The organism is Mesorhizobium sp. WSM4989, from assembly GCF_029625795.1.
Classification (GTDB): Bacteria; Pseudomonadota; Alphaproteobacteria; order Rhizobiales; family Rhizobiaceae; genus Mesorhizobium.
On record NZ_JARTVN010000001.1, the window covers coordinates 673101 to 729465 of the forward strand.

54 protein-coding genes, 1 tRNA gene and 1 pseudogene (1 of these 56 running past the window's edge) are annotated in these 56365 nt (G+C 63.3%); 27 read left to right on the forward strand and 29 right to left on the reverse strand.

Annotated elements, in window-relative coordinates; all coding sequences use genetic code 11:
* Nucleotides 1-60: 60 nt before the first annotated feature.
* Entirely contained in the window at nt 61-1512 is a 1452-nt protein-coding gene (cysS, locus tag P9217_RS03455) for a cysteine--tRNA ligase (RefSeq protein ID WP_278086651.1), read from the reverse strand.
* A gap of 388 nt (nt 1513-1900) precedes the next feature.
* On the opposite strand from cysS, the gene P9217_RS03460 reads away from it, so the two are divergent.
* Nucleotides 1901-2056, forward strand: a complete 156-nt coding sequence (locus P9217_RS03460; RefSeq protein WP_082953737.1) for a hypothetical protein — start codon at nt 1901-1903, stop codon at nt 2054-2056.
* A 99-nt stretch (nt 2057-2155) separates the two neighbouring features.
* On the opposite strand, the gene P9217_RS03465 is transcribed toward P9217_RS03460, so the two are convergent.
* Nucleotides 2156-2917: an SOS response-associated peptidase gene (locus P9217_RS03465; protein WP_278086650.1), complete on the reverse strand. Its 762-nt coding sequence runs from the start codon at nt 2915-2917 to the stop codon at nt 2156-2158.
* 113 nt (nt 2918-3030) lie between these two features.
* Between P9217_RS03465 and P9217_RS03470 the strand changes: the two genes are divergently transcribed.
* The 4 genes from P9217_RS03470 to P9217_RS03485 all read left to right on the forward strand — a co-directional run bounded on the left by P9217_RS03470 (nt 3031) and on the right by P9217_RS03485 (nt 5447).
* Complete coding sequence (locus P9217_RS03470) at nt 3031-3459, forward strand: NUDIX hydrolase (protein ID WP_278086649.1); 429 nt, start codon at nt 3031-3033, stop codon at nt 3457-3459.
* Between the two features lie 69 nt (nt 3460-3528).
* Nucleotides 3529-3906, forward strand: coding sequence for a TIGR02301 family protein (locus P9217_RS03475; protein WP_095781940.1), 378 nt, complete (start codon nt 3529-3531; stop codon nt 3904-3906).
* A 339-nt stretch (nt 3907-4245) separates the two neighbouring features.
* On the forward strand, nt 4246-4503 hold the full coding sequence (locus P9217_RS03480; RefSeq protein ID WP_066997401.1) for a hypothetical protein: 258 nt from the start codon (nt 4246-4248) through the stop codon (nt 4501-4503).
* A 149-nt stretch (nt 4504-4652) separates the two neighbouring features.
* Nucleotides 4653-5447, forward strand: coding sequence for a hypothetical protein (locus P9217_RS03485; protein ID WP_095800109.1), 795 nt, complete (start codon nt 4653-4655; stop codon nt 5445-5447).
* Between the two features lie 181 nt (nt 5448-5628).
* Here the strand turns inward: P9217_RS03485 and P9217_RS03490 are convergent, their stop codons facing one another.
* Complete coding sequence (locus P9217_RS03490) at nt 5629-6960, reverse strand: dihydroorotase (protein WP_278086648.1); 1332 nt, start codon at nt 6958-6960, stop codon at nt 5629-5631.
* Between the two features lie 85 nt (nt 6961-7045).
* Here P9217_RS03490 and P9217_RS03495 point away from each other — a divergent pair, with 85 nt between their 5' ends.
* The 3 genes from P9217_RS03495 (at nt 7046) to P9217_RS03505 (ending at nt 10754) form a co-directional block, all read left to right on the forward strand.
* A complete protein-coding gene (locus tag P9217_RS03495; protein ID WP_278086647.1) occupies nt 7046-7909 on the forward strand; it encodes a folate-binding protein YgfZ in 864 nt (287 codons plus the stop codon).
* Entirely contained in the window at nt 7909-8547 is a 639-nt protein-coding gene (locus P9217_RS03500) for an HD family hydrolase (RefSeq protein ID WP_095781517.1), read from the forward strand. The genes P9217_RS03495 and P9217_RS03500 overlap by 1 nt, the downstream gene beginning before the upstream one ends.
* Nucleotides 8548-8612: 65 nt before the next feature.
* Entirely contained in the window at nt 8613-10754 is a 2142-nt protein-coding gene (locus P9217_RS03505) for an EAL domain-containing protein (RefSeq protein ID WP_067321143.1), read from the forward strand.
* A 14-nt stretch (nt 10755-10768) separates the two neighbouring features.
* Here the strand turns inward: P9217_RS03505 and P9217_RS03510 are convergent, their stop codons facing one another.
* Nucleotides 10769-11659, reverse strand: coding sequence for a fatty acid desaturase family protein (locus P9217_RS03510; protein ID WP_336618895.1), 891 nt, complete (start codon nt 11657-11659; stop codon nt 10769-10771).
* A gap of 108 nt (nt 11660-11767) precedes the next feature.
* Between P9217_RS03510 and P9217_RS03515 the strand changes: the two genes are divergently transcribed.
* Nucleotides 11768-12682: a LysR substrate-binding domain-containing protein gene (locus P9217_RS03515; RefSeq protein WP_278056389.1), complete on the forward strand. Its 915-nt coding sequence runs from the start codon at nt 11768-11770 to the stop codon at nt 12680-12682.
* Between the two features lie 3 nt (nt 12683-12685).
* Here P9217_RS03515 and P9217_RS03520 read toward each other — a convergent pair whose 3' ends face one another.
* The 5 genes from P9217_RS03520 to P9217_RS03540 all read right to left on the reverse strand — a co-directional run bounded on the left by P9217_RS03520 (nt 12686) and on the right by P9217_RS03540 (nt 17114).
* Nucleotides 12686-12958, reverse strand: a complete 273-nt coding sequence (locus P9217_RS03520; protein ID WP_067321136.1) for a DUF3303 family protein — start codon at nt 12956-12958, stop codon at nt 12686-12688.
* A 73-nt stretch (nt 12959-13031) separates the two neighbouring features.
* Nucleotides 13032-14495, reverse strand: a complete 1464-nt coding sequence (locus P9217_RS03525) for a RimK family protein (RefSeq protein ID WP_278086645.1) — start codon at nt 14493-14495, stop codon at nt 13032-13034.
* Nucleotides 14496-14499: 4 nt separating this feature from the next.
* Nucleotides 14500-15597, reverse strand: coding sequence for a GNAT family N-acetyltransferase/peptidase C39 family protein (locus P9217_RS03530; RefSeq protein ID WP_278086644.1), 1098 nt, complete (start codon nt 15595-15597; stop codon nt 14500-14502).
* Between the two features lie 207 nt (nt 15598-15804).
* Nucleotides 15805-16599, reverse strand: a complete 795-nt coding sequence (locus P9217_RS03535; protein ID WP_067321126.1) for an anti-sigma factor — start codon at nt 16597-16599, stop codon at nt 15805-15807.
* Nucleotides 16596-17114, reverse strand: coding sequence for an RNA polymerase sigma factor (locus P9217_RS03540; RefSeq protein ID WP_095800113.1), 519 nt, complete (start codon nt 17112-17114; stop codon nt 16596-16598). The genes P9217_RS03535 and P9217_RS03540 overlap by 4 nt, the downstream gene beginning before the upstream one ends.
* A gap of 246 nt (nt 17115-17360) precedes the next feature.
* On the opposite strand from P9217_RS03540, the gene P9217_RS03545 reads away from it, so the two are divergent.
* Entirely contained in the window at nt 17361-17606 is a 246-nt protein-coding gene (locus P9217_RS03545) for a type II toxin-antitoxin system VapB family antitoxin (RefSeq protein ID WP_095777849.1), read from the forward strand.
* Nucleotides 17606-18034: a type II toxin-antitoxin system VapC family toxin gene (locus P9217_RS03550; protein WP_095800114.1), complete on the forward strand. Its 429-nt coding sequence runs from the start codon at nt 17606-17608 to the stop codon at nt 18032-18034. The genes P9217_RS03545 and P9217_RS03550 overlap by 1 nt, the downstream gene beginning before the upstream one ends.
* A 3-nt stretch (nt 18035-18037) precedes the next feature.
* On the opposite strand, the gene P9217_RS03555 is transcribed toward P9217_RS03550, so the two are convergent.
* Nucleotides 18038-20791, reverse strand: a complete 2754-nt coding sequence (locus tag P9217_RS03555) for a DUF2339 domain-containing protein (RefSeq protein WP_278086643.1) — start codon at nt 20789-20791, stop codon at nt 18038-18040.
* A 240-nt stretch (nt 20792-21031) separates the two neighbouring features.
* Here P9217_RS03555 and P9217_RS03560 point away from each other — a divergent pair, with 240 nt between their 5' ends.
* On the forward strand, nt 21032-21496 hold the full coding sequence (locus P9217_RS03560; RefSeq protein ID WP_278086642.1) for an NUDIX domain-containing protein: 465 nt from the start codon (nt 21032-21034) through the stop codon (nt 21494-21496).
* A gap of 9 nt (nt 21497-21505) precedes the next feature.
* On the opposite strand, the gene recO is transcribed toward P9217_RS03560, so the two are convergent.
* On the reverse strand, nt 21506-22258 hold the full coding sequence (recO, locus tag P9217_RS03565) for a DNA repair protein RecO (RefSeq protein ID WP_278086641.1): 753 nt from the start codon (nt 22256-22258) through the stop codon (nt 21506-21508).
* A 287-nt stretch (nt 22259-22545) separates the two neighbouring features.
* Here recO and P9217_RS03570 point away from each other — a divergent pair, with 287 nt between their 5' ends.
* Nucleotides 22546-23355: a type II CAAX endopeptidase family protein gene (locus P9217_RS03570; RefSeq protein WP_278086640.1), complete on the forward strand. Its 810-nt coding sequence runs from the start codon at nt 22546-22548 to the stop codon at nt 23353-23355.
* A gap of 19 nt (nt 23356-23374) precedes the next feature.
* Here P9217_RS03570 and P9217_RS03575 read toward each other — a convergent pair whose 3' ends face one another.
* From P9217_RS03575 to rpoZ, 10 genes are all read right to left on the reverse strand, one after another.
* Nucleotides 23375-24268 (reverse strand): aminoglycoside phosphotransferase family protein, encoded by an 894-nt coding sequence (locus P9217_RS03575; RefSeq protein ID WP_278086639.1) that lies wholly within the window; start codon nt 24266-24268, stop codon nt 23375-23377.
* A gap of 39 nt (nt 24269-24307) precedes the next feature.
* On the reverse strand, nt 24308-25240 hold the full coding sequence (gene era, locus P9217_RS03580; RefSeq protein WP_278086638.1) for a GTPase Era: 933 nt from the start codon (nt 25238-25240) through the stop codon (nt 24308-24310).
* Entirely contained in the window at nt 25225-25941 is a 717-nt protein-coding gene (rnc, locus tag P9217_RS03585) for a ribonuclease III (RefSeq protein WP_278086637.1), read from the reverse strand. The genes era and rnc overlap by 16 nt, the downstream gene beginning before the upstream one ends.
* A 4-nt stretch (nt 25942-25945) precedes the next feature.
* Nucleotides 25946-26695, reverse strand: coding sequence for a signal peptidase I (lepB, locus tag P9217_RS03590; protein ID WP_066997458.1), 750 nt, complete (start codon nt 26693-26695; stop codon nt 25946-25948).
* Between the two features lie 80 nt (nt 26696-26775).
* Nucleotides 26776-27189: a holo-ACP synthase gene (acpS, locus tag P9217_RS03595; protein ID WP_067321104.1), complete on the reverse strand. Its 414-nt coding sequence runs from the start codon at nt 27187-27189 to the stop codon at nt 26776-26778.
* On the reverse strand, nt 27186-27770 hold the full coding sequence (locus P9217_RS03600; RefSeq protein WP_067321101.1) for a DUF2062 domain-containing protein: 585 nt from the start codon (nt 27768-27770) through the stop codon (nt 27186-27188). Before P9217_RS03600 ends, acpS begins: the two co-directional genes overlap by 4 nt.
* Nucleotides 27771-28048: 278 nt before the next feature.
* Nucleotides 28049-28429, reverse strand: a complete 381-nt coding sequence (locus tag P9217_RS03605) for a VOC family protein (RefSeq protein ID WP_278086636.1) — start codon at nt 28427-28429, stop codon at nt 28049-28051.
* Between the two features lie 74 nt (nt 28430-28503).
* A complete protein-coding gene (gene pyrE / locus P9217_RS03610) occupies nt 28504-29082 on the reverse strand; it encodes an orotate phosphoribosyltransferase (RefSeq protein WP_095823682.1) in 579 nt (192 codons plus the stop codon).
* A gap of 114 nt (nt 29083-29196) precedes the next feature.
* Nucleotides 29197-31425 (reverse strand): bifunctional (p)ppGpp synthetase/guanosine-3',5'-bis(diphosphate) 3'-pyrophosphohydrolase, encoded by a 2229-nt coding sequence (locus tag P9217_RS03615; protein ID WP_066997471.1) that lies wholly within the window; start codon nt 31423-31425, stop codon nt 29197-29199.
* 125 nt (nt 31426-31550) lie between these two features.
* Nucleotides 31551-31952, reverse strand: a complete 402-nt coding sequence (rpoZ, locus tag P9217_RS03620) for a DNA-directed RNA polymerase subunit omega (RefSeq protein WP_067321093.1) — start codon at nt 31950-31952, stop codon at nt 31551-31553.
* A 296-nt stretch (nt 31953-32248) separates the two neighbouring features.
* On the opposite strand from rpoZ, the gene P9217_RS03625 reads away from it, so the two are divergent.
* Both P9217_RS03625 and P9217_RS03630 read left to right on the forward strand, forming a co-directional pair.
* Nucleotides 32249-32830 (forward strand): NYN domain-containing protein, encoded by a 582-nt coding sequence (locus P9217_RS03625; RefSeq protein WP_066997475.1) that lies wholly within the window; start codon nt 32249-32251, stop codon nt 32828-32830.
* Nucleotides 32827-33498, forward strand: a complete 672-nt coding sequence (locus tag P9217_RS03630; RefSeq protein WP_164747319.1) for a uracil-DNA glycosylase — start codon at nt 32827-32829, stop codon at nt 33496-33498. The genes P9217_RS03625 and P9217_RS03630 overlap by 4 nt, the downstream gene beginning before the upstream one ends.
* Here P9217_RS03630 and P9217_RS03635 read toward each other — a convergent pair.
* The 3 genes from P9217_RS03635 to dapA all read right to left on the reverse strand — a co-directional run bounded on the left by P9217_RS03635 (nt 33467) and on the right by dapA (nt 35640).
* Nucleotides 33467-34168 (reverse strand): glycoside hydrolase family 25 protein, encoded by a 702-nt coding sequence (locus tag P9217_RS03635; protein WP_245322309.1) that lies wholly within the window; start codon nt 34166-34168, stop codon nt 33467-33469. The genes P9217_RS03630 and P9217_RS03635 overlap by 32 nt on opposite strands.
* Nucleotides 34169-34253: 85 nt before the next feature.
* On the reverse strand, nt 34254-34733 hold the full coding sequence (smpB, locus tag P9217_RS03640; protein ID WP_067321086.1) for an SsrA-binding protein SmpB: 480 nt from the start codon (nt 34731-34733) through the stop codon (nt 34254-34256).
* 25 nt (nt 34734-34758) lie between these two features.
* Complete coding sequence (gene dapA, locus P9217_RS03645) at nt 34759-35640, reverse strand: 4-hydroxy-tetrahydrodipicolinate synthase (protein ID WP_095823685.1); 882 nt, start codon at nt 35638-35640, stop codon at nt 34759-34761.
* 300 nt (nt 35641-35940) lie between these two features.
* On the opposite strand from dapA, the gene P9217_RS03650 reads away from it, so the two are divergent.
* Together P9217_RS03650 and P9217_RS03655 are read left to right on the forward strand one after the other, a co-directional pair.
* The gene (locus P9217_RS03650; protein WP_278086635.1) at nt 35941-37983 is read left to right on the forward strand and encodes a lytic transglycosylase domain-containing protein; all 2043 of its coding nucleotides are present in this window, start codon (nt 35941-35943) and stop codon (nt 37981-37983) included.
* 293 nt (nt 37984-38276) lie between these two features.
* Nucleotides 38277-39164 (forward strand): alpha/beta hydrolase, encoded by an 888-nt coding sequence (locus P9217_RS03655; RefSeq protein ID WP_127324049.1) that lies wholly within the window; start codon nt 38277-38279, stop codon nt 39162-39164.
* 71 nt (nt 39165-39235) lie between these two features.
* Here P9217_RS03655 and P9217_RS03660 read toward each other — a convergent pair whose 3' ends face one another.
* Together P9217_RS03660 and P9217_RS03665 are read right to left on the reverse strand one after the other, a co-directional pair.
* Entirely contained in the window at nt 39236-40309 is a 1074-nt protein-coding gene (locus P9217_RS03660; protein ID WP_278086634.1) for a site-specific integrase, read from the reverse strand.
* A 242-nt stretch (nt 40310-40551) separates the two neighbouring features.
* Nucleotides 40552-41703: a porin gene (locus tag P9217_RS03665; RefSeq protein ID WP_095777863.1), complete on the reverse strand. Its 1152-nt coding sequence runs from the start codon at nt 41701-41703 to the stop codon at nt 40552-40554.
* Nucleotides 41704-42146: 443 nt separating this feature from the next.
* On the opposite strand from P9217_RS03665, the gene P9217_RS03670 reads away from it, so the two are divergent.
* The 3 genes and pseudogenes from P9217_RS03670 (at nt 42147) to P9217_RS03680 (ending at nt 43811) form a co-directional block, all read left to right on the forward strand.
* A tRNA-Ser gene (locus P9217_RS03670) sits at nt 42147-42237 on the forward strand.
* Between the two features lie 104 nt (nt 42238-42341).
* Nucleotides 42342-42576, forward strand: a pseudogene (locus tag P9217_RS03675) (GIY-YIG nuclease family protein).
* Between the two features lie 98 nt (nt 42577-42674).
* Nucleotides 42675-43811 carry a porin gene (locus P9217_RS03680; protein ID WP_278086633.1) on the forward strand — a complete coding sequence of 379 codons (1137 nt, stop codon included), beginning with the start codon at nt 42675-42677 and terminating at the stop codon, nt 43809-43811.
* A gap of 425 nt (nt 43812-44236) precedes the next feature.
* Here the strand turns inward: P9217_RS03680 and P9217_RS03685 are convergent, their stop codons facing one another.
* Together P9217_RS03685 and P9217_RS03690 are read right to left on the reverse strand one after the other, a co-directional pair.
* Nucleotides 44237-45910: a sulfotransferase gene (locus P9217_RS03685; RefSeq protein WP_278086632.1), complete on the reverse strand. Its 1674-nt coding sequence runs from the start codon at nt 45908-45910 to the stop codon at nt 44237-44239.
* Between the two features lie 328 nt (nt 45911-46238).
* Entirely contained in the window at nt 46239-47906 is a 1668-nt protein-coding gene (locus P9217_RS03690) for a sulfotransferase (protein WP_127324046.1), read from the reverse strand.
* A 130-nt stretch (nt 47907-48036) separates the two neighbouring features.
* Here P9217_RS03690 and P9217_RS03695 point away from each other — a divergent pair, with 130 nt between their 5' ends.
* From P9217_RS03695 to P9217_RS03725, 7 genes are all read left to right on the forward strand, one after another.
* The gene (locus tag P9217_RS03695) at nt 48037-49149 is read left to right on the forward strand and encodes a pyridoxal phosphate-dependent aminotransferase (RefSeq protein WP_278086631.1); all 1113 of its coding nucleotides are present in this window, start codon (nt 48037-48039) and stop codon (nt 49147-49149) included.
* Between the two features lie 72 nt (nt 49150-49221).
* The gene (locus tag P9217_RS03700) at nt 49222-49506 is read left to right on the forward strand and encodes an acylphosphatase (protein ID WP_067321058.1); all 285 of its coding nucleotides are present in this window, start codon (nt 49222-49224) and stop codon (nt 49504-49506) included.
* A gap of 213 nt (nt 49507-49719) precedes the next feature.
* Nucleotides 49720-50856 (forward strand): CAP domain-containing protein, encoded by a 1137-nt coding sequence (locus P9217_RS03705; RefSeq protein ID WP_278086630.1) that lies wholly within the window; start codon nt 49720-49722, stop codon nt 50854-50856.
* Nucleotides 50857-50958: 102 nt separating this feature from the next.
* On the forward strand, nt 50959-52668 hold the full coding sequence (locus P9217_RS03710) for a type I secretion system permease/ATPase (protein WP_278086957.1): 1710 nt from the start codon (nt 50959-50961) through the stop codon (nt 52666-52668).
* A gap of 1 nt (nt 52669) precedes the next feature.
* Entirely contained in the window at nt 52670-54097 is a 1428-nt protein-coding gene (locus P9217_RS03715) for an HlyD family type I secretion periplasmic adaptor subunit (RefSeq protein WP_095823693.1), read from the forward strand.
* A gap of 136 nt (nt 54098-54233) precedes the next feature.
* Nucleotides 54234-54884 (forward strand): TetR/AcrR family transcriptional regulator, encoded by a 651-nt coding sequence (locus P9217_RS03720; protein ID WP_278086629.1) that lies wholly within the window; start codon nt 54234-54236, stop codon nt 54882-54884.
* Between the two features lie 57 nt (nt 54885-54941).
* Nucleotides 54942-56105 carry an isovaleryl-CoA dehydrogenase gene (locus P9217_RS03725; protein WP_278086628.1) on the forward strand — a complete coding sequence of 388 codons (1164 nt, stop codon included), beginning with the start codon at nt 54942-54944 and terminating at the stop codon, nt 56103-56105.
* A 17-nt stretch (nt 56106-56122) separates the two neighbouring features.
* Here the strand turns inward: P9217_RS03725 and P9217_RS03730 are convergent, their stop codons facing one another.
* Nucleotides 56123-56365 carry the 3' portion of a hypothetical protein gene (locus P9217_RS03730; protein WP_278086627.1) on the reverse strand. The gene runs 150 nt beyond the window's last position, so 243 of the gene's 393 nt are visible here — the last part of the coding sequence; its start codon lies off the right edge, out of view; it ends in the stop codon at nt 56123-56125.

Here is a 56365-nt window from a genome sequence, read left to right on the forward strand (position 1 = left end):
GGGGGAGATTGGACGTCACCGGCGCCTCCGCCAGTCCTGAAACGATCCCCTGCGCCACCCTCACCGCTTGATCTCCCAGGTCGTCACGCGCTGGCCGGTGACCGGATCCTTGCCGTCCTTGAGCTGAACGCCTTGCGCCAGAAGCTCGTCGCGGATGCGGTCGGCCTCAGCCCAATTCTTGTCGGCGATGAACTTCAGGCGCCTGGCGATCACCTCAGCGGTCACGGTTTCGTCCACCTTCGCTGCGCCGACATCGAAACCCAGAAAGACAAGCGCCGCTTTCAGCGAAGCCGCGGCGGCGTCCTCGCCGGCGCCAGTGAACTCCACCGCCTCGCCGGCAAGCTGTGTCAATCGCTGGAAGGCAGCGTAGGTGGCGAGGTCGTCGGACAGCGCTTCCAGCACGTCTGCCGGCTGGTCCTTCGCCGCCGCGGGCGCAAGGTCGGCCGCTCGCTTCCATTTGCGCAGCGTGTTTTCCGCCTCCTCCAACTTGCGCACGGAAAAGTCGATCGGCTCGCGGTAATGCGTCATCAGCATCGCCAGCCGCAGCACTTCGCCCGGCCATTTCCTGCCGCCGAAAGTCTCGGTCTCCAAGAGCTCATGGATCGAATAGAAATTGCCGAGGCTCTTCGACATTTTCTGGCCCTCGACCTGAAGGAAGCCGTTGTGCATCCAGACATTCGCCATGACTTTGGTGCCGTGGGCGCAGCGCGACTGGGCGATCTCGTTCTCGTGATGCGGGAAGATCAGGTCGAGGCCGCCGCCATGGATGTCGAAGATCTCGCCGAGATAGGCGGCCGACATGGCCGAGCATTCGATGTGCCAGCCCGGACGGCCCCTGCCCCAAGGGCTTTCCCAGCCGGGCTCTTCCGGCGTCGAGAGTTTCCATAAAACGAAATCGCCGGGGTTCTTCTTGTGGGCGTCGACCGCGATGCGGGCGCCGGCCTGCTGCTCGTCGAGATTGCGCTTCGAAAGCTCGCCATAATCGGGCATCGAGGCGGTGTCGAAGAGCACCTCGCCGCCGGCGACATAGGCGTGGCCGCGCTCGATCAGCTGCGCGATCAGCGACAGCATGTCGGCCTTGCCGTCGGCGCGGGGCGCGACGAACTCGGTCGCCCGCGGCTCGTAGGTCGGCTCCAGGCAGCCGAGTGCTGCGACATCCTTGTGGTACTGGTCGGCGGTCTTTTCGGTGACGCGCCGGATCGCGTCGTTCAGCGAAAGCTTCCCGGCTTCGATCTCGGCGCCGAAATCGCGCAGGGCGCGCGCATTTATCTTGTCGTCGACATCCGTGATGTTGCGCACATACGTGACGTGCTTTTCGCCATAGAGTTGGCGCAGCAAACGGAACAGCACGTCGAAGACGATCGCCGGCCGCGCGTTGCCGATATGGGCAAAGTCGTAGACGGTCGGGCCGCAAACATACATGCGCACGTTTTGCGGATCGATCGGAACGAAACGCTCCTTTGTCCGCGTCAGCGTGTTGTAAAGGCTGAGGCCCTTCGATGTGTCAGACATGCGTGCCCTTCCGATCCCTTATGTTGGACGGAGCCTCCCCGCGCGCGGGCGCAAATCGGGCTCCAGCCTGCTGGCCGGGGCGTTTGTCCAATCTAGGGGAAGATAAGGCGAAAACGTCCGGACCAGCGCGAGGCTAGCCAATAATGCAAATGCCACAAATGGCGAAAGACGTTTTCATGCCCGGCTTTATCGCGTCCGCAGGTGTTGCCGTCAAGTCGCTCAACTCGGGAAAGCTGTCGTTCCATCACAGGTAAAAACGGGCCGAAACATTTTATTAAGCATCTCGGCACAGTGATGAAACATTATCGGACTAGACCGCCAAACGTCACGATTTGGTCCGAATCGACCACCAAACCCAGACACGAAAACGTTACCAGGGAAGAGAACAATGCCTCGAAGTAAGCAAGAACAAAGTCGACCGGCGCAACAGCCGCTCGCCAGCCACTACCGCGCGATCGGCCCTGCGGCCATCGTCGCAGCCCTTCTTCACACCGCGAAGAAGAAGAAGCCGGCGCAGAAGATCATCTCGCCGCGCGCCGCTTGAAACGGCAGGACCGGCGCAGTCTCCGATGATCGGGGTGCCGGCAATGAGGGCGACGCCAATGCTCGCCCTGGAGATGAAGGCCTCCGCTAGCAGCCCTCGCTAAAACAGGGTCATCTGGTTTTCGTCCGCGCCGGGTTTCTGGCGCCTGACCTTGTCGGGCTGAGGCCCGACCATGCCCCGCTCCTGAATCTCCGGCCCGGTGTTGGCGACCTTGTTGACGAGGTCGGAAACCGGAATCGCCTCGAAGAAATCGGGCTCGGCGGGCTTGAGGAGGTTGAGCACGTCGCGCGGCTCCTGCGTGCGGCAATCCAACCAGCGGGCGAAATCGCGTTCCTCGATCACCACCGGCATGCGGTCGTGGATATGGGCGGTGCCGGCGTTGGCCCGCGTGGTGAGGATCGCGCCGGTGTCCATCTCGGAACCGCCCGGCTCGGCATAGGTCTCGATCAGACCGGCGAAGGCGATCACCCCGCCCCGCCGCGGCTGGATCCAGTAGGGCTGGCCCTTGGCGCTACCCGACTGCTGCCATTCATAAAAGCCGGAGGCCGGCACAAGGGCCCGGCGATGGCGCATGGCGGTCTTGAACGAGGCCTTTTGCAGCACGCCTTCCGAGCGCGCGTTGAAGAGCAGCGGAAATTCCTTCGTATCCTTGACCCAAGTCGGGATCAGGCCCCAGCGCACCAGCATCGCCTGGCGGTCTGGCAGGTTGGAGCCTGGCGCTCTTGGCGGACTGGCGAACGCCATCAGCACCGGCTGCGTCGGAGCGATATTGTAGCGGGCCGGAAACGCCTCCAGCTCCGCCAGGCCAAGAATGGCGGCGGTCTGGTCCGGCGAGGCGGTCAGGGCAAAGCGTCCGCACATGGATTGGCTTTTCGGTCGGGATCGCCATGAAAGTGGCGATGGAACCGCCGCGCCGCAACCGCTAAAGCTGTCCGGTCCACAACCAAGCCGGCAGCCGGCGCGATTCGCAACGCATGAACAAGGTTCGCAAGATTATCCCGGCAGTCTCCGTCGCCGTCGTGCGCGGCAAGACGGTGCTGCTTGTCAAGCGGGCGCGGCCGCCTTCGCAAGGGCTCTACGCGTATCCCGGCGGCAAGGTCGAGCCGGGCGAGACGCTGGCGCAAGCCGCGGGGCGCGAACTCAAGGAGGAAACGGGGCTCCAGGCGAAGGATTACCGCCCGCTGCGCGACATCCATATCGACGGCCGCGCTGAGCACCACGCGGTCGACTATTTGCTGACGGTGTTCGGCGCGGCCTATGTCGGCGGCGAGCCGGCAGCGAGCGATGACGCCGAGACGGCGGCGTTCTACACGCTGGCGGAAATGGCGGCGATGCCGCTGGCGGGCGATGTGTTTGAAGTTGCCGAGGAGTTGCTTGGTCCTGCGCAAGCCGCCGAGCGGTGACCCCAGAATGGCCTTGCGGGCGACAAAATGTTTCGCCACAAAGCCTTGCTCTTCCATCGCAAGGCCCTGATGACCCGCGCCTCCCCCTTTCTCGCCGCAAGCCTCGCTATCAGCATGGCCGTCACGGTGCAGCCGGCATCGGCGGCCGAGGCGCCGTTCGAGCCCGGGCTGATGCGCCTCGCCGAGGTGCTGGGTTCGCTGCATTTCCTGCGCAACCTCTGCGGCGAGAAAGGCGACCAGTGGCGGCTGGAGATGGAAAAGCTGCTCGAGTCGGAAAATCCCGATCCCAACCGGCGCGCCCGCTTCATCGCCTCCTTCAATCGCGGCTACCGCTCCTTCAGCGGCACCTACACGCAGTGCACGCCTTCGGCCACCGAGGCCATTGCCCGCTACATGAAGGAAGGCGAGACGCTGTCGCGCGATATCGCTTCCCGCTACGGGAATTGAGGACCGGCATCGATCGCGACTATCCACCGACAAATCGCTCCAATGTGGCCGGCCTTATTGTATCAGGCTGCGCCTTGGTGCAATCATCTGTTGCGCTTGTGCAACAATGTTAATGAAACGTTAGTGGACAAATGCGGAATTAACTCAAACTGAAGGTTTTAATGCCGCAAGCTGGTCTAATCGGCTAAGCTCGGTCGGAATTGATCGCAGCCTTACTCGATATGTAGATTGCGACTGCAGAAATGTCGTATTTACAAGCACTTGTACGAGCAGCGCATGAACTGGCAAGTCAAGCCCGGTGCCTTGCCGGACCGACGCTTGAAAAGGTGGACATCGCATATGGAACATGGCGTCAGCGACATCGACGCGTTGGTCAGGGAAGAAAAGCGCCTGACCGCCGTGGAGAGCCACAGTGAAGCCTGGGCGGAAGGATTGTCGGCCGGCATCGAGCCCGAAATCATCGCCGAGGCTGCGCTGGAAACCGCCTTCGGCGAGATGCTGCGCGCCAATGGTGAGACCTCAGCGCTGGCCCTGCTCGACCGCATGCGCGAAAAGGTGATCTCCGGCGCGTTCGAGCCGGAACGGCTCAGGCACTAGCCCGCCCGCTTTGGCTGCTTTTGACGGCGACGCGCCGTTTGGGCATCATACCCGCCGCCTAGCCATTAGTTTTTCGCAATTCCGGACGGAAACCATTGCACAGTTTTCTGGAATTGCCTAGCGAGCCCGGAACCATGGAGAGGCAAGGGGTGAGATTTTCGTTGGCAGGCAGGCCGCGCGGGCTGGCCCTCGGCATCTGGATCACTGCTTCCTGCGCCGGGCCATTGGCAATCTGCCTCGCCAGCACGCCTTGCTATGCGCTAAGCGAGATCCAACGCGAAGAGTTGCCTTCGCCGGTCACTCCGTCCACCAGTGACGAAACGACCGCTCCGGGGACCACCGTGCCAATGCCGGCCGCGCCCGGCACCAAACCCTCCGACAACAGCCAGCCGGCCGACGAGACGGACAAGAGCGCGCCCGAAGCGCCAACCGGCAGCGGCGGCATCACCAGCCCGCGCTCCGACCCGGATTCGCCGCCGCCGCCCGTCGTCTACGACCTCGACAAGCTTCCCGAGCCGGTCAAACGCATGCACGGCCTGATCATCGAGGCCTGCAAGAGCGGCGATATCGAGAAACTTCGGCCGCTGATCGGCTCGGGCGAATCCATGACGCAGCTATCGCTCGGCGACATCGAGGGCGACCCGGTCGCTTTCCTCAAGGGACTCTCCGGCGACGGCGACGGCCAAGAGATTCTCGCCATTTTGGAAGAGGTGCTCAGCGCCGGCTATGTCCATGTCGACACCGGCACGCCGCAGGAGCTCTATGTCTGGCCGTATTTCTTCGCGCTGCCGCTCGACAAGCTGGATCCCAGGCAGCGCGTCGAGCTGTTCAAACTCGTCACCGCAAGCGACTATGACGACATGAAGCAGTTCGGCGCCTATATCTTCTATCGCGTCGGCATTACGCCCGCCGGCCAGTGGCTGTTCTTCGTCGCCGGGGATTGAGCCAGAAGCTCATCCCTTGCCAATTTTGGTCTGCGGCCATATGCGGTTTGCCTCCTCTCGCAGAGCCGGAATCGCATCGGCTCCCACCGTCGGCATTTGCAAGAAAGAAAATCGACCAGGGCAAGTTCCCGCAGCTGCAGGCACTCATAATGCAGGGCGCGCTTAAGAAATCCAACGTGGCCTAAGCCGCCAGCGCCTCGGAAAACTCCACCGCCCTGCCCTGGCCGGGCGTGACGATCTCGCCGTCCCACATTACCCGGTTGCCGCGCACGATGGTGCCGACCGGCCAGCCGGTGACCTCTTTGCCGTCATAGGGCGTCCAGCCCGCCTTGGAGCCAGCCTGCGCGTTGGTGATGGTCTCGCGGCGCTTCAGGTCTACGACGGTGAAATCGGCGTCGTAGCCGGCGGCGATGCGGCCCTTTCCCGCCATGCCGAAGATGCGCTGCGGACCATGACTGGAGAGATCGACGAAACGCTGCAAAGTGAGCCGGCCGGCGTTGACATGGTCGAGCATGATCGGCACCAGCGTCTGCACTCCCGTCATGCCCGAAGGCGAGGCAGGATAAGGCTTCGCCTTCTCGGCCAGCGTGTGCGGCGCGTGGTCGGACCCCAGCACATCGACGATCCCTTGCGCAATGCCGTGCCAGACGCCGTCGCGGTGGCGCGCCGCGCGCACCGGCGGGTTCATCTGGATCAGCGTGCCGAGCCGCGCATAGTCGTCAGCTGAGAGCGTCAGGTGATGCGGCGTCGCCTCGCATGTAGCGACGTCTTTATGCTGCTCGAGGAAAACGATCTCCTCGGCCGTCGAGATGTGCAGCACATGGATGCGCGCGCGCGTCTGTCTCGCGATGCGCACCAGGCGCTCGGTGCAGCGTTGCGCCGCGATCTCGTCGCGCCAGACAGGATGCGACGAGGGATCGCCCTCGACGCGCAGACCGAGCCGCTCGCGCAGACGGAACTCGTCCTCGGAGTGGAAAGCGGCGCGGCGGCGGGTGTTGCGCAGGATGGAGGCGACGCCTTCGTCGTCCTCGACCAGCAGGTCGCCGGTGGACGAGCCCATGAAGACTTTTATGCCGGCAGCTCCTGGCAGCCGCTCGAGCTCGCCGACATCGCCGGCATTGTCGCGCGTGCCGCCAACCCAGAAAGCGAAGTCGCAATGCATGCGGCCGGTGGCGCGCCGCACCTTGTCGGCAAGGGCCGCCTCGCTGGTGGTCAGCGGATTGGTGTTGGGCATCTCGAAGACCGCGGTGACGCCGCCCAAAACCGCGGCGCGAGACCCGGTTTCCAGATCTTCCTTGTGCTCCAGTCCCGGCTCGCGGAAATGCACCTGGCTGTCGACGACGCCGGGCAGGATGTGCAGGCCCGTGCAATCGATCGTCTCGCCGGCCGACGCTTGGCCGAGATCCCCTATCGCGGCAATACGCCCGGCCTTCACGCCGACATCGCGCCGGCCTTCACCGTCATGGTTGACTACCGTGCCGCCTGTCAGGATGAGGTCGAAGGTGGTTGCCATGGACTGGTCCAATCTCTTGCGGGGGGAGTGTGGCCGGCTTACGTAATGACCATCATTTTTGCAAGATCAGGCCGACTTCACGCCCATGCCCTTTGCCCTGCTGAAAGACCGCGCGCTCATTTCCGTGTCAGGCCAGGATGCCGAACATTTTTTGCAAAACATCCTCACCACCGATCTCGATGCGCTCGGCGCCGGCGAGGCAAAGCCTGGCGCGCTGCTTTCGCCGCAAGGCAAGATCCTGTTCGATTTTCTCATCTCTCGCGCCGGCGAGAACGGCTTCCGGCTGGAATGCCGGACCGACATAGCCGATGACTTCGTGCGCCGGCTGATGCTTTACCGGCTGAGGGCAAAGGCCGAGATTGCCAAGCAGGATCAGGCGCTTGTCACGGTTGCATGGGGCGATGATTCAACCGCCTCATTTGCCGATTCAACTTCGCTCGCCGACACGCGCTTCCGCGAGGTGGAGGTCAGGCGCACATATGAGGGCGCAGTTCAGGACAGCGGCGATGCCGGCGCATGGCAGGCCCTGCGTATCGCCAACGGCATCGCCGAAAGCGGCAGCGACTACCAGCTCGGTGACGCTTTCCCACATGACGTTCTGCTCGACGAGACCGGCGGCGTCGGCTTCAAGAAAGGCTGCTATGTCGGCCAGGAAGTCGTCTCGCGCATGCAGCATCGCGGCACCGCGCGACGCCGCGTGCTGGTCGCCACAGCCGAGGGTTCCCTGCCTGCGACCGGTACCGAGCTCACCGTCGCCGGCCGGCCGGTCGGCACGCTGGGTTCGGTAAGCGGCGGACGCGGCCTCGCCATCGCCCGCATCGACCGCGTCAAGGCAGCGCTCGATGCCCGCGACCCGATCATGGCCGGCGACGTCCCGGTGACGCTCGCCATCCCGGGCTGGGCGAAATTCTCCTTCCCGCAAGACACCGTCAGCGCGGAGGAGGCCTGATGGCGGCCGACAGGGCGGGAGCGCCGCCGCGCGCCTGGCAGCGCATGCTGTCCGGCCGGCGGCTCGACCTGCTCGACCCCTCGCCGCTCGACATCGAGATCGCCGACATCGCGCATGGCCTCGCCCGCGTCGCCCGCTGGAACGGCCAGACCAGCGGCGAGCACGCCTTTTCGGTGGCTCAGCATTCGCTGCTGGTCGAGGCACTCTATGGTGAGCTGGTGCCGGCCGCCTCCGCCGAGGCGCGGCTCGCGGCGCTGCTGCACGACGCGCCCGAATATGTCATCGGCGACATGATCTCCCCCTTCAAATCGGTGATGGGCGGCTCCTACAAGGACTGCGAGCTCAGGCTGCAGCGCGCCATCCATCAACGTTTCTCGCTGCCGGCCGAGCTCGGTTCCACCTTGCGCAAGGACATCAAGCGCGCCGACCAGATCGCCGCCTATTACGAAGCGACGCTGCTTGCCGGCTTCTCGACCGCGGAGGCGACGGAGTATTTCGGCCGGCCGCGCAGCTTTTCCGCCGACCATTTCGACTTCACTCCACGCTCGGTGACCTGGGCGCAGGCGGCATTTCTGAAACGATTCGCGGCGCTGGAAGCTAAACGCCAGCCTTTTCTCGCTGCCAATTCCGTCAAATAAAAGAACGCTAAATTAACCGACGGCCACGACAGTAAACTGTTCAGTCACGGTCGGCAGGCGCGTTCATGCCCGTTGCTCATGTCAAGGCTGGTTCGGCCGCAGTCAGGCGGAAGGCAACCGGTATTGGCCCGGTTCGACGAATAGCGGAGGAACTTCGCGCACAAAACGAGCGCTTTTCGGCCGCCGTCGAGAACATGTCGCATGGCCTGTGCATGTTCGACGCCGACGAGCGCATGATCATCTGCAACCGAAACTACATCGACCTCTTCCGCCTCGACGCCAAAGTCACGAAGCCCGGCATTCGCTTCTTCGACATCTTGCAGCACAGCGTCGAAATCGGCATCGCCTCGCAAACCGCCGAGCAGCTCTACGCCGTCCGCAAACCCTATATCGACGGCGCCAAGCCCTCGACTTATGAGGAGACGCTGGCGGACGGGCGCATCATCGTCATCTCGCATCGGCCGCTGGCCTCCGGCGGCTGGGTGTCGATCTACGAGGACGTGACCGTGCAGCGGCGCTCCGAAGAGGAACTGAAGGAGCAGCATCGCCGCTTCGACGCCGCTTTGGCCAACATGTCGCAAGGCCTGCTGATGTATGACGCCGACGGCAAGATGATCGTGCGCAATCAGCGCTTTCTCGAGCTCTACAACGTCGCCGCGACAGATTTCCCTTTTGGAACGACACACCGCGACGCGCTCAAACGACTGCTGGAACTCGGCATCTACACCAAGATCGACGTCGACAGCGAAGTCACCAGGACCGAAGCCTGCCTGCGAGCAGGGAAAATGCAGTCGGCTTACCGCTATCTTGCCGACGGCAGGACTTTTCTGGTGGTTCGGCAGCCGATGAGCGGCGGCGGCTGGGTCGTGACCTTCGACGATGTTACCGAGCGTCGCCGCGCCGAAGAGCGCATGACGCATCTTGCGCATCACGACACGCTGACCAACCTGCCCAACCGCTCGATGTTCCGCGAGCGCCTGGACCAGGCATTGAGCGAGGCCAAGGCCGCGCCGGTGGCGATCTTCTCGCTCGACCTCGACCGCTTCAAGGCCGTCAACGATACGTTCGGGCATCCGGCCGGCGACTGGCTGCTGAAAAGGGTGGCCGAGCGCCTGCAGCGCTGCCTGCGCAGCGACAAGGACGTGGTGGCGCGTTTCGGCGGCGACGAATTCGCCATCATTCAATCCAATATCAGAAACGCGGTCGACGCCGAAAAGCTGGCCAAGCGCATTATCGAGGTGATCGGCAAGCCTTATCGCGACAAGGGCCGCGAAATGCATGTCGGGGTGAGCCTCGGCATCGCGCTTTATCCCAGCGACGGGCAGGATGCGGATACGCTGCTCACCAATGCCGACATGGCGCTCTACCGGGGCAAGAGCGAGGGGCGCAACATCTACCGTTTCTTCGAGCCGGGCATGGATGCCATGGTGCGGGAGCGCCTGGCGCTCGAGGCCGACCTCGAAGCTGCACTCCCGAGGCGCGAGTTCGAACTGGATTTCCAGCCGATTCTCGACATCGCCTCCGGTGAGATCGTCGGCGCCGAAGCGCTGATGCGCTGGCGCTCGCCGTCGCGCGGGCTGGTGCCGCCGCAAGACTTCATCGCCGCGGCCGAAGAAACCGGGCTGATCGTGCAGCTCGGCGACTGGGCGCTGCGCAAGGCCTGCGGCGTGGCGGCGGGCTGGCCGCAGGACGTGCGCATGGCGGTCAACGTCTCGGCGGCCCAGATCAAGAGCGGCGGCTTCGCCCGCAGCGTGATTGCGGCGCTCGCCTTTTCCGGCCTGCCAGCAAGCCGGCTGGAACTCGAAATCACCGAAACGGTGATGATGGACGAGAGCGACAGCGTGCTGAGGACGCTCGGGCAATTGCGCGGGCTCGGCGTGCGCATCGCGCTCGACGATTTCGGCACCGGCTATTCTTCGCTCGGTTATCTGCGGCGCTTCCCGGTCGACAAGATCAAGATCGACCGCTCCTTCATCCACGATCTCGACAAGCGCGACACGGCGGCGATCGTGCGCACGGTTATCGGGCTCGGCGCCGAGCTCGGCATCACCGTCACCGCCGAAGGCGTCGAGGCCGAAGCGCAGCTCGACATGCTGCGCAAGGCCGGCTGCGGCGAGGCGCAAGGTTTTCTGATCGGCGCGCCGGCCAGGGCCTCGGAGATGAGCCGCCTGCTGCGCTCGCAGGAAAAGCTGCGCCGATCCGGTTGATGCCGGGGCACCGGTCAGCGCAGCGTCTCGAAATATTTCTCGTGGAAGCTCACATAGCCGGGTTCTACCACTTTGAGATGCCGCGCGATCAGCCGATGAAAAGCCGGCAATTGATGGAACGGCACACCCGGATAGGCGTGGTGCTCGGCATGGTAGGGCATGTTCCAGGCGAGCTTGCGCACGAACCAGTTGGTCAGCGTCGTCCTGGTGTTTTCCAGCATATTGGCGACGAAGGAGCAGCGGCCATGCTCGGCCAGCAGATAAAGCCTGAGAAAGGGCTGCCCGAGCAGCGCCGGTACGAGCCAAACGTAGAGGAGCACGGTCGCCTCGAGCCAGATCGCAAGCGTCAGCACGACGAGGTAGAAGGCGATCATCGCCCGTGCCTCGGCCTGGACTTTCGGCAAGCCTTTCGGGGGCACATAGCTGTCCCGGCAGCGGCCGCTGGCATTTCTGTAGAGCGTCTTGAAATGACCCCACCACACCGGCAGGCCAGACACATGGACGATGTACTGTCGCAAGGTCTCGGGCTTCGGGAAAGCCAGCTCCGGATCGTTCTGCGGGTCCTGAGTGAAGCGATGATGGGCGAAATGGAAATAGCGGAACCAGTCGGCGGGCAGCGCGATCGCCAGGCTGCAGAGCCGCGCGACGGCATCGTTCAGCCACTGCGTCTCGAAGGCCGTCCTGTGCACGGTCTCATGCAGCAGCGTGAACAGGAACACGATCAGGATGCCCTGCGGCAGCATCAGAACCGGCCAGTACGGCACCTTGGCCGCGATCAGCGCGCCGAGAGCGACGATGGCGCCGAGATGAACGACGAATTGGATGATGCCCGGCAGATCGGACTTGCAGGTCAGCCGGCTGCGCTCCTCATTGGTCAGCGAGGCGATGACGTCGCGGTGGTCGATGGTGTGGTCGATGGCGCTCATGAGCGCTACCGTACTGCAGAAAGAAAGCTTTCGAAAAACGAGGAATTCTGCAAAATAGATAAGCTTAGCTTATCTTTTCGGGTCGCCATGGTCGCACTTCCCTCCCTACGCGGACTTCAAGCCTTCGAGGCGGCGGCGCGCAGCGGCAGCTTTGCCGCAGCGGCGGAAGAGCTGTCGATTTCGGCGGCGGCGGTCAGCCAGCTCATCCGCACCGTGGAAGAACAGATGGGCCGCAAGTTGTTCCACCGCGTCAACCGGCGCGTCCTGCTCACCGAAGCCGGCGTCGAGATGTTGCCGAGGCTTACCATGGCCTTCCAGGAAATCGGCAGCGTCGCGCGGGATGTAGGCGGCGATGCGTTCCGGCCGAGGCTCGTCATCTCGGTGCCGCCTTCGATGGCGATGGGCTGGCTTTCCGAACGCCTCGCCGGCTTTGTCGCCAGCCACGGCGCCGCGGATATTTCGCTGAGAGGCGAGGACGACCCTGTGCCGTTCGACCATGAGATGGTCGACATTCGGCTATCCTACGGCCCGCACTATCGCGAGCATCCGACCGAGGAGATCGCGCGGGATGCGGTCTATCCGGTCTGCGCGCCCAGCCTTGCCGGTGCAGCCAAGCCGGAAACTCTCGCCGGCCTGCCGTTGATCCACACCGACTGGGGCCCGACCGGTGCCGCCTTTCCGTCCTGGCGCAACTGGCTCGAGGCGGGGGGCATCGCGCCGGGCCGGTCGGCCCAGCGCGGCCTTTCGGCCAACTCGTCGCGGGCCGCACTCGATCTCGCCATGTCGGGATTGGGCGTGGCGCTGGCGCAAGGCATCTACTGCGCCCGGGCGCTGGAAGACGGCAGGCTGGTCCGGCCGGTTGCCCGAGCGCTGGAATTGCGCCAGCCTTATTGCCTGACGATCCCTGAACGCAGCGCAAGGCGCGATGTGGTGGCGGCGTTTCGCGAGTGGCTGATCGCGGAATGCGTGCGCGCGGTCAGGTCGCCGGCGCTCGGTGCCTAGCAGTCAGAGATGCCCGGCCAGGGCCGCGACCATGTCCTTGCTGGTGGCTACCGGAACGATCTCGAACTCCACCAGATCGGCCCATTCGATGACCCAACGCTGCAGCAGCGTGACGTCATCGGCCTCGACAAGCAGGAAGCAGCGGCTCATGTCGCCTGCGATCCAGCTATGGTGAACGACAAGCGCGTCCGGTTTCAGCCGGCCCCGATCGCGGAACCGCCGGTAGATTTCCTTGCGGTCGCAGCCGCGAAAATCCTCGACAACGAAAAACAGCATCTTGCCCCCATTCAGTTGATTGTCTTAGCCGGATTCAGCGACGCCAGGCGATCCCGTCCGGATGCAAAATGCTTTAGCGACCAGTGCGCTCCAGCCGCTCCAGGAACCATTGCGTAAGCCGCACCCAGAGCTCGTCCTTCTCGCCGGAATCCTCCCAGCCATGGTCGAGATTGGGGTTATCGTTGACCTCGATGACGAAGACGCCGTCCTTGGTTTCCTTGAGGTCGACGCCGTAGAGCCCGTCGCCGATGCAGCGCGCCGCCTTGACCGCCGTCTCGACCACGTGCGGCGGCGTCTGCTTCAGCGTGAAGGTCTTGATGCCGCCCTGATCGGGCTTGCCGTTGGCCTTGTGGTTGACGATCTGCCAGTGTTTTTTGGCCATCAGGTAATGCACGGCAAACAGCGGTTGGCCGCCGAGCACGCCGACGCGCCAATCATATTCGGTGGGGATGAATTTCTGCGCGATGAGGAGGTCGGAATCCTCCAGCCACTCGGTCGCCAGCTTTGTCAGATCGGCAAGGTTCTCGCATTTCTTGACCCCGCGCGAGAAGGATGAGTCCGGGATTTTCAGCACCAGCGGAAAGCCCAGCGTCTGGGCGGCGAGCTCCAGATCGGAGGTGCCGGCAATCATCACCGTCGGCGGTACCGGCACCTTGTTGTAGGTCATCAGCTCGTTGAGATAGACCTTGTTGGTGCAGCGGATCATCGACAGCGGGTCGTCGATCACCGGCATGCCCTCCTGCTGGGCGCGGCGCGCGAAGCGGTAGGTGTGGTTGGAGATGGATGTCGTCTCGCGGATGAACAGCGCGTCGTAATTGGCGAGCTTGGCCAAATCCTTCCTGGTGATCGGCTCGACCTCGACGCCGATCTTCTCCGCGATCCTCGCCCAGTAGCGCAGGGACGAAATCTCCGAAGGCGGCAATTCCTCATGCGGATCGACGAGCGTCGCGAACGTGTAGCGCGCCGGCGTGCGCCCCTTGGTGTCGCGCCACTCGCGGTTGGTGTAGGTCTCCAGGCATTGCAGGAAGACTTCTTCTTGCTCCTCGCTCATGCGCGCGAGCGGCAGGAAGCCGATCTTGCGGATCGAAGCCCATTCGGCGCTGTCCTTGATGTGGACCTCGAGCGCCGGCGCGCGAAACCAGTCGAACAAGAGCTTGGTGAACCGGTCCCAAACTTTCGAGGGCCCGATGCCAAAAAAGACTGCGACCTTCGTCGGAAAGGTTCCGTCGAGATCCTTGCGGCATTTGTTGAGAGCGAGCTCGAGTTCCGGCAACGCATGCTCATAGAGCTTGCGCTCCGACAGATCGATCATGGTCTCGACGGTCGGGATCACTTTGTGGCCGCGCGATCCGGCGAGCAGCGAGGCATAATAGCCGCGGCTCTGATAGCCGTAGTTGTTCGACAGGTTGATCACCTTAGGGCGCTGGCCGCGAAACAGCGCCGGATGCGCGAGATAGTCGCGGTTGGTGATGATCTTGTGCGGCGTCGCCACCTGGTCGAGATCGTTCTGCCTGCCTGTAAGGATGACCCAGGTCATTGTGTCAGCGTTTTCCCAGGTTGATGGCGGCGCGCAACCCGTCGCGGCCGAACTGTGCCATGTTCATGAAGATGCCATAGGGCACGGGAATGTTGGCGGCGTCGAGGATGGTTTCCTGCCTTTCGTCTTCGACCCAAGGATCGTGGATGAGGATATGGTCGCCGTCGTCGCCGATGGCCAGCACCCAATGCGGCACCTTCTTGCCGAACATCAGGAAGCCGCTGATCAACACCAGCACCAGCTTGCCCTCGGCAAGGGCGGCGCGGATGTCGTCGATGCCGAACGGACGGTAATTCACCGGGATGCCGTAAAGTTCCGCTCGCCGGCGGAAGTCGACCTGGGCGAGCTCCATCACCCGGCGCTTTTCCTCGCTGCGCACCGACTGCAGGAACAGCGCGCCGTGAAAGGATACGAAGATCTCGGCGGCAAGCCCGCTTTCATAGCCGGCAACCGCCAGGCCGAAAGGCTCGCAGCCGCCCGGCCCCGACATCATGAATACCGTGGTCGCCTCGCGCCACAGGCGTATTTCCATGACCGGATCGGGCACGAAGCCGGAATCGAAATTGGCCATTGCCATCATCAGGCAGCACGGACCGCAGGTGAACTCGCAGGTCTGCTGGTAAAACGGCACCCCGGTGCTGGTCGGGACATCGCCGCGCAGCGTCTTTTCGTAACGCAGCGCGGTGGCGCCGTCCTCGTAATAGTCGGGCTCGCGGCCGATTTTTCGGTAGCCTGCCTGCTCGTAGATGCCGATGGCGCGCTGATTGTCCTCGCGAACCTCGAGCCGCAGCATCATGCGATCGTGTTCATAAGCCGCCTCTTCGGCCGCGGCCAGCAGTTGGCGGCCGATGCCGAGATTGCCGAAGAACGGACCGACGGCGATGGAATAGAGCCGGGCCACGCCGCTGCCCTTGCGAAACAAGACCACCGCGTAGCCGGCGACATGGCCGTCATTCTCGGCCACCAGCATCTCGGCGGTCTCACGCTCGATCAACTGGCGAAAAGAGCGGCGCGACAGGCGATCGCTTGAGAAACCAGCCTTCTCGATGGCGGCGAGGTCATCGACGTCCGACGCGCGGGCCTTGCGGATCTCGGCAGGCATGCGGGGTTTGGGAGAACCTCGATTGGATTAAAGGAAACGGCCCCGGTCAAAAGCAGCACCCCGGCCGAAGCGCCGGTCTTCATCAAGCGCTATCGCTCCTTGATTAGGGCCGAATTGTGACAGGTTCCGCGGCGGCAGAAAAGCACCACGGCTTTGAACTGAACCACTAATTCGAAACAGCGTAGGCCGTTGAAAACAGCCGCCTCCTCAGCTCGAAATACCGGCCAGAAGCTGGCCATAGGCGCTCTTGGCGACCTCCGACAGACGCTCCGGCGGCAATGTGCCGACGACGGCGCAGCCATAGCCCTTGTCCAGCCAATACACCGCTTCCGGACCGTCAGCCTCGGCCGTATAGGTTCCCTTGGTGGTCTGCGATGATTCGGCGGTGACGAAGAGCGAGATGCGCTCGCCCTTGGCGTCCTCGTAAAGCAACATCGCGGCCTTGCCACGCTCGCCCGCCGGCAGCAGCCGGCCGCCGACGAGTGCGAAGCCCTCGGCCGCGAGATCGGGCGCCACCAGCTTCAGCCCTACCCGGTTGGACAGCCAGGTCTGCAGATGGTCCTTGTCGCTTGCCGGCACCTCAACCGCGTGACGCTTCTCGGCGGCGTAGATGAGATGGGCGGAAATCGCCTGCTCCGCGAGTTGGTCGTCGCTCTCACCGCTGCGGCCAATGCCGTCGATGCCGGCGAGATAGCCACCGAACCCGCCGACCATCAGCACGGCTGCCGCCGCCGCCGAAAGCCACCAGCGCGAGCGCCAGGCAGGCGTCCGCGCCGGCGCTTCGCCAAGCACCGCGTGCCGTAGCCTTGCCGGCACCGGTTCGTCCATCACGCCGGCCAGGGCGGCGCGGAGCGCCGCACGGTCGGCTATGTAACGGGCGCTCTTCGCCTTCATTTCGGGATTGGCTTCGAGCCAGGCGTCATAGGCCATGCGCTCCTCGCCCGGCAGCTCGCCATCGAGGGCCATGTGGATATCGCGTTCGGTGAAATCGCGCCGGGTCATCGCTCGACGATCCTTATCGAGCGGCGGCGCGAGGAGTCGTCCAGCAGGCCGCGCAGTTCCTCGCGGCCGCGCGCGATGCGCGACATCAGCGTGCCGGCCGGCACGCCCAGGATGTTGGCGGCCTCGGCATAGGAAAAGCCTTCGATAGCGACCATGACCAATGCCGCGCGGCGATCGGGGCCGATCGCCTGCAGGGCATCCATGATCTCGCGCGAGGCTATGCTTTCGACCTGATCGGCGGGCGCGGCCTGGGCCTCGCCGGCTTCCAGAGGCAACATTGCCGCCTCGCCTCGCCGGTTACCCTTGCGCATCTGGTCGATGAACAGATGATGCATGATCGTAAACAGCCACCTCCTCGGGCTTTCTCCAGTTTGCCAGTTGTCGAGCCGCACAAGCGCCCGCTCGAGGCAGTCCTGGACGAGATCGTCGGCGGAATCGCGGTCGCGCAGCAACGAGCGCGCGTAGCGGCGCAGACGCGGTATCTCGCTCAGGATCGCTGCCTTCTTGTCGTCCATGACCGCTTGTTTCGTGGTCGTCTTCCATCTCGATTGAACGCGCCTTCCCGGCGCGGCGCAAGCAGCCAGCACGAAGCGGACCACCCGCTCCGGTACCCAAGCACCTGGATAACGCCGGCGGATGCCGGTTTATTCCCGGCGCGAGCGGAAGCGGAACCAAGGTTGAATACCGGTTCTGGCCATCGTATATTCGTCATTGAATATCTTGCATATTCATCTTAGAATATACGCCGGAGGAATTCGACAATGTCTTTGTATATCCGCGATGACGAGGTTGACGCGCTGGCTCGTCAGCTGCAGTCCGCGATCAAGGCGCCCACGAAGACTGAAGCTGTGCGGATCGCGCTCAAGCGTGAGCTCGAACGGGCACATGCCGTCCTCCCACTAAGCGAGCGCATTAGAAAGTATCAGGACGCAGCGAGGGCGCTCGGTCCGGACGACCCGGACTTCGACATGAAGAAATTCATGGACGAAGGATGGGATGACCTCTGATGTTCCTCGATGCTTCCGCTATCATCGCTATCATATCGGAAGAGCCGGATGCGAACCGCCTTCTTAGGAAAATGGAAGCCGCCGAGAAGCTTTATTTCTCGCCGAGTTCCGCATTCGAGGCGATTGTTGGGATAGCTCGCAGGAAGTCCGTAGCGGAAAACGGCGACCAGCTTCCGACACCACCCGCCCTGATCGAACGATGTAAAATGATCGTCTTGGGTTTCCTGGCCGAACTCAAGGCCGTTGAGGTCCCGCTGGACACGCGGATCCGAGAACTCGCTGTAAGGGCCGCGCAAGATTATGGTCGATATGTGGGCCACCCAGCCAAACTGAATTTCGGCGATTGCTTCAGCTACGCATGCGCCAAAGCCTATCGCGTACCTCTGCTCTACAAAGGCAACGACTTCTCGCAGACCGATCTGGCCTGACCTTTAGTCGGCTCCTAACCTCGCCGCCCTTGTCAGCAGACGCTGATAGAAAAGTCCGATACCGATCAGCACGGCGCCCAGACCGATGAAGGAGAGCGCGCGCAGCACGCCTTCCAGCTCCGACATGTCGAAGAGGAAGACCTTCAGCACGGCGACCGCGATCAGCACGGCCGAGGCAATGCGCAGCACCTGCGACCTCAGCCAGACGCCGGCTGTCAGCAGCGCCACGCCGATGATCAGCCAGAGCGCCGAATAGGTATAGGTCTCGAGCTGGCCGAGGCCGCTCCACAGGCCGATGAACTCGCCCTTGAACAGGCGCCGGACCGACAGCGTGGCGTAGGCGAAGCCAAGCAGCGAAGCGACCAGCGCCAGCATCGCGGCATACCATCTCGGGCGCCTCTCCCGGACGTAAAGCGCCGATGCTCCTGCTGCGACCGCCGGCAGCAGATAGGCGAGCAACAACAGGTTGAAGAACGGGACGGCGCCGGTCGATTCATCCGTCAGCAGCGGGTTCAGCACCACGAAATGCCGGATGACGATGAAGGCGACCGAGAGCACGCCGGCGGCCATCGAGCCATAGCGCAGCACCGGGCTCGGCGAGCGCAGGTCGATGGCGACCAGTATGGCGCCGGCACCGAGCGCGATCAGCGTGTAGATCGCCTGCTCGGCAAGGGTGACGGGGCCGGTGTCGATGACGCCGCCATGCATGGCATGGCGCACCAGCATCGCAATCGTGAGCAGGCCGAACAGCGCCGAGGCCGCTTCCATGGCAAGACGCGGCCGTCCGTTGGTGGTGCGCGCGAGTTGCCAGGCGGCGAAGCCGAAGGCGAGCGCCGGAACGCCATAGCCCGGCAAGAGCCAATTGAAGACCGGCGTCGTCGACAGTGCCGCCGCGCCGACGATGGTCGGATCGAAGGCGACGCGACCAAGCACGGCGACAGCCGCGCCGACCGCGATCCAGCCCAGCACCGGGAAGCTGCGCCAGCGCGTCGCGAGCGCCGGCACGACGGCGGCGTCGCCGAGCAGCACCGTCGTCCAGCCGGAGCCGAAGGCCATGTGCAGCATCAACAAGCCTGCGACGCCGGCGCCGCCGAGCGCGAAGGAGACGGCGGGGCCGCCGCGGAGCGGCGGTTCCTCGGCGCGCGCGATCCACTCGCCGCCGGCGGCAAAGACGAGCACCAGAAGCAGGGCCGGCAGTGCGTAGCCAAAATCGCGGTCGATGTCGCCGAAGGTGAGCCAGAGCGCGGTGAGCACGACCAGCGGCACAATGACACCCCATGCCGCCCAGGACGCGGCGCGGATAGGCGCAGCAGCCGCAAAGCGGCGCGCGGCCCAGAATCCGGCTGCGATGAAGACCAGGGCAAGCGCGATGCCGAGGCGGAAGGTCAGCGTGTCGGATGCGGCCAGCGGCTCGGCGCCCAGGCCGACATCCAGCGCATCGGCGCCGATGGTGGCGGGCGGGATGATGCCGAGATAGATCAGCGCGGTCGCCAGGCCGGCGGCGAAGAGGAGCGGCAAGGCGCGCGGCCGGTAGAGCGCCACTGCCAGCAGCGCGGCGAGCAGCACCGCGCCGTGCAAGGCATAACCCGCCTTGGCAAACACCGGATCGACCGACAGCCCGAGCGCGGTCAGCGCAACGAAGAAGCCGGGCGCGATTGATGGCCAGTCGAAGCCGGGCTCCGCGTCGTCGCGGCCAGCAGTCAAGAAATCGGCTAGCCAGACGAAGGCGAGCACGGCAAGCGAGGCCAGGCTGATGAACAGCACCGTCGAGAGATTCACCTCCGGTGCATTGGTCATGTAGACGATGGTCCAGATGCCGGTGCCGGCAAAGGCTGCCGCCACAAGCGCCTTCCAATCGCGGATGCGGGCGATAGCCGCCGTGGCGGCAAGCACGATCGCCAAATAGACGAACAGCGCCCACGGGTTCGGCGCCTCCGAGGCGACGAGGGCCGGCGTCACCATGGCACCGACGAGGCCGATGCCGGCCAGCGCCAGGCCGTGGACCAGCGAGACGGCAATGGTGGCGACGCCGATCGCGCCGAGCAGCGTGAAGGCGAGCGCCGGGCCGATAAAGCCGTAGATGCCATAGGCTGCATAGACGGTGCCGAACAGGATGAAGGCGCCGGCGCCCGTCAGAATCGCCGGGATGTAGGCGCCGGCAGCTCCCTGCACCGGCACCCGGAAGCCGGTGCGGCGGATGAACTCGGCGCCGGCAAGCAGCACAAGACCGAGAACGCCGGCCATGGTCAGTCGCACGCCGGGGCCGAAAATGCCGGCCTCGATCGTGTAGCGGATCAGGAACAGGCCACCCAGCGCCAGCGCGATGCCGCCGACCCAGACCGCCCAACGTGTGCCGAGGGCCGTCTCGACATCGCGGGCGGCCCTTGCAGGTACTGCCGCTTCGGCCGGCGCGGCAGGTTGCGTCAATTGTCCCTCTCCGGCGGGTTCGGACGGAGTCCCCTCGCCCGCTTGAGCTGGCGCTTCGGCTCTTGGCTCGTCGGGCGTCGCGGCGGCTGTGGCCTGCGGGGCTGCTTCACCTGCCGACGGCGCGGCCGCTGCGGCAATCACGGCGGTAGCTTGGCCTGCAGCAGCTTCCGCGGCCTCGCCAGTTCGGGGCGCGGGCTGCGGGACACCCGAAAGCACCAGGCTGCGCAGCGCGCCAAGCTCGCGCTCGATCAGGCCGATGCGCGTCTGCTGGCGTGAAATGATAACGAATAGAGCGATGACGGCGGCAATGGCGATCAGGCCGAAAAACATGGCGGTTTCCCCTCAAAACCGTGCCAGTCGTGGCCGACAAATGCGGCGATGAGACGGCTACCCAATCAGCGCCCTGCCGGCCTTGCAAAGATCGAGCATGTTTCGGCGCCGATTGCCAGCGACCGCAGGCTTTATCCAACGGCGATACGTCGAAGCGGCTGAGGCTCGGGTCGCAAATTGCCGGCCGCTGGCCGCGAAATACTCGTGCTATTCTCAAAAGAATTACCAAGAGGATGACCGATGCCGCAACGAAGCGCGGGCCTGCTGATCTTCAGGCAAACCGCCGGTGTGCTCGAGTTCCTGCTGGTCCATCCCGGCGGACCGTTCTGGGCAAGGAAAGATGAAGGGGCCTGGTCGATCCCGAAGGGGCTGATCGACGATGGCGAGGACGATCTCGTGGCCGCTCGGCGTGAGGCCGAGGAGGAGCTAGGCGTCGCGATCGGCGGCGATTTCCAGCCAGTCGGCAGCTACAAGCAGCCGGGCGGTAAAATCGTGATCGCCTGGAGCGTCGAAGCGGACATCGATGTGAATGCCGTCAGGAGCAACATGTTCACCATGGAATGGCCGCCAAGGTCGGGCGCCATGAAGGAATTTCCCGAAGTGGACAAAGCCGGCTGGTTCTCGCTCCCAGAGGCAGGTCTCAAGATCCTGAAAGGCCAGCGTCCCATCCTCGACGATTTTCTGGAACGACGGAGAGCCGACTAGATCCTCGCCTCATTCGCCGGCAATCACCTTCACCGCCACCTGATGCCGGCGCAGCGCCGCGAGGAATCCAGCGCGGGCGTCGGGCGGCTCGATGCCGCGCGGCTCATAGATGTGGCGAGTGAAGAAGAAGCCGGTCAGCCGGAAGGCGTCCTCCAGCGCCGCGGCATCGGCGCGCACGCCGGAGCCGCGCTGCAGGAAGGCGGGCAGCGCCAGCATCTTGTCGTGCCATGCCGCGCCCGCGGCGCGCGAGACGGCGCGTCCGGATTTGGGCGACACATAGGCGAGATCCTGCCGCGATCCGGTCGCCGCGCACTGGCTGAGGTCGAGGCCGAAGCCGAGCTCATCCAGGATCAGCAATTCGAAGCGCGCCACCAGCTCGCCCGCGGCATCGGCATCGCCCAGATGGGAGATCATCACCGCAAGAGCCTCGTAGAGGCCGCCATGGGGATCGCGTTCGGGCAGAAGCCTGAGATGCGCGGCCATGGTCTGCAGGCCGTAGAGGGCGACTGCGCTGTCCATCAGCCGAGCGGCGTTCATCTCGATCGCCTCGGCCTGGAAGATGCCGAGATGCTCGTCGAGACGCGCCCGCCACAAAAGATCGATGCGATTGCCGGGCTGCAGCACCGGCTGCTGCTTGCGCGAGCGGCCGCCCCGCACCAGGCCGAGATGCCGGCCATGGGCGCGCGTCATCACCTCGAGGATGGCGCTGGTTTCGCCATGCTTGCGGGTGCCGAGAATGATTCCCTCGTCGCGCCATTCCATACGTCGAGCTTTTCACCTGTTGGGCGGCGAAATCAAGATTGCCGCCCGTGACCCATAATCTGTTCCGACAGTGATGGCAGGCAACATCCGCCGCTGCCGCGGCGGCGGCAATATCGGAAAATTCTCAGAAACCGTTCGGGATTTTTCGGCCCCGCCAGCGCCAAATATCGGCGCGTTGACCGGGTGAACCGGCGCAGACCGCCGAGCGGCTCGGCTGGCTATTTCCCGAAGCGTCGACCTCTCGGGCAGGCGACCACTCGCTACAACGGCCCGATGAGAGGATCGATATGAGCTCCTTCCTGGGCGTGGTGCGCGGGCACCAGTTGACCATCTTCTTTTCGCTGGCGCTCGGCCTGACATGGCTGGCGTTCATTCCCTTCTATCTGTCGCATGGCGAGAGCATTCCCTGGTTCACCTTCGGACCGGCAATCTCGGGCTTCACCGTCGCGGCACTCGCCGGCAGCTGGGGCGCGGTGAAGACCATCCTCGCCTCGATGGTGAAATGGCGCGTTCGCCCGATCTGGTATCTGGTGGCGGTCGGCCTGCCGTTCGGGACACAGCTCGCCTCGATCCTGATCAATCCGTTCCTCGGTTCGGCGGAGCCGTCGTGGGGGAACATTCCTACCTTCTCCGAGGTGGCGCCCATGATCGCGCTCTATGCCGTGTTCAGCGGTCCGCTGGGCGAGGAACCCGGCTGGCGCGGCTTCGCGACCCCGCATCTTCTTGGCCGTCGCCCCGCGCTCGCCGGCAGCCTGATCCTCGGCGTGATATGGGCAATCTGGCACTTGCCGCTCGGCCTGCTCGGCGATCTCAGCCTCTACAGCACGATCAACGTCGTGCTGGCCGGGATCGTCTTCACCTGGCTTTACCAGAACACGGGCAGCGTATTGCTGGCCATCCTGATGCATGTCTCACACCAGAACAGCGTACGCTTCCTCGCCAAGGTGTTCGTCGACGGCGACTATATCCAGCAGCAATGGCTCGGCGTCGCGATCTGGGCGGTCATCGCGGTCGCGATCGTTGCCTATTACGGCACGGAAAGCTTTGTACGGCGGCCTGCGAAGCGACTTGCCACTGCATGGATACTCGACCGGTGAGGGCGCCTGCTCGGCGCCGTCATCCCCATTTGCGATGATCGGCGAGCACTTCGTCGATCACCCGGCGCTGCCTCCCGACCTCGGCCTGGTTGGCGTCGTGACCGGCAACGGTGATGAGCGCCTTCCACAGCGTCCAGCCGCGTCCGCGCGCCCAGGTCGCGTCATCGACGGCGATGCGCGCGCGGAATGCCTCGCGGCTCTCGCCCTCGAACAGCGTCCAGGCAATCGCCAGATCGCAGGAGGGATCGCCGACGCCCGACGTGCCGAAGTCGATGACAGCGCTCAGACGGCCGCCCTCGACCAGCAGGTTGCCGGAGGCGACATCGCCGTGGAACCAGACGGGCGAGCCGTGCCAGCCGGCAGCAAGCGCCGCCTTCCAGACGGCAGTGGCGGCTTGCGTATCGATCCGGCCTTCAAGCGCAGCGATGGCCTGTCTCGCCTCGCCGTTATAGACGGCCAGCGGGCCGCCGCGATAAAAATTGTGCTGGCCAGGTGCCGGGCCGGCGGTCGGATCAATCCGTTTCAGGGCAACGAGGAACTCAGCCAGCGAGACCGCGAACGCGCGAAGGTCGGCGATGTGCCCGGTTTTCGCCGTCTCGCCTTCGATCCAGCGGTAGACGGACCAGTGCCAGGGATAGCCCGCCGCCGGCTCGCCCATGGCGAGCGGCTCGGGAATCGGCAGCGGCAGAAGCGGCGCGAGCTTGGGCAGCCAGCGATGCTCCTTCTCGACCTGCAGCGCATAGGGAGCAGCACTTGGCAGCCTGACCGCCATCGTGTCGCCGAGATGGAAGGTGCGGTTGTCCCAGCCGCCGAACGCGACCGGCTTCACAGGCAGATGCCGCCATTCGGGAAACTGCGCGTCGACGAGCCGCCGCACGAGAGCGGTGTCGATATCTATCTTCGGGCTGTGCATGTCGTTATCCCAAAACCGCGTCGCTTTGGTCGACATGGATCAGTTGGGAAACTCCAATCCCATCTCCCGATAGCGCTCCGGGTCGTCGCCCCAGTTCTCGCGCACCTTGACGAACAGGAAGAGATGCACCTTCTGCTCGAGGATCTCGGCGATCTCGGCGCGCGCGGCCTGGCCGATGGCGCGGATCGTCTCGCCCTTGTGGCCAAGCACGATCTTCTTCTGGCTCTCGCGCTCGACATAGATGACCTGCTCGATGCGCACCGAGCCGTCCTTCTTCTCCTCCCACTTCTCGGTCTCGACATGCGAGGAATAGGGAAGCTCCTGATGAAGCCTCAGATAAAGCTTTTCACGCGTGATCTCGGCCGCGAGCTGGCGCATCGGCAGGTCGGATATCTGGTCTTCCGGATAGTACCAGGGACCGGCTGGAAGCGTCTCGGCAAGATAATCGAGCAGGTCCTTGCAGCCGGAGCCGGTGAGCGCCGAGACCATGAAGGTGCGCTTGAACGGCACTCTTTCGTTCGCTGCCGCGGCCAAAGCAAGCAGCGTATCCGGCTTGACCCGGTCGACCTTGTTGAGGACGAGCAGCATCGGCTGCTTGACGTCCTTCAGCCGGTCGAGGATCGCGTCGGCATCGCCTTTGATGCCGCGTTCGGCATCGATCAGCAGCACCACGACATCGGCATCCTTGGCGCCGCCCCAGGCGGTGGTGACCATTGCCGTGTCCAGCCGCCGCCTCGGCTTGAAGATGCCGGGCGTGTCGACGAAGACGATCTGCGCGTTGTCATGCGTGGCGATGCCGCGCACGATGGCTCGGGTGGTCTGCACCTTGTGGGTGACGATCGACACTTTCGCGCCGACCAGCTCGTTGACCAGCGTCGACTTGCCGGCATTGGGCGCGCCGATCAGCGCGACGAAGCCGGAGCGCGTGGCAGGCGTTTCGGAGGTTTGGGTGACGGTCATGCAGCGCTCCATACGCCTTCGCGCAGCAGCAACGCGGCCGCCGCCGCCTGCTCCGCTTCGCGCTTGGAACGGCCGCTGCCGATCGCCGGCGCGAAAGAGCCAACCTTGACGCTGACGGTGAACAGCGGGTCGTGGTCGGGCCCCTCGCGAGCATCCACCCGGTAGGCCGGCACCGCGCCCGACGCCGCCTGGTGCGCCCACTCCTGCAGCTCGGTCTTGGCGTCGCGGCGGGCAGCACCGATCGCCTGCGAGCGCGGCTGCCAGTAGCGATGGATAAACGCGCGGGCGGTCTCAAGGCCACCATCCAGATAAAGCACGGCGATCAGCGACTCCAGCGCGTCGGCACGCAGATTGGTTCGCTTGCGGCCTTCGAGATTGCGCACGTCGGAGCCGGCGCGGATCAGCTCCGGCAGGCCGATCTCCTCGGCGATCTCGGAGAGCGCCTCGGCATTGACCAGCGCGTTGAGGCGAAGCGACAGCTCGCCCTCGGCGGCATCCGGAAAGGCAGCGAGCAGCATGTCGGCCACGATCAGGCCGAGAACGCGGTCGCCCAAAAATTCGAAGCGTTCGTAGTCGACGCCGGCATGCGTCGAACGCGCGCTGGCATGGGTCAGCGCGCGCTGCAGACGCTGGCGGTCGGCGAAGGCGTGGCCGGTGCGCTCGACAAGCGCTTCGGCAAGGGCATCGGCGGTCAAACGCTTGGTCGCCGCCATGACCTTAGTGGACGAGATGGAACAGGCGGCCGGCACGCATCAGCGACGGCCACTTCCAGATTTCCAACGGGCTTGCGCCATCGGCGATCGAGAAGAAGATGACGTTGGCGCGGCCGACGAGGTTCTCGGCCGGCACGAAACCGACGGTGAAGCGGCTGTCGGAGGAATTGTCGCGATTGTCGCCCATCATGAAATAGTGGCCGGGCGGCACGTCGAACTCGCGCGTGTTGTCGCCGATCGAATTGGGCGTCAGATCGAGCGTGTCATAAGTGACGCCGTTGGGCAGCGTCTCGCGATAGACGTCGACGGGACGGTCGACCTCGGTGATGTCGGGGTTGTCGATCTGGCCGACCTTTTCGCGCGGCACCGCGGTGCCGTTGATGAAGAGCTGGCCGTCCTTGACCTGGATCTTGTCGCCGGGCAGGCCGACGACGCGCTTGATGTAGTCGACGGACGGATCCGGCGGGAACTTGAACACGACCACGTCGCCGCGCTTGGGCTCAGAGCCCCAGATGCGGCCGGAGAAAATGTTGGGGCCGAAGGGCAGCGAGTAGCGCGAATAGCCATAGGCCCATTTGGTGACGAACAGATAGTCGCCTTCGAGCAGCGTCGGCCGCATCGAGCCGGAGGGGATGGAGAAGGGCTGGAACAGCAGCGTGCGGATGACAAGCGCGAGCAGCAGAGCCTGGATGATGACGGAAAAGGTTTCCCCAAGCCCGCCGGATTTCTTCTGCGATTTTTCAGCCACGCTCATGTCGTCCTCGATTGTGCGTTGGTTGGTATAGAGTCTCGGCGCGCGCTGGGCAACGTCATGCCGCCCGTGGTCAGATGGAATCAATGTGGCGCTTGTTCGGCGGGCACTGCCTCGATGATCACAAAGGCTTGAGCAAGTGGAAAATCGTCGGTGATGGTGAGGTGGATCAGCGCATGGTGGCCCTTGGGCAGGATTTTTTCCAGCCTGGCGGCAGCGCCGCCGGTGAGCGCCATGGTGGGCGCTCCGCTGGGCAGGTTGACCACGCCCATGTCGCGCCAGAAGACGCCCTCGGCCATGCCGGTGCCAAGCGCCTTGGCGCAGGCCTCCTTGGCGGCGAAGCGCTTGGCGTAGGAAGCGGCACGGGCCGCGCGCTTCTCCGACTTGGCCTGCTCGACCTCGGTGTAGATACGCTGGATAAAGCGCTGGCCGTGCCGTTCCAGGGACTTCTCGATACGTCTGATGTCGATCAGGTCACTGCCGATGCCGATGATCATTCCGCGGGAACTTCCCGTCCGCCCTGCCGGGCCTTCCTGGCTCGCTCGGTCATTCGCCGCTGCCGTTGCGCGCGAAAAGCGGTCATGCCCCACCGCGTGACACCATAGAAGACGAGCCCAAAGACCAAGCCGAGGGGCACCGCGCCGAGAAGCATCGGCTCCAGGATCGGGTGCCACAGCTTGGCGAAGGAAAGCGTGTGCATCATTTCCCCGAGATGCTCCGGCGGCCCATGCCTGGGCAGATGTTCATGCAGGATGAGCTTGCCAGTCTCCCAGGACGCGCCCCAGAGCAGCGGGAAGGACAGCGGATTGCCGAAGAACACCGCACCGAGGGCTGCCGCCACCAGATTGCCGGCGATCACCCAGCAGAGCACGGCGGCGATGATGAAGTGGAAGCCCAGCGGGAAGAAGGAGGCGAAAACGCCTGCCGCGACTCCGGCGGCCACCGAATGGGGCGTCGCTTTCAGCCGCAGAATGCGCTTGGAGAAATACTGAACGGAGCGCGAGAACGAGCGGCGCGGCCATAGGTAAGTACGCACCCGCTCCAGGAGGCCATCAGGCTCTCGGCGTCGAAAAAGCACTCTGTTTCGGTTCCTGGTCCAACACACGCTTCCCTGCCAGCCGGGTCGCGCCAACATTATCTTGCGCTTCACCGGCGCAGGAAGGCAACAAAACTTTGCTATAGCGGCGATTGCCAGACCACGGAACAGCGAAACGTCGCCGCGATGGTCTGCCGCAGGCTCTTCCATGAGCGCCATTCCGGCGAAACTGAGGAAGACTGGGCAAAGCATGTTTGGCCATTCGTCCTTGCGCGACCGCGGCGCCGAGGTATCGGACGCGGTCAGCCTGGGCTTTTCAGCTAAGTTCGATATTCGCTGACCTCGACCAGGTTGTCGTCGGGATCGCGGAAATAGACCGACATCATCCTGCCGCGAGCACCGGTGCGCTCGACCGGACCGACTTCGACCGCCACACCGTTGGCTGCGAGGCTGGCGCGGATGTCGGCAAGAGGCACCGCAGCAATGAGGCAGAAATCGCCGGAGCCCGGCGTCGGCGCCTTCGCCTTCGGCTCAAAGGTGCGAGCGACCTCGTGCAGATTGATCTTCTGCGATCCGAACAGAAGCGCGGTCGGCCGGCTCGGCTCGTCCAGCCGCCGCATGCCCAGCACGCGCTGATAGAAGTCGCAAGTCGCTTCGACAGACCGGACCGTCAGGACGAAATGATCGATGCCGGCTATCATGGGGCCTCTGCGCGCTTCGCTGGCAAAGAGATTCAACCGGCACCCTCAGGTGCTTGTTTTCATTCATCGCCAGGTCAGATATTTCGGCTTCCCGGCTTAACGGCAGGGATGGCGGCAAGTTCCGGCGGCAGGCGGTCGGGCGGGTAGGCCGGCACCTCATATTCGGCGAGCGCAATCAGCGGCACGCCGACATCGGTCTTGCCGGCCGAGCGGTCGATGATGCAGGCGGCCGCCACCACCTCGGCGCCGAGCTGGCGCAGGCAGTCGATGGTCTCGCGAATCGAGAGACCCGTGGTGACGATGTCCTCGACAATGACGACGCGCGATCCCTTTGCGATCTCGAAGCGACGCAGTCGGAACTCGCCCCCTTCCCGCTCGACCCAGACCGCCGGCGCGCCGAGATGGCGCGAGGTCTCGTAGGCCGGGATCAGGCCGCCGATCGCCGGGCCGACGACATAGTCGATCCTGCCCGGCACCGCCTCACGAATCTTCTCGGCCAGCGCCTTGCACAGGCGCTCGGTCTTGTCGGCATGCATGAAGACGCGCGCCTTCTGCAGGAAGATCGGGCTGCGCAGTCCGGACGTCAGGATGAAGTGCCCCTCGAGAACCGCGCCGGCCTCGCGGAAAATGCCCAGCACTTCATCGGTGTTCATTGTTCGCTCCATGCTCTTGGCGAGTGGTGAGTAATGAGTAGTGAATAGAATAGCGATGAGTGAATGGTGAATGGTAGTGATAGGCAACCTAATTCACTATTCACTATTTACTATTCACCCATTCACACGCCGTGCGTCGCTGACGCTCGAATTATCCTTGAGCTGCGACAGCAGCCGGTTGAGGTGCTTCAGGTCCCAAACCTCGAGGTCGATCAGCATCTCGGTGAAATCGGGCGCGGTGCGCACCATCGACAGCGTGTGGATGTTGGCATCGTTAGACGCGACGACCTGCGCGATGTCGGCGAGCGAGCCCGGCGCATTGATGGCTGTGACCGAGATGCGGGCCGGGAAGCGCTCCTTGGTACGCTCGTCGATGTCCCAGCGCACATCGATCCAGCGCTCGGGCTGGTCGTCGAAAGCCTGCAGGGCCGGCGACTGGATAGGATAAATGGTGATACCGGTTCCTGGCTGAATGATGCCGACGATGCGGTCGCCGGGCACCGCCCCTTCCGGCGCGAAGCGCACCGGCAGGTCGCCGCGCACGCCGCGGATGGGCACCGCACCGTCGCGCTGCTGGTCCTTGCCCTTGCGCGCGGCGCGGCCGGGCATCTGGAACAGCATGCCCGCGGCGTTGCGGATCTTGGACCAGCCTTCCTCGCGCTGCTTGGGCGCCGCGACCGTGACGCGCTCGTCCTTGTAGTCGGGGAAGACTGCTTTCATGACATCGGTCGAGGCAAGCTCGCCGCGGCCGACAGAGGCCAGCACGTCCTCTATATCCTTGCGCGCCAGGCGATGCAGAACCGGCTTCAGGCTTTCCTTGGTGAAGTTCTTGCCGGCGCGCTCGAAGGCGCGTTCGAGGATGCGGGCGCCGAGCCCGGAGTATTGCTTGCGGATGGCATTCTTGGTGGCGCGGCGGATGGCGGCGCGCGCCTTGCCGGTGACGACGACCGATTCCCAGGCTGCCGGCGGCACCTGCGCCTTGGAGCGGATGATCTCGACCTCGTCGCCGTTCTTCAACTCCGTCATCAGCGGCATGATGCGGCCGTTGACCTTGGCGCCGACACAGGTGTCGCCGACATCGGTGTGGACGGCATAGGCGAAGTCGATGGGGGTGGCGCCGCGCGGCAGGGCGATCAGCATGCCCTTGGGCGTGAAGCAGAACACCTGGTCCTGGAACAGCTCGAGCTTGGTGTTTTCCAGGAAATCCTCGGGATTGTCGCCCTCGGCCAGTTGCTCGATGGTGCGGCGCAGCCAGGCATAGGCGTTGGTCTCCTTGGAGATCGCGTGCGCTGCGCCGTTCGGCTTGCCGCCGCTGTCCTTGTAGATCGAATGCGCGGCAACGCCGTATTCGGCGATCTTGTTCATCTCGCGGGTGCGGATCTGCAGTTCGACGCGCTGGCGCGAGGGGCCGACAATGGTGGTGTGGATCGAGCGGTAGTCGTTCTGCTTCGGCGTCGAGATGTAATCCTTGAAGCGCCCGGGCACCATCGACCAGGTGGTGTGGATGGCGCCAAGCGCGCGGTAGCAGTCCTCGACGGTGTCGACGACCACACGGAAGCCGAAGATGTCGGAGAGCTGCTCGAAGGAGAGCGCCTTGGCCTCCATCTTGCGGAACACCGACCACGGCTTTTTCTGCCGGCTCTTGACGCCGGCTTTGATCGCGTGTTTTTCGAACAGGCCGGACAGCGCCTTCTCGATCTCGTCCAGCACCCCCTTGTTGCGCTCGAAGATCTCGGCGAGCCGCGCGGTGACGGCGCGATAGGCTTCCGGATTGATGTAGCGGAAGGCGATCTCCTCAAGTTCCTCGCGCATGCCTTGCATGCCCATGCGGCCGGCGAGCGGCGCATAGATGTCCATCGTCTCCTCGGCGATGCGCAGGCGCTTGGACTCGGGCATATGGTCGAGCGTGCGCATGTTGTGCAGGCGATCGGCGAGCTTGACCAGCAGAACGCGAATATCCTCGGAGATCGCCAGCAGCAGCTTGCGCAGGTTCTCCGCCTGCTCGGCCTTCTTGGAGACGAGGTCGAGCTTCTTCAGCTTGGTCAGTCCCTCGACCAGCTTGCCCATCTCGGGGCCGAACAATTCATCGATCTCGGCCCTAGTGGCGGTCGTGTCCTCGATCGTGTCGTGCAGCAGGGCAACGGCGATGGTCGCCTCATCCATATGCATCTCGGTGAGGATGGCCGCCACTTCCAGCGGATGCGAGAAATAGGGATCGCCCGAGGCGCGCTTCTGGTGGCCATGCTTTTGCATGGCGTAGACATAGGCCTTGTTGAGCAGCGCCTCGTTGACGTCAGGCTTGTAGCGCTGCACGCGCTCGACAAGCTCATACTGACGCATCATGGGCGAAATCTCGCGGTGATGAAATGATTGATGCGCCGCACCGGCGTGCGACGCATCCCATAGATAGCCACGAAACTGACGATACGGAAGTCCCGGATGCTTGATCCAGGCCCGTGTCCAAGAGCTTAGTAGTCGTCGCTCTTTTCCGGCGGCACCAGACCCTCGATGCCGGCGAGCAGGTCTTCCTCGCTCATGCGGTCGAAGGCGATGTTCTCTTCGGCATCGTCGGTGTCGGCACCAGCGGTGGCAGCGCCGGTCTGGTCGGCGATGGCCTCGCCCTCGGCCTCCGGCTCGTCGACCTCCACATGCTTCTGCAGCGAGTGGATCAGGTCTTCCTTGAGGTCGTCCGGCGACAGCGTCTCGTCGGCGATCTCGCGCAGCGCAATGACCGGATTCTTGTCATTGTCGCGAGGAACGGTGATCTGCGCGCCCTGGCTGATCTGGCGGGCACGGTGGCCGGCGAGCAGCACGAGCTCGAAACGGTTGTCGACCTTGTCGATGCAATCTTCAACGGTTACGCGGGCCATGGACTGCCCCTTTCATGCGTGGATTTGATGGAAAACTGGCGGGCTCCATAACAAGGACGCCGCCGAAATACAAGCTTTATGGCGGGCACCGCCGAAGCACGAGCCCCTGCCCGGCTCAATATCGGACTTCGCCTTGCTTACCTGGTGCCGATCACAATTGCTTGCAATGCGCGCCCTGCCCTTGGATATCCATAAATCTGGCGTTATCTCGAAAGGGGCGGGAAGAGGGACCATTATCGGGCCTACCCGTCACGTCCTTTTAGACGACAGAAATTTTTGAAAAGGGATATTTTTCAATGTTCGATCCCCGTGAAAAGATCGCTCTTTTCATCGACGGCGCCAACCTCTACGCCACCTCGCGGGCGCTGGGCTTCGACATAGACTACCGCAAGCTTCTGTCGAGCTTTCAGAAACGCGGCTACCTGCTCAGGGCCTATTACTACACCGCGCTGGTCGAGGATCAGGAATATTCCTCGATCCGGCCGCTGATCGACTGGCTGGACTATAACGGCTTCAAGGTGGTGACCAAGCCAGCCAAGGAGTTCACCGACTCGACCGGCCGGCGCAAGATCAAGGGCAACATGGACATCGAGCTCACCGTCGATGCGCTGGAGCTTGCCGATGTCGTCGACCACTATGTCATCTTCTCCGGCGACGGCGACTTCCGCACGTTGGTCGAGGCGCTGCAGCGGCGTGGCCGCAAGGTTTCGATCATCTCGACCATGGCCTCGCAGCCGCCGATGATCTCCGACGACTTGCGCCGCCAGGCCGACCACTTCATCGACCTCATGACGCTGAAGAACGAAGTCGGCCGCGATCCATCGGAACGGCCGGTCCGCCGGCCTGAGCCTGCTGAAGCCGACGAGGACGATTATTGAGCGCGGCAGCCTTGAGCGCCGCGCCCTCCCCCGAGCCTGACCGCGATTGTCCGCTTTGCCCGCGGCTGCACGACTTCATCGCCGCCTGGCGCCAGCGCGAGCCGGGCTGGTTCAATGCACCGGTGCCGACCTTCCTGCCGCCGGAGGGCGAGGACTCGGTCAGGCTCCTCATCGTCGGGCTGGCGCCCGGCCTGCGCGGCGCCAACCGCACCGGGCGTCCCTTCACCGGCGACTATGCCGGCGACCTGCTCTACGCAACTTTGATCGCCCAAGGGTTGGCGCGCGGGGAATTCAAGGCCAGGCCCGATGACGGGCTGGAGCTCGTCGGCACCGCGATCACCAATGCGGTGCGATGCGTGCCGCCGGAAAACAAGCCGGTGGGCGCCGAGATCGCCACCTGCCGCACCTTCCTCAAACCGACGATCGCGCGCTTTGCCAACCTGCGGGCCATCCTGACGCTGGGCTCGATCGCGCATCAATCGACGGTGCGGGCGCTGGGCGGGCGAGTCGCCACCCTTCCGTTCCGCCACGGCGGACGCCAGCAGGCCGGCGGCATCACGCTGTTCTCCAGCTATCACTGCTCGCGCTACAACACCAACACCGGTGTCCTGACGGAAGCGATGTTCGTCGATGTCTTCAAGGAGATAGCAGCCTTCCTGAAGAGCTAGGGTCCGGCGCCGCGGCAAACAACTCCGACAGCCTCGCCGGCCCGCCCTTCAGCACATTCAGGTCCACGTCGCCGTCGATGCCGTCGACACGGCCTGTGTCGAGATATTGCCAATAGACCCAGTCGTCGTCGTTCAGCGGCCCCCGCACAGAGCGCAGCCAGCGCTGGCGAACCGCGATATGAGCGGCATAGGTCGGTGCCGTCTCATCGGTAATATAGAGAATGGCCGGCTTGCCGTAAGCCGCCTCGACCGGGCCAAGGAATGCCAGCAGTTCGGCGTTCAGCTCGGCGGGCGAAGGGCGTCGCGGACAATTGCCGTGGAACTCGATGTCGACTACCGGCGGCAAGAGCTGCTCGCCGCGCGGCACGACCGAGATGAAATTCCTGGCCTGGTCGGCACCCGGGCGGCAGAAGGTGAAGAAATGATAGGCGCCCACAGCGAGGCCCGCCGCGCGGGCCTGGCGTAAATTCTCAGCAAAGGCATCATCGACATAATCACCACCTTCCGTCGCCTTGATGATGGCGAAAACGACATCGTCGGCCGCGACGCGCGGCCAGTCGATCCTGCCCTGGTGATGCGAAACATCGATGCCCCTTAAGGGGAATTTGCCGCGATCCGGCGGGAAAGCACGGTGCCGGAAGAAGCCCTCTGCCCATGTGGCAAGCGCCAGAAAGACGAAAGCCAGGGCCAGGGCAATCAAGCCGTTCCTCAAGCCTTGGCTCCCTGCTCGCCTTGCCCGCATATCGAAGGTGGCTTTATCCGCGCTCCTTAAGGAGCCGTCCCTTCTCGCGCGACCAGTCGCGCTGCTTTTCGGTCTCGCGCTTGTCGTGCAGCTTCTTGCCGCGGGCGATGGCGAGCAGGAGCTTGGCGCGGCCGCGATCGTTGAAATAGATTTTCAGCGGCACCAGCGTCATGCCTTCGCGCTCCACGCTCTGGGCAAGCTTAGCCATCTCGCGCTTGCTGACGAGCAGCTTACGGCGCCGGCGCGGCTCGTGGTTGAAGCGGTTGGCCTGGAGATATTCCGGCAGATAGGAATTGATCAGCCAGATCTCGCCGCCTTCGGCGGAGGCGTAGCTCTCCTGGATGTTCGCCTGGCCCTGGCGCAGCGACTTGACCTCGGTGCCGGTCAGCACCAAGCCGGTCTCGATCGTGTCGAGCACCTCGTAGGAAAAGCGCGCCTTGCGGTTTTCGGCGACCGTCCTGTTGTTGGGGTCGGCTTTCTTGACTTGATTCATAATGCGGAGAGGTGGCGCCTCATCCCTAATTAATCAAGCCGGCGTGCTTCAGCGCCGCGTCGAGCTTCTCGGCGGTCGAAGCTTCGACCGTCACCAGCGGCGAGCGGACCACGTTCTCGACCTTGCCCAGCTTCGACAGGGCGTATTTGGCGCCGGATACGCCGGGCTCCACGAAAATTGCTTTATGCAGCGGCAGGAGACGATCCTGCAGTTCTAGCGCCTTGGCGCTGTCGCCGGAGAGCGTGGCTTCCTGGAACTCGGCGCAAAGGCGCGGCGCGACATTCGACGTCACCGAGATGCAGCCGACGCCGCCATGCGCATTGAAGCCGAGCGCGGACGCATCCTCACCGGAAAGCTGGATGAAATCCTTGCCGCAGGTCATGCGCTGTTCCGAGACGCGCTCGACCTTGCCGGTCGCATCCTTTACGCCGGCGATGTTCTTGAAGTCGTGGCGCAGCCTGCCCATCGTCTCCGGGGTCATGTCGATCACCGAGCGCGGCGGGATGTTGTAGATGATGATCGGCAGCTTGGTTGCCCTGGCAACGGCTGCGAAATGCTCGTAGAGGCCGCGCTGGGTCGGCTTGTTGTAGTAAGGCGTGACGACCAGGGCTGCATCGGCGCCTGCCTTTTCGGCATACTGCACCAGGCCGACGGCTTCCTCGGTGTTGTTGGAGCCGGCACCGGCCACAACTGGAACCCTGCCCCTGGCGACCTCGATGCAGACCTTGACGACATTGCGGTGCTCGTCATGCGACAGCGTCGGCGACTCGCCGGTGGTGCCGACGGGCACGAGGCCCTTGGTGCCCTCGGCGATCTGCCATTCGACAAACGCGCGAAAGGCTTTCTCGTCGAAACGCCCGCTCTTTTCGAACGGTGTCACGAGCGCAGTCAGCGAGCCTCTCAGCATATTGTCCAAACTCCTTGGGACTTTGTTGGTCCAAGCATGTCGTTCTCCCAAAGCCGGGTGCCCACTTTGGGCGACATGCATCAGCGTTTTGTCGATGCGTAAATTCCCGCGCCTTCTAATCGAAAGCGAAGCCGCGCACCATAGTCTCGACACGGTTCAGCGGCAAGCATTGCTGTAGTGCCAGCAAGCGTAATTCGAACGGCCTCGATAACCTTTTGTTTACGAGCCTTTCACGACCTAAGTTTAGGCTCCGGGTCGGCCTCGAAGGCCCTGCCTGCTGACAATGTGCCGGGGTGGAACATGCCGACAAATCGGCCTCATCTGTTCGCGCTTTTGAGCGCGGTCGTCGCGCTGATACCGGGTATGGCGATCGGCGGCAGCGTGGACGTGCGCGTGACGGCGGCGATTGCCGCGCCGGGCTCGCCGTCGGCCGCGGACCAGGCGCAGCAGCCTCAGCCCCCGGCCAGCATCGCGCAATTGAAGAGCGGTCTCGACGCGCTCGCGGTGAACAACATCGCCGCGGCGCGCAATGCTCGCGACACGCTGCCCGCCACCTCGCTCGACCGGCACATTCTGGCCTGGGCGATCGCGCTCTATGGCGGCGACCAGGTGCCGAGCGGCGAAATCGCCGATGCCGCCAAGATGCTGCCTGGATGGCCGGGCACGATCGCGCTGCGCAGGAACAGCGAGCGCGCGCTCTATCGCGAGAACCCGCCGCCGCAAGTGGTGGTGCGGGCCTTCGGCCGCAGCCAGCCGCTGACGCCGGAAGGCGTGATCATCCTTGCCCGCTCGCAGGTGGCGCTGGGCGATCAAGCGGCGGCGCGCGCGGTGCTGGTGCCCTTCTGGCGCACGGAGAAGCTGGATGCCCAGGACGAAACTTCCATCATCAAGGAATTCGGCACGCTGATCCCTGCGGCCGATCATCGCTATCGCATGGAGCGCATGTTCTATGCCGACCGGCCGTCCTCGGCGCTGCGCGTCGCCGGCATTGCCGGCGCCCAGCAACTGGCGGATGCCTGGGTGGCGGTCGATAAAGGCGAAAAAAACGCGGCGAAACTGTTGAAGGCGGTGCCGGCGGCGCAGCGTTCGGCCGGCTATTTCTTCGCCGAGGCAGAATATCTGCGCAAGCAGCAAAAACTTGCCGATGCCGCGGCAGTCGTGATGAAGGCGCCGACCAATCGCGACGCGCTGGTCGATCCCGATGCCTGGTGGGTGGAGCGGCGCGTTCTTTCGCGCGAGCTGGTCGATCAGGGCGACATAAAGACCGCCTACAAGATCGCCTCCATGCATGCGGCCGAAAGCGCGGCCAGCGCCGCGGAAGCCGAGTTCCATGCCGGCTGGTATGCATTGCGCGGTCTCAACGACCCGGCAGCAGCCGCCTCGCATTTTTCACGCATCGCCGAGCTCGCCCAGGGACCGGTGTCGCTGTCGCGCGCCTATTACTGGCTTGGCCGCGCCGCGGAAGTCGGCGGCCCGGGCAGCGCCAAGGACTATTTCACCCGGGCCGCCAGCTACGGCACCACCTTCTACGGCCAGCTTGCCGGCGAGCGTGTGGGCCTCAGAACCTTGAGCATCGTCCATCCCACGCCCAGCGCGGCCGACCGCCAAAGCTTCGAGGGCCGCGAGGCGGTGAAAGCGATCAAGCGGCTGCAGGAGGCAGGGTATGACCGCTATGCCGAGACGCTCTACCGCGACCTCGCGGGGCAGCTGACCAGCCCCGGCGAGCTTGCGCTGCTGGCGGGGCTTGCCGAAAAACAGGGCAACCATTTCATGGCGCTGAAGGTCGGCAAGATCGCCGCCCAGCGCGGCATCGATGTGGGTGCGCTTTCGCATCCGTTGGGTGTCATTCCCGATTCGGCCGATATCTCCGGCTCCGGCAAGGCGCTGGCCTATGCCATCGCCCGCCAGGAGAGCGAGTTCAATGTCGCGGCGATTTCCAGCGCGGGCGCGCGCGGCCTCTTGCAGTTGATGCCGGGTACCGCCAAGCAACTGGCGAAGAAGGCCGGCATGACCTTCTCGCAAACGCGGCTGACGACCGATGCCGGTTACAACGCGACGCTGGGGTCAGCTTTTCTCGGCGAGCAGCTCGACCGCTTCAACGGCTCCTATGTGCTGACTTTCGCGGGGTACAATGCCGGCCCAAACCGCGCCGCCCAGTGGGTGGCGAAATACGGTGATCCGCGCGGCAAGGACGTGGACGCCGTCGTCGACTGGGTCGAGCGGATCCCCTACACGGAAACAAGAAGTTACGTGCAGCGCGTGATGGAGAATTATGAAGTCTACAAGATGCGTATTTCCGGCAGATACGACATCGTCGGGGATCTGGTGAACGGGCGGAGTTGATCGCCGTGGGGCGTATGCAAGCCTCAGGTTGGCGATCCTTCGCGCCCCTCTGTCCTGCCGGACACCTCCCGCACTTGGAGATTGGCAGTTTCGCTGCCGGCTCGTTCATGCCGCTTTGGCGATGGGTAAAAGCTTAGATGACAGTCAAATCCCCTTGCGGGGAGATGTCCGACAGAACAGAGGAGATGCTGTCCCGCCAGCGTGGCAAGGTTGTGTAACGTGCCTTCCCATCATTTGACCGCGGCCGCCCTCGCCTGTAGCTGTCGGTCACCTCAGCGAGGAGCAGCATACCGATGGCGTGCGACGGTTTCTCCGACTTCTTCTATGCCGCACCCGATGGGCTGAAACTGCATGCCCGCATTTATGGCGAGGCGAACGGTGGCTGGCCGATCGTTTGCCTGCCCGGCCTCACCCGCAATGCGCGCGACTTCCATGAGCTCGCGCTTTACCTCTCCGGCAAGGCGAAGACGCCGCGCAAGGTCGTCGCTTTCGACTATCGCGGCCGTGGCCGATCCGACTACGATCCCGACATCAGCCACTACAATGTCGGCGTCGAAGCCGGCGACGTGCTCGCTGGCTTGTCAGCGCTGGGTATCGAAGAGGCTGGCTTCATCGGCACCTCGCGCGGCGGACTGATCATCCATGTGCTCGGCGCGCTGAAGCCGGCCGCGTTGAAAGCCATTGTCCTCAACGATATTGGCCCGGTGATCGAGGCGGAAGGTCTGGCCCATATCCGCTCATATCTCGATCGCGCGCCGAGGCCGAAGACATTCGCCGAGGCGGTCGACACGCAGCGGCGCGTGCATGGTGCCGGCTTCCCTGCGCTCACCGATGCCGACTGGGCGCGTATGGTTGGCGCCATCTGCCGCGACACGGATGCCGGGCTGGTGCCCGATTTCGATCCTGCCCTGGTCGAGACCCTGGCCAATGTCGACTTCAGCAAGCCACTGCCGGATCTTTGGCCACAGTTCAACGCGCTTGCCGCCGTGCCGTTGCTCGCCATACGCGGCGGCAATTCGACGCTTCTCTCCACCGCGACGATCGAGGAGATGGCAAAGCGTCATCCCGGCATGGAGACGATCACGGTGGAAGGCCAGGGACACGCGCCCTTGCTGGAAACCGGCAACCTGCCGAAGAAGATTGCGGATTTCCTCGATCGCGCCGAAGTCAAGTCCACGTAAAGTAAAGCCCGAGACTAACTCCGCCCCGGGGCTGTTTTTGAAATATAGATTCCCGGCGCGTGGCGTGCCGCCTATTTGCCCTTCGAGCTCTTGCGGCGTGCCTTCGCCGGCACCGAGCCGCTCTCCTTGCGGGCGGCTTTGGCGGATGAAGGCGTGGTCAACGGAGACGCAAACACCGAGTTCTCTGCCGGCCGCGGCGCCTCTTCGGCGCGCGGCTTCTCGAGCACCACGACGCACCCATCGAGGTCGTTGGTGGCGAGGTGCGCGTAACGCATGGTCATCGAAAGCGTCTGGTGGCCGAGCCACATCTGCACGCGCCGGATATCGATGCCGCCCTGGACGAGTCGCGAAGCGCAGGTGTGGCGCAGGATATGCGGCACCACCTGCTCATCGGCGCCAAGACCGACTTCGGCCTTCGCCTCGTTCCAGATGGCGCGGTACTGTGCCTGCGTGAGCTTGGTGAACGGACCCTTTGGCCGGCGGCCTTCGGTGGTCGGCGGCAGCTTGATCACCTCCTTGACCCGTTCGGTCATCGGGATGGTGCGGCTGCGGCCCGACTTTGTGATCCAGAAGCTGACGCGGTGTTCCTGGATGTCGTTCCAGATCAGGCCGAGCGCCTCGCCGAGACGGCAGCCGGTGTCGACTAGGAAGACGGAAAGCCTGTAAGCATCCTCGCTGCGGCTCTTGATGGCGGCGAACAGCCTTGTCTCTTCGTCCCTTTCGAGGAAACGAATCCGTCCCGCCCGCTCCTTCTGGCGGCGGAACTCGGGCAGGCTGTGGATATCTCCCATCTTATGAGCCTTGCGCAGCAGCTTGCTGAGTGCAGCCATCTTGCGATTGATGGTTGCGTTGCTGTTCCCGCGCTGGCGCAAGGTACCGATAAGACTGTCCAGGGTGTTCTGGTCAAAGGTGCTGAAACGCTCTCCCAGAAGGATCTCGTCTATTTCACCAATGAATGAGCTGACATTGTATTTATGCCGCCCATCATCCCAGAGTATATCCCGGTATGCTGTAAAGAGCTCACTGACCCTGTACGATTTTACTTCCCGGATCTTGTTATAGGTGTACCTAAACTTCGAATTCTGAGAAGAAAATACCGCAAAATGACCAGAGGGCTCCCCCTCTTGAATCGCTTCATTCGACATTTTTAGCCACACCCCCTGTGGTTAAGGGACCAGCCCTAACCGCTCGGGAGCATCCTTTCAAGAGTTTTCGAGTCTGGCCTCCGACCCCATCCGCCACGGCGGATCCCACAAAGTCGCTCTACAGACCCGATCAGCTTACCGTATCACCCCCATCCTTTCGTTGCGTTGATCCATCGCGAAAAGCAAGACGGCCCGGGCATAGAGATGCCCGGGCCGGATTTCATGTTGTTGCAGTCCAGCCCTTAGAAGGAGCGCTGGAAGCGGAGGATACCGCCGACGCTGTTCTTCTTGTCAGCGTTGGTCCAGTTACCATAAATGGTCGGGGTATCGAAGTTCCCATAATGGTTCCAGTCAACTTCGGCCGTGACCGTGAAGCCGGGGACAACGTCGTAGGCAACGTTTGCCGCGACGCCGTAATTCTTGTCGTCGTCACCCGACACCTGGAGGTTGAACGAGGTCTTCTCGTTGAACTTATAGGTGCCGCCAGCCCACCAAGCCCAGTTACCGCCCCAGATCTTGTAGAAGCCGCGACCATTAGCGTCGATGAAATTATCATCGTTGAGCTTGCCGTCGTTGCCATAGCCAAACATGCCGAACAGCGAGATCTGGTCATTGACGTTGACGTCCAAGCGAACCTTGCCGGTCACCTGTTCGTAATTGCTGTCATAAGCCAAAACACCGGTGACGGCGCCCCAGCCCTGCGTCCACTTCACACCGCCGACGACATGCGGAACATAGCTGTCGATGGTGTAAACGTCGCCGTAGCCCTCTTCGAGAGAGACCACAGCCGAGAAGCCGTTGCCGGCGTCGAAATAGTACTGCACGACGTTGGTGTCGAAGCCACCGTAAGGAACGATCGTGTCCTGGATGACGTTGCCGGCATAGCCGATGAACGTATCGAAGGCCGATTCGTCCTTACCGACGCGGAGACCGCCGAGCTGGATCCAGGCGAAGTTCAGCGACACGTCTTTGTTGCCAGCCGGATTGGTGGTGGTGACGAGGCCATCCCTGCCGCTACCATTGCCGAAGTTGAAGCGGGTCTCGGTGTAGGTCTTCAACGTGCCGAGCTCGGTTTCCTGGCCGGTCCAGGTCTTCAGCGTAAAGCGAGCATTTTTCTTCCACGTGCCGTTCTCGTCGCCATCGATCTTGTCGAGAGCCTTGGCACCATCGAACGAGCCAACATCGCCGAAGCCAATGTCGTATCGAACATAGCCGCCGATGCGCAGGCAGGTCTCGGTGCCGGGGATGTAGAAGTAGCCCGAACCGTACACGTCGCAGATCTTGACGTATTCAGCCGGTTCCGGCTCGGCGACGGTCACCGCGTCGGCGGCGCGAGCACCGGAAACTGCGATCAGGGCCGCAGCTGAGCCGAGAAGAAGGCTCTTGATGTTCATTTTCTGACCTCCAGTCAAAAGTTAAAAAACGGGTCTGGGTATTTTTTGCTGAAGGACAGCGTTCCCTGCCCCATCCCCACTTACCGAAAAAGATGCGCACCGCGCCGCTCCTTCGAACGTGACCTTTACCCAGGCGGCGGCGGCGTTCAACCATGATCGTATCGGCAGAAGCCCAGTCCGGACGCTATCCCCGAACGTTGTTGCACAAATGACACGATTTGGCCTCACTCCGAAAGTTCTCATTAACCATTAAGGCCTTGCGGCCGGTCGAATCCGGCGATGAGCGGCCGAAATTGCGGCGCCAGCGTGCGAGTCGCCGGGCAGGGAATCGCCATGGAATCGCCGCATGGGAACACTCATCCTGCTGCCGGCGTCGAATTTTCAGCGATTACGGCACGGGCTTGTTGATTGTGCCGCCGCTTTTCTTTATCCAGCGGCGCGACGGAGAGGTGGCCGAGTGGTCGAAGGCGCTCCCCTGCTAAGGGAGTAGAGGTCAAAAGCTTCTCGTGGGTTCGAATCCCATCCTCTCCGCCATCCTGCTTCGCGCTGCGCGCTTCGCAGGACAAGCCCTACAGTTCGTGCGAAGCAGGATGGCGGAGAGGATGCCCTCCGAAGCCTTGGCGAAGGAGGGCCGGTCCGTGTGGTGCGTATACCTGATTGAGAGCGAGGCTTTCGTAGGCGAGCGTTATTTCGGCATAACATCGGCGACGAATTGCTGAGCATAACGCCGGAAAGTCCAGTCACACTTCCAAATTTCTCCCGTGGCGAATCGTGACCTACATGGCCTTTTCAAGCCGAGCAAAGGCGACTTCGTTCGAGCGCTATCTCAAATCGGGATCCGGGCACGCGTTCGCCAGCAAACGTCTGTGGTAGCGGCCACTCGGAAAAAATACAACAATAACAAAGCACTGACACCGGTGACAGTCGAGTGAAATCGACGCTGCCGTTCGATTCTGACTGGAGGTCAGAAAATGAACATCAAGAGCCTTCTTCTCGGCTCAGCTGCGGCCCTGATCGCAGTTTCCGGTGCTCGCGCTGCCGACGCGGTGACCGTCGCCGAGCCGGAACCGGCTGAATACGTCAAGATCTGCGACGTGTACGGCGCCGGCTACTTCTATATCCCCGGCACCGAGACCTGCCTGCGCATCGGCGGCTATGTCCGCTACGACGCCGCTGGTGGCGACATCGGCTCGTTCGACGGCGCCCGCACGAGCGACGTCGTAATCGGCAAGGACCAGGGCACATGGTTCAAAAACACCCGCTTCACGCTCAAGACCTGGACCGGCCAGGAAACCGAGCTCGGCACGTTGAAGACCTACACCGAAATGCGCATGAATTTCGGCAACCGCAACGGGGACTTTGAGTACAATGAAGCCGGCAACAAGACCTTCGACCTGCACTTCGCCTGGGTTCAGCTCGGTGGACTGCGCGTCGGTCTCGACGAATCGGCTTTCGACACCTTCGTCGGTTACGCCGGCAACGTCATCAACGACACGCTGGTCCCCTACGGCGGCTTCCAGACCAATGAAATCCAGTACTACTTCGATGCCGGCAACGGCTTCTCGGCAGTGGTCTCGCTGGAAGAGGGTTCGGGTCGATATGACGGGGCAATTGGCACGATCGACAGCTATGTTCCGCATGTCGTCGGCGGCGTGAAGTACACGCAGGGCTGGGGCGACATCGTCGGTGTCGTTGCCTACGACAGCAACTACGAAAACGTATCCGGCAAGGTTCGCCTGGATGTGAACGTGACCAACGAACTGTCGCTGTTCGGCATGTTCGGTTACGGCAGCGACGGCAAGCTTGGCGATGTTGGACTAGCTCGCTCCTTCTACAAGCCATGGGGCGGCCATTGGGCCTTCTGGGCCGGCGGCACTTACAAGTTCAGCGACAAGGCCTCCTTCAACCTTCAGGTGTCGGGCGATCAGTTCAAGAACTACGGCATTGCAGCTAACGTTGCCTACACCGTCGTTCCCGGCCTCACCATCACGCCCGAAGTTGACTTCCTCCACAATGGCAGGTTCGGCGATCTGGACAATTCCAACTGGACCGGTGCCACCAAGAAGAACAGCGTCGGCGGTATCATCCGTTTCCAGCGCGACTTCTAGAACCAGATATTTTCTGGGGAGACAGGAAAACCCGGCGGGCAACCGCCGGGCTTTTTTTTGTTTTAAGTGCATGTCGAGGTCCCCAATCGCTGCGCAGTTTGGGTGTTGCAGCAAATGTCCGAGCCGCCTTTGGCGTTCGACACGATATCGGCGTAGCGGCTGTGGAGAGCTCCTAAAATCCGGGGGACAGCCGCTCCTGGTCGCAGCATGGAACGGGATGCCGAAGCTGCCAATCTCGCGACTTGTGGGGAGATATTCAGTCCGGCCCGCAGTTGCTGCCGAACGTCCGGCAGGACAAAGGCGGCGCGAACGGTCATAACCGATCTGGCTTTGCGTCGCCGCAATTCCTAAACCCAACTCCAAGCCGTCAGAATCTCCGGATCGAGCAACTGGCTCGCCGGAGCGGCTGCGCCCGGCGATCGAATTCAAACCTCGGCCAGGTCACCCAGGGCTTCAATCAGGGGGGTGATCTCGGCTTCGAAATTCTTCCAGCGCCTCACGGAGGATTTGTAGATCGGCTGACGAACCTGCCAACGGCTGGGGGTGGTAACCGCCCCTTCCCTATCGAAGAAGCGCAAGCAGGCATCATCCCACGGGAGCCCGAGATAATCGATGAGCCGGCGCGACTCCGCCTCTTGGTTCTCCACAAGTGTCTCATATCGATTCTCGAAGATGCGGCCTGGGAACACCTCGTTCCAGTGACGCATCAAGCGGTCGTACTCGCGATAGTAGAGGCCGAGCGCCTGCAGGTCCGCATTGTAGCCGTGCGTCGAGTTGAACGGCAGGACGTAGCACGATACGCAGTTGTCGATAGCATCGCGGCGACAGTGAATGATGCGCGCCTTGGGAAAGAGAAGGCTGAGAAGGCCGATCAATTCGAAGTTGTGCGGCATCTTATCTATGATGCGCTGCGCCGTCGGAGCGCGCTCGCGCAGATAGGAATGGTGTTCATGGGCCAACGTCTTCGACAAGCCTTCGGTGATTGTCGAGATCGGTTTGCTGAAATCGGAGGCCGAGGCTTGCAGACCGATTGCATTCGCCACCCGCCTTAGCTTGCTCAACTCTCCCGCCCCGTGAGCCTCGGGATGACTGGCGCATATTTGTTCGGTAAGCGTGGTGCCCGAGCGCGGCATGCCCACCACGAACACAGGCGCTTCGGAAGAATTGCCATAACCGGACCTTGCCGCAAAGAAATCCGGCGTGAAGGTTTCAATCGTCAGGTCTATGAAACGACGGTACTGATCGATGTCGAATTTGTGACCTTCCGCTTGCTTCGCCTTCCTGAAGTGGTCGAAGGCTTGCGCATAGCGCTTGAGGTCGTTCCCCACCTTACCGGCGGCGTAGTTGAGACTCGCTTTAGCCTCCGGCTTAAGCCCCGGCCTGTTCAACTCGCGAAGGATCGACTGGAATTCGGCGGGCTCCTCAGTGAATTTTCGGGTTTGCACAAGGTCGTAGTAGGCGGCCGCCACGTCGATGCGGCGTTCGATCGCCTCCTTGAGATAGGAAGCGGCCTCATCCATGCGCCCAAGGCCTGTGAGCGCGGCTGCTATTCCGATCCGCGCCTTGGGATGGTCGCGCTTGATCCTCAGCGCCTGCTCATACAGCGGCAAGGCCAGATCAGGTTTATCGAACTGGGTGTAGACGCCCCCCAAGGCACAAAGCGCCTCTACCAGATCGGGCTGCACTTCCAAGGCGTATTGGATGTGTTTGACGGCCGCTGAGAATTCACTCAGCTTCCCATAGGCCTCGCCGAGGCTAAGATGGTAGTAGGGGTTTCTAGGCTCCTCGCCGACTGCACGCGCGAAATAGCGCAAGGCCGCCTCATGATCGTAACCCAGACAGACGGTGCCCATGATGTACAGGGCCAGCGGATGATTTGGCGTTCGAGCCAGCACCTGGAAGCATAAATCCTGTGCTTCATCCAGGCGTTTGGCCTGTTGACACTCATAAGCTTTCTTCAGCAAAGCGTCGTCGGCCTGTGCGCGGGCAAGCGAATTCTGGAGGCTCGGCTGTGGCGGACTTGCCTGGGGCCATCTGGGCTTCGGCATAACGCCGGATTTGAGGTGTTTGGACCAGGCAGGTGGCAGTCGGTTATTCATGCCTTTGGCTAGCAAAGGGGGCGGGCGAAATCCAGTAAACACAATGCGATGCGGGTCCGCGGAATAGATATTCAGCGCCCCAACCCATCCCCGTCTGATCGGCCCACAGTACTGCCAGCCTTGGCACGCATCTGCACCTTGCCTCTACACCGATCGGATGTCCCCTTTCCGCAAGCGGCATCGTTTCAGAGGAGATTATTTGCGCTGACACATCAATTTCGGCGCGCATTACAGCTCGCCAGGTCGCCCAAGGTGTTTTGGTCGTACTCTGTCAACCCAGGTGCGCCAGAGGCCAAATTGAGATATGGGGCAGCCTAGCCAGTGGCAGTCAAATCTCCGCCAAGTCACCCAACGCTTCGATCAGGGGCTGGATTTCGCGCTCATAGTTCTTCCAGCGCTTCACCGAAGATTTGTAGATCGGCTGGCGAACCTGCCAGCGACTGTACGTGTTTACCGCACCATCCCTCTCGAAGAAGCGAAGGCATGCATCGTCCCATGATAGCCCAAGATAGTTTATCAGACGGCGCGACTGCTCCTCCTGGTTTTCAATCAGCGTCTCATAACGATTTTCGAGAATACGACCCGGGAAAACTCTGTTCCAATGGCGCATCAAGCGATCATACTCGCGATAGTAAAGTCCAAGTGTGCGCAAATCGCAATTGTAGCTATGACCTTCGCTAAAGGCCAGCATGAAGCAAGAAACACAATTATCGATGGCGTCGCGACGGCAATGAATGACCCGCGCGTTGGGGAAGAGAAGCCAGATGAGGCCTACCACTTCGAAATTGTGCGGCATCTTATCGATGACGCGCGCCGCATGGGGTGCCCTCTCCCGTAGATAAGCCAAGTGTTCATCCGCCAGCATTTTTGAAAGATCGGGTGTGATTGACATGATCGATTGGGCCATGTCGCCCGAAGAGCGATCTAGTAGGCCGGTTGCGTTCGCAACTCGCCTCAGCTTGCTAAGTTCGCCCGCGCCGTGCGCATACGGATGGCTGGCGCAAATTTGTTCAGTAAGCGTGGTCCCCGAACGTGGCATGCCAACAACAAAAACAGGCACTTCAGACGAATTTCCATAGCCCGCTCTTTCGGCTAGCAGGTCTGGGGTGAATATCTCGATCATCGAATCGACCCAGCGCCGGTACTGGTCGACATCGAACCTGTAACCCAAGGCCTCTTTCGCCTTGTTAAAGTGAAAAAAAGCCTGTTCGTAGCGTTTGAGGTCGTTCAGAACCTTGCCGGCCGCGTGATGGAGTTGCCCCGCGCACTGGCCGCCCAGCTTTGAATTGTCGAGTTCGCGCAGAATGGATTGGAGTTCCGCGGGCTCCTCCGCGAATTTGCGGGTGTGTACAAGATCGTTATAGGCAGTTGGCACTTCAATCCGCCGATCGATCGCTTCCTTCAGGTAGGTAGCGGCTTCATCCATCCGCCCGAGGCTGCTGAGCGCGTTAGCAAGCCCTATGCGTACCTTCGGATGGTCGCGATTGATTCTCAACGCCTTCTCGAAGAGCGGCAATGCCATCTCTGGTTTATCAAACGCCAAATAAACACGGCCAAGAGAACAAAGCGCTTCTACAAGATCAGGCTGCAAGTCCAGTGCATACTCTATGTGCTTGATCGCTGACGAAAACTCGCTGAGTTTTACATAGACGTCGCCGAGACTTAGATGGTAGTAAGGATTTTTAGGCTCCTCGCCGACAGCTCGCGCGAAATATCGCAAAGCCTTTTCATCGTCGTAGCCCACATACACCGTCCCCAGGATGTACATAGCAAGAGGATGATTTGGCGTGCGCGCAAGGACTTGGAGGCATATGTCCTGAGCCTCCTCCAGCCGTTTGGCTTGCTGGTGTTCATAGGCTTGCTTCAGGAGCTCGTCGTCGGCTCTCTCTCGCGCGCGCAAATTTGTTTTCAGCAAACTGGCTTGCGGCAACTTGGTTTGCGGCGCAGGGCCGGATCTAAGGTGCTTTGACCAAGCAGGCGGCAGTCGATTGTTCATGGTGCCTCGCTACCAAAAACAAGCGGCGGAATCCAGCCTGAGCCGCGCAATCGATATGGTTCTGGCGCAGCTTGCGTCCTTCCATCGCTCACGTTAGCAAGAAGCCACCTTTCTCAACCGAGCCTTTGCCATGCGCCAGCGCCCTTCCCTTACGCCGATCGTCGGCGCGCTTCCCACCACGGTGCCGTTCGTCGGGCCGGAGGCGCAGGAGCGCGAGCGCGGCCGGCCTTTCCGCGCCCGCATCGGCGCCAATGAGAGCAGCTTTGGCCCCTCGCCGCGCGTGATTGCCCGCATGGAGAGCGTCGCGCGCGACCAGTGGATGTATTGCGACCCCGACAATTTCGAGCTGAAGGTCGCGGCGGCCGCGCATCACAATGTCGGCGTCGAGAACGTGGTGGTCGGCGAAGGCATTGACGGGCTGCTCGGCCTTGTGGCGCGCATGTATGTCGCGCCGGGCGACGCGGTGGTGACCTCGCTTGGCGCCTATCCCACCTTCAACTTCCACATCGCCGGCGTCGGCGGCCGGCTGGTGACGGTTCCCTACGCCGACGACAAGGAGGACCTCGACGGACTGCTTGCCGCTGTCGCCCGGGAACGAGCGCCGCTCGTCTATCTCTCCAATCCGGACAATCCGATGGGAAGCTGGTGGGAGGCGCCGGACGTCGTCGGCTTCATCGAGGCCCTGCCGGAAACCACCATGCTGGTGCTGGACGAGGCCTATGGCGAGCTCGGACCGGCATCGGCGCTGCCGCCGATCGACGTCGCGCGGCCGAACGTCGTGCGCATGCGCACCTTCTCCAAGGCGTATGGGCTTGCCGGCATCCGCTGCGGCTATGCGGTGGCCGAACGGGAAGTGATCCGCGACTTCGAAAAGATCCGCAACCATTACGGCGTCAGCCGCATGGCGCAGATCGCCGGGCTCGAGGCGATGGCCGATCAGGACTATCTGAATTCGGTGGTGGCGCGCGTGGCCGCGGGGCGCCGGCGCATTGCGGCCATCGCCGAGGAAAACGGGCTGAAGCCGCTGCCCTCGGCGACCAATTTCGTCACCATAGACTGCGGCCGCGACGGCGCCTTCGCGCTGAAGGTGATGCAGGCGCTGCTCTCGCGCGACGTCTTCATCCGCAAGCCGATGGCGCCGCGGCTCGACCGCTGCATCCGGGTCAGCGTCGGCCTCGACCATGAGCTCGACATCTTCGCCGAGGAATTGCCTGGCGCGCTGGCGACGGCGCGGGGGAACTAACGGCGATCCACAGCCGTTGCGTTTGCGCGGCGCCGAGCCGGATTCCGTAAGGCTTCGAAGGCGGAGACGAGCATGGTCGAGCAGAAGAGAACCGTTCGGGCGCGCATCTCCGGCAAGGTGCAAGGGGTCAGCTACCGGGTTTGGGCGCGGGACGAAGCCGTGCGCCTCGGACTGACGGGCTGGGTGCGAAACGAGCACGACGGTTCGGTCACGGCGCTCATCGCCGGCGCCGACGCAGCGATCGACTCGATGGTCGATCGGCTGTGGCGGGGGCCTAGGGGCGCGACGGTCATCAGGGTCGAGGTCGAAGAACGCACGGACGATAGTGCACCTATCGACTTCAGGATCATCGCCTAGGCAAGTCCGCCGAAATCAGCTTCCATCCACCGATCGGCAAACCGTCCGACATTGCTTCTGGTGCGATACGCACACGATATATGTGCGTATATTCCGATTTGTTACTTTAGCGCCGCATGATGAACATATTTGCTCCATAGCCGGAAAGGCGGGTGACGGAGATCAGGGGGCTCACCAAACAGTATCAACGGGGATATCCGATGCCGCAGCACAGTGCAGTATCTGCTCGAGCTCATCAATGCTGAGCGCGCCAAGACCGGCGCCCAGCCCCTGGCCTTCGACAACGATCTCAGCGAAGCCGCCGAGGGCCACGACAAGTGGATGCTGGCCACCGACACATTCTCCCACACCGGTTCCGGAGGTTCGTCGCCGACGACGCGCATGACGAATGCCGGCTATACGCTGAGCGGCTCATGGGCCACGGGCGAGAACATCGCCTGGGCAACGACCCGCGCGCCGACCGGCTATGTCGACGAGGTCAAGCTTCTCCACACCAATCTGATGAATTCTCCCGGGCACCGGGCCAACACCCTCAATTCCAACTTCCGTGAAGTTGGGCTCGCCTTCGAGGTCGGCGACTACAAGGGCCGCAGCAGCGCCTTCGTCACCGAGGATTTCGCCAAGAGCGGCACGGATCTCTTCCTCACCGGCGTCGCTTTCGACGACAAGGACGGCGACCGTTTCTACGATCCGGGCGAAGGGCTGGGCACCATCACGGTGACCGCCAGAAACTCAGCCGGCCAGACCTTCAAGACCACGACCTCGGCCGCCGGCGGCTATGATCTAGCGCTGAAGCCCGGCACCTATAGCGTCACTTTTTCGGGTGCCAATATCGCCACTTCGACGCAGACGGCGACAATCGGCACCAAGAACGTCAAGCGCGACCTGATCGACCCGGCAATGAAATCGGGCACGCTCGCGGCGACGGCATCGGCAGAAGATTCAGGATCCGATTCAAGCCACACCCCGGCCGCGCAGACCAGCGGATCGAACACGGGCAACGGCACCAAAAATTGGCTCGCCGACTTCTTCGGTAAGCATCCTATTGGCGACCGGGGCACGCCTGGTCTCACCGACTCCACCGACGCGCCCAAGCATGATGCGGTGGCCTTGGACGGCGACCAATTCTTGTTCCGTCACGCCTCGCACGCCAATCCGGACAACGCGCCGGATCCGTCGGACCATGTCCAGCAGGCTGTGGAACGGGCGGCAGCGGGGCTGCACGACCACCTGCCGGCCGACAATCCGGTCTTTGCCAACGCGGCCGATGCGGCGCAGTCCGCGATCACCAAGATCCTGGCGCAGATTGCCGGCCATTCCGACCATCAAACGACGGCACTCGTCGGCTGATCTTGACCGCGGGCCGCGCCTCGATCGCGGCCCGCCAACCCGCCTCAAGCCGGGCGCGGTTTTTTCGGGGGTAACCATCTGACACGCTCGCCTTTAGCTGACCTGAAACCTTCCGAGCTTCGCAAGGCGCTCGCCTCCTTCCGCGGCCCGTATGCGGCCGTCGCCGGCCTCAGCGGCCTCATCAACGTGCTGATGCTGTCCGGTTCGCTGTTCATGCTGCAGGTCTATGACCGCGTTCTGCCTAGCCGCAGCGTGCCGACGCTGGTGGCGCTGATCATTCTGGTCGCCGTGCTTTATGCCTTCCAGGGCGTCCTCGAAGCGATCCGTGCGCGCGTGCTGACACGCATCGGCGCCGGCATCGACGAGCTCATCGCCGGCCGCGTCTTCAACTGCCTCGTGCGGCTGCCGCTCAGAACGCCTGATCGCGGCGAAGGCCTGCAGGCGCTACGCGATCTCGACCAGGTCAGCGGCTTCCTTTCCAGCCCCGGCCCGGGTGCGCTGTTCGATCTGCCATGGATGCCGCTCTATGTTGTGATCTGCTTTCTTTTCCATCCCTGGATCGGCGTCGCGGCGCTCATCGGCGCGCTGCTGCTGATCGCGCTGACGGGGCTCACCGATCGCCTGGTCCGCGCCCCGACCAAGGCAATGTCGGGCTTCGGCACAAGGCGCGGCGCGATCGCGCAGGCGAGCGCCCGCAACGCCGAAGTGCTGGCCGCCATGGGCATGGGCGAGAGGCTGGCCGGGCGCTGGAGCCAAGCAAACAACGCCTTCCGCGAGGCGCAGGCGCAGGCGAGCGACCTGACGAGCGGATTGGGTGCGGCTTCGCGCATCATGCGCATGATGCTGCAGTCGATGGTCCTGGCGCTCGGCGCCTATCTGGTCATTTACCAGCAGGCCACGCCCGGCATCATCATCGCCAGTTCAATCCTGACATCGCGGGCGCTGGCGCCGATCGAGCTCGCCACCGCGTATTGGAAGCACTTCCTCAGCACGCGCCAGAGCTGGCAGAGGCTGGTCGATCTGTTTGCCGCCTTTCCGGTCGACGATGGCGGCATGGAGCTTCCGGCGCCAAACGCGACACTCGCTGTGGAAACCGTCGGGGTGACGGCGCCTGGTGGACGGCGCATCCTGCTGGAGGATATCGACTTTTCGCTCGACGCCGGCTCCGGCATGGGCCTGATCGGCCCGAGCGGCTCCGGAAAATCCTCGCTCGTGCGCGCGCTCGTCGGCGTATGGCCCACGATGCGCGGCAAGATCCGTCTCGACGGCGCTGCAATCGAGCAGTGGCCGGCGCAGGCGCTTGGCCGCCATATCGGCTATCTGCCGCAGGATGTCGAATTGTTCGCCGGTACGGTCGCCCAGAACATCAGCCGCTTCGACGAGAACGCCATGCCGGAGGCGATCATCGAGGCCTCCCAGGCTGCCGGCGTGCACGACATGATCCTCCGCCTGCCCGAAGGCTATCAAACCGAGATCGGCGAGAGCGGCGCGGCACTTTCCGCCGGACAGCGTCAGCGTGTAGGCCTGGCGCGCGCGCTGTTCGGCAATCCGTTCCTCGTCGTGCTCGACGAGCCGAATTCCAACCTCGATGCCGCGGGCGACCAAGCGCTGACGCGTGCCATCGAAGGCATCAAAGCGCGCGGCGGCATCGTCATCGTGGTCGCGCATCGTCCCAGCGCCCTCGCCGCGCTCGACCACTTGCTGGTGCTGAATGGCGGCAGACAGCAGGCATTCGGGCTGAAGAGCGAGATCGCACGGCAGGCTTTGCAGCCGGTGACGAAACCGCTGCATGCGGTCGGATCGGCGGGCTGAGATGAGGTCGGCAACTCCCTATTTCAAAGCCGATGCGTTGCGCGTGGTGCGCGACATCGCATTGTCCGCCAGGGCGCGCGCGATCGCGCTGCTCGACCGCGGTTCGAAGCCGATCGAAGGTGCTTCGCCCCAGCAGCAGCGCTTGCGTCAGGCCATTCGCAGGAACGTCCGGGCGGGAGCGATCGCAGCGGCGCTGCTTGTCGGCGGGCTCGGCCTTTGGGCGGCATCAAGCAGTCTTGCCGGAGCCGTGGTCGCAGGCGGCCATCTGGTCGTCGGCTCGAACGTGAAGTCCGTCCAGCATCCGCAAGGCGGCGTCGTCGGCGCTCTCAACGTGCAGAACGGCAGCACGGTCGAGGCGGGCGACGTCCTGGTGCGGCTGGACGACACGGTGGCGCGTGCCAATCTCGCCATCGTCGACAACGGTCTCGACGAGCTCTCTGCCCGCCGCGCCCGGCTGATTGCCGAACGCGACGGCGCCCAGGCGGTGCTCTATCCCGAGCAGCTGTCGGGAAACGCGCATGCCCCTCAGATCGGTCATCTCATCGACGGCGAGAACAGGCTGTTCGCGCTGCGGCGGCAGGCGCGCGAGGGCAAGATTTCACAGCTACGCGAGCGCATCGTGCAGTTCCGTCAGGAGATCGCGGGTATCGAGGCCCAGCTCAGGAGCAAGCAGCAGGAGATATCCCTTACCAAGATCGAGCTCGAGGGCATGCGGGACCTCTGGAAAAAGAAGCTGGTGCCGATCTCGCGTCTGGCCGATCGCGAACGCGCCGAGGCAAGGCTCGACGGCGAAAACGGGCAGTTGATCGCCGCCGCGGCGCAGACGCGCGGGCGCATCAGCGAGATGGAACTGGCGATCATCCAGATCGATCAGGACCTGCGCAGCGAAGTGGCGGGCGAACTGAGGGAGATCGACGGCAAGATGAGCGAACTGCGCGAGCGTCAGATCGCGGCCGAGCAAACGCTGAAGCAGATCGATATCCGCGCCCCGCAATCGGGCCGGGTGCATCAGCTGGCCGTGCACACGATCGGCGGCGTGATCGCGCCCGGCGAGGCGATCATGCAGATCGTGCCGAGCGCCGACGCGCTGGTGGTCGAGGCGCGCGTCGCGCCGCAGGACATCGACCAGGTGCGCATCGGACAGAACGCCACGCTTCGCCTTTCGGCCTTCAGCCAGCAGATCACGCCGGAAGTCGAGGGCCAGGTTGACCGTATCTCGCCCGACCTCATCGAGGACCAGAAAGCCGGGGTCGCCTATTACGCGGTGCGCATCGTGCTGACGCAAAGCAGCCTCAAACAGGCGGGATCGCTGGAACTGAAGCCGGGAATGCCGGCGGAGGTGTTCCTGAGAACCGGCGACCGCACGGTGCTTTCCTATCTGCTTAAGCCCCTGACCGATCAGGCGAGCCGCGCTTTCCGCGGCGACTAAGTCGCTCCGCTCTACAGATCCAGCCGAGGCTTGCGTCAGACCGATTGCAGGCCATTGCCCTTCGGCCTGAACACCTTCGCTTGCCCGCTTGAATTAATTGAACGTTCGTTTTATTATCTGCTTCGCAGAGGCAAACATGGCACGCACCACGGGTTCAGATGGCGAAAAAACCGAGGCGGCCGTTCGCGAGGCGGCGGTCGGCCTGATCGCGCGGCTCGGCTATGAGGCGATGTCGATGCGCCAGCTGGCGACCGAAGTCGGCGTGCAGGCCGCCGCGCTCTATCGCTATTTTCCCACCAAGGAGGATCTGCTGTTCACGCTGATGCGCGAGCATATGGAAGGCCTGCTCAAGGCCTGGGATGACGCGCGCCCGGCAGCGGCCGATCCGGCGGCGCGGCTCGCCGCCTATGTCGAGAACCACATTGCCTTCCATATCGAGCGGCGCCGCGCCACCCATGTCTCCAACATGGAATTGCGCAGCCTCTCGCATGAGCGGCTGACGCAGATCCTCAAGATGCGCACGGCCTATGAGAAGGAATTGCGCGCGATCCTGCGCGACGGCGCCGACGCCGGCATCTTCGAGATCGACGATGTCGGCCTGACCGCCATGGCGCTGATCCAGATGATGACCGGCGTCATCGTCTGGTTCCGTCCGGGCGAGCGGCTGTCGATCTCTGAAGTCACGGAGACATATCTTTCGATGACAAGGCGGCTCGTCGGCGCGAAGATCGGCGCCGGCAGCGCAACGCGTCCCGTCCGACGCGCAAAGGAGGCCGCGGCACTTTGATTTCGCGCATTATCCTTATCGAAGTCGATTTCGGGGTCATGCGCCGGGAGGAACGCCATGTACACGAATACGCTGAACTTCGGGCTTGATGCCGACATCGAGGCGTTGCGCGATACCGTAAGGCGCTTCGCACAAGACAGGCTCGCGCCGATCGCGGCCGATATCGACCGCTCCAACGAATTCCCGGCACATCTGTGGGGGGAGCTCGGCGCGCTCGGCCTGCTCGGCATCACCGCCGATCCCGAGTTCGGCGGCAGCGGTATGGGCTATCTCGCGCATGTCGTGGCGATGGAGGAGATTTCCCGCGCATCCGCCTCGGTCGGCCTCTCCTACGGCGCGCATTCCAATCTCTGCGTCAACCAGATCAACCGCTGGGCAACGCCGGCACAGAAGGAGAAATACCTCCCTGCGCTCTGCTCGGGCGAAAAGGTCGGCGCGCTGGCCATGTCGGAATCCGGATCAGGCTCGGACGTCGTGTCGCTGCGGCTGCGCGCCGAAAAGCGCAACGACCGCTATGTGCTCAACGGTTCGAAAATGTGGATCACCAACGGACCCGATGCCGAGACCTTGGTGGTCTATGCCAAGACCGATCCGGAGCGCAATTCGCGCGGCATCACCGCCTTCATCATCGAAAAAACCTTTGCCGGGTTTTCGGTGGCCCAAAAACTGGACAAGCTCGGCATGCGCGGCTCGAACACCGGCGAGCTCGTCTTCGAGAATGTCGAGGTGCCGTTCGAGAATGTGCTGCATGAGGAAGGGCGCGGCGTCGAGGTGCTGATGTCGGGCCTCGACTATGAGCGCGCCGTGCTCTCCGGCGGGCCGATCGGGCTGATGGCGGCCTGCCTCGACGTGGCGGTGCCTTACGTGCATGAGCGCAAGCAGTTCGGCCAGCCGATCGGCAGTTTTCAGCTGGTGCAGGGCAAGCTTGCCGACATGTATTCGACGATGAACGCGGCGCGCGCCTATGTCTACGCCGTGGCCGGTGCCTGCGACCGCGGCGAGACCACGCGCAAGGACGCCGCCGGCTGCGTGCTCTTCGCGGCCGAAAAGGCGACGCAGATGGCGCTCGATGCCATCCAGCTGCTCGGCGGCAACGGCTATATCAACGATTATCCGACCGGGCGGCTTCTGCGCGACGCCAAGCTCTACGAGATCGGCGCCGGCACCAGCGAGATCCGCCGCTGGCTGATCGGCCGCGAGATCATGGCGGAGGGAGTGTGATGTCTCCCTCCGTCACCTCAGCCGAACCCCTTAGGCAGGTCGTCGGTCGGCTTGGCGACGATCTGATGCTCATCGCGCCACAGAACCTCACGCTGGCGCCGGGACGTGATCGAGCGCACAGGCAAGCCGCCCTCCTCGATCAGCCAGGCGCAATAGCGCGCACGGCTGATGGCTTCCTTGGCGTTCGGGTGGAACCAGCAGACGCCCCAAATCGGCTCACGGCGCTTGAAATGCCGCCCAACCCGGCCAGGAATGGGCAA

Coding starts and splice junctions, on each gene's coding strand:
- cysS (WP_278086651.1), bottom strand. CDS start 1,512: ATGTCTGACACATCGAAGGGCCTCAGCCTTTACAACACGCTGACGCGG.
- P9217_RS03460 (WP_082953737.1), top strand. CDS start 1,901: ATGCCTCGAAGTAAGCAAGAACAAAGTCGACCGGCGCAACAGCCGCTC.
- P9217_RS03465 (WP_278086650.1), bottom strand. CDS start 2,917: ATGTGCGGACGCTTTGCCCTGACCGCCTCGCCGGACCAGACCGCCGCC.
- P9217_RS03470 (WP_278086649.1), top strand. CDS start 3,031: ATGAACAAGGTTCGCAAGATTATCCCGGCAGTCTCCGTCGCCGTCGTG.
- P9217_RS03475 (WP_095781940.1), top strand. CDS start 3,529: ATGACCCGCGCCTCCCCCTTTCTCGCCGCAAGCCTCGCTATCAGCATG.
- P9217_RS03480 (WP_066997401.1), top strand. CDS start 4,246: ATGGAACATGGCGTCAGCGACATCGACGCGTTGGTCAGGGAAGAAAAG.
- P9217_RS03490 (WP_278086648.1), bottom strand. CDS start 6,960: ATGGCAACCACCTTCGACCTCATCCTGACAGGCGGCACGGTAGTCAAC.
- P9217_RS03495 (WP_278086647.1), top strand. CDS start 7,046: ATGCCCTTTGCCCTGCTGAAAGACCGCGCGCTCATTTCCGTGTCAGGC.
- P9217_RS03500 (WP_095781517.1), top strand. CDS start 7,909: ATGGCGGCCGACAGGGCGGGAGCGCCGCCGCGCGCCTGGCAGCGCATG.
- P9217_RS03505 (WP_067321143.1), top strand. CDS start 8,613: ATGCCCGTTGCTCATGTCAAGGCTGGTTCGGCCGCAGTCAGGCGGAAG.
- P9217_RS03515 (WP_278056389.1), top strand. CDS start 11,768: ATGGTCGCACTTCCCTCCCTACGCGGACTTCAAGCCTTCGAGGCGGCG.
- P9217_RS03520 (WP_067321136.1), bottom strand. CDS start 12,958: ATGCTGTTTTTCGTTGTCGAGGATTTTCGCGGCTGCGACCGCAAGGAA.
- P9217_RS03525 (WP_278086645.1), bottom strand. CDS start 14,495: ATGACCTGGGTCATCCTTACAGGCAGGCAGAACGATCTCGACCAGGTG.
- P9217_RS03530 (WP_278086644.1), bottom strand. CDS start 15,597: ATGCCTGCCGAGATCCGCAAGGCCCGCGCGTCGGACGTCGATGACCTC.
- P9217_RS03535 (WP_067321126.1), bottom strand. CDS start 16,599: ATGACCCGGCGCGATTTCACCGAACGCGATATCCACATGGCCCTCGAT.
- P9217_RS03540 (WP_095800113.1), bottom strand. CDS start 17,114: ATGGACGACAAGAAGGCAGCGATCCTGAGCGAGATACCGCGTCTGCGC.
- P9217_RS03545 (WP_095777849.1), top strand. CDS start 17,361: ATGTCTTTGTATATCCGCGATGACGAGGTTGACGCGCTGGCTCGTCAG.
- P9217_RS03550 (WP_095800114.1), top strand. CDS start 17,606: ATGTTCCTCGATGCTTCCGCTATCATCGCTATCATATCGGAAGAGCCG.
- P9217_RS03555 (WP_278086643.1), bottom strand. CDS start 20,791: ATGTTTTTCGGCCTGATCGCCATTGCCGCCGTCATCGCTCTATTCGTT.
- P9217_RS03560 (WP_278086642.1), top strand. CDS start 21,032: ATGCCGCAACGAAGCGCGGGCCTGCTGATCTTCAGGCAAACCGCCGGT.
- recO (WP_278086641.1), bottom strand. CDS start 22,258: ATGGAATGGCGCGACGAGGGAATCATTCTCGGCACCCGCAAGCATGGC.
- P9217_RS03570 (WP_278086640.1), top strand. CDS start 22,546: ATGAGCTCCTTCCTGGGCGTGGTGCGCGGGCACCAGTTGACCATCTTC.
- P9217_RS03575 (WP_278086639.1), bottom strand. CDS start 24,268: ATGCACAGCCCGAAGATAGATATCGACACCGCTCTCGTGCGGCGGCTC.
- era (WP_278086638.1), bottom strand. CDS start 25,240: ATGGAGCGCTGCATGACCGTCACCCAAACCTCCGAAACGCCTGCCACG.
- rnc (WP_278086637.1), bottom strand. CDS start 25,941: ATGGCGGCGACCAAGCGTTTGACCGCCGATGCCCTTGCCGAAGCGCTT.
- lepB (WP_066997458.1), bottom strand. CDS start 26,695: ATGAGCGTGGCTGAAAAATCGCAGAAGAAATCCGGCGGGCTTGGGGAA.
- acpS (WP_067321104.1), bottom strand. CDS start 27,189: ATGATCATCGGCATCGGCAGTGACCTGATCGACATCAGACGTATCGAG.
- P9217_RS03605 (WP_278086636.1), bottom strand. CDS start 28,429: ATGATAGCCGGCATCGATCATTTCGTCCTGACGGTCCGGTCTGTCGAA.
- pyrE (WP_095823682.1), bottom strand. CDS start 29,082: ATGAACACCGATGAAGTGCTGGGCATTTTCCGCGAGGCCGGCGCGGTT.
- P9217_RS03615 (WP_066997471.1), bottom strand. CDS start 31,425: ATGATGCGTCAGTATGAGCTTGTCGAGCGCGTGCAGCGCTACAAGCCT.
- rpoZ (WP_067321093.1), bottom strand. CDS start 31,952: ATGGCCCGCGTAACCGTTGAAGATTGCATCGACAAGGTCGACAACCGT.
- P9217_RS03625 (WP_066997475.1), top strand. CDS start 32,249: ATGTTCGATCCCCGTGAAAAGATCGCTCTTTTCATCGACGGCGCCAAC.
- smpB (WP_067321086.1), bottom strand. CDS start 34,733: ATGAATCAAGTCAAGAAAGCCGACCCCAACAACAGGACGGTCGCCGAA.
- dapA (WP_095823685.1), bottom strand. CDS start 35,640: ATGCTGAGAGGCTCGCTGACTGCGCTCGTGACACCGTTCGAAAAGAGC.
- P9217_RS03650 (WP_278086635.1), top strand. CDS start 35,941: ATGCCGACAAATCGGCCTCATCTGTTCGCGCTTTTGAGCGCGGTCGTC.
- P9217_RS03655 (WP_127324049.1), top strand. CDS start 38,277: ATGGCGTGCGACGGTTTCTCCGACTTCTTCTATGCCGCACCCGATGGG.
- P9217_RS03660 (WP_278086634.1), bottom strand. CDS start 40,309: ATGTCGAATGAAGCGATTCAAGAGGGGGAGCCCTCTGGTCATTTTGCG.
- P9217_RS03665 (WP_095777863.1), bottom strand. CDS start 41,703: ATGAACATCAAGAGCCTTCTTCTCGGCTCAGCTGCGGCCCTGATCGCA.
- P9217_RS03680 (WP_278086633.1), top strand. CDS start 42,675: ATGAACATCAAGAGCCTTCTTCTCGGCTCAGCTGCGGCCCTGATCGCA.
- P9217_RS03685 (WP_278086632.1), bottom strand. CDS start 45,910: ATGAATAACCGACTGCCACCTGCCTGGTCCAAACACCTCAAATCCGGC.
- P9217_RS03690 (WP_127324046.1), bottom strand. CDS start 47,906: ATGAACAATCGACTGCCGCCTGCTTGGTCAAAGCACCTTAGATCCGGC.
- P9217_RS03695 (WP_278086631.1), top strand. CDS start 48,037: ATGCGCCAGCGCCCTTCCCTTACGCCGATCGTCGGCGCGCTTCCCACC.
- P9217_RS03700 (WP_067321058.1), top strand. CDS start 49,222: ATGGTCGAGCAGAAGAGAACCGTTCGGGCGCGCATCTCCGGCAAGGTG.
- P9217_RS03715 (WP_095823693.1), top strand. CDS start 52,670: ATGAGGTCGGCAACTCCCTATTTCAAAGCCGATGCGTTGCGCGTGGTG.
- P9217_RS03720 (WP_278086629.1), top strand. CDS start 54,234: ATGGCACGCACCACGGGTTCAGATGGCGAAAAAACCGAGGCGGCCGTT.
- P9217_RS03725 (WP_278086628.1), top strand. CDS start 54,942: ATGTACACGAATACGCTGAACTTCGGGCTTGATGCCGACATCGAGGCG.